The 57,671-nt window shown below is 49.5% G+C and carries 50 protein-coding genes (1 of these 50 running past the window's edge); 16 read left to right on the forward strand and 34 right to left on the reverse strand.

Features of this window, described 5'->3' with window-relative positions:
* Positions 1–119 precede the first annotated feature (119 nt).
* From slyD to kefG, 4 genes are all read right to left on the reverse strand, one after another.
* A complete protein-coding gene (gene slyD / locus BCT27_RS11475; RefSeq protein WP_017013169.1) occupies positions 120–695 on the reverse strand; it encodes a peptidylprolyl isomerase in 576 nt (191 codons plus the stop codon).
* A 110-nt stretch (positions 696–805) separates the two neighbouring features.
* Positions 806–1,015 carry a YheV family putative zinc ribbon protein gene (locus BCT27_RS11480; RefSeq protein ID WP_102390324.1) on the reverse strand — a complete coding sequence of 70 codons (210 nt, stop codon included), beginning with the start codon at positions 1,013–1,015 and terminating at the stop codon, positions 806–808.
* Positions 1,016–1,058: 43 nt separating this feature from the next.
* On the reverse strand, positions 1,059–2,858 hold the full coding sequence (gene kefB, locus BCT27_RS11485; RefSeq protein ID WP_017009625.1) for a glutathione-regulated potassium-efflux system protein KefB: 1,800 nt from the start codon (positions 2,856–2,858) through the stop codon (positions 1,059–1,061).
* A complete protein-coding gene (gene kefG, locus BCT27_RS11490) occupies positions 2,858–3,421 on the reverse strand; it encodes a glutathione-regulated potassium-efflux system ancillary protein KefG (protein ID WP_017009624.1) in 564 nt (187 codons plus the stop codon). The genes kefB and kefG overlap by 1 nt, the downstream gene beginning before the upstream one ends.
* A gap of 283 nt (positions 3,422–3,704) precedes the next feature.
* On the opposite strand from kefG, the gene BCT27_RS11495 reads away from it, so the two are divergent.
* Together BCT27_RS11495 and BCT27_RS11500 are read left to right on the forward strand one after the other, a co-directional pair.
* The gene (locus BCT27_RS11495; protein ID WP_026024551.1) at positions 3,705–5,627 is read left to right on the forward strand and encodes an ABC transporter ATP-binding protein; all 1,923 of its coding nucleotides are present in this window, start codon (positions 3,705–3,707) and stop codon (positions 5,625–5,627) included.
* Positions 5,570–6,082, forward strand: coding sequence for a TIGR02444 family protein (locus BCT27_RS11500; protein ID WP_102390326.1), 513 nt, complete (start codon positions 5,570–5,572; stop codon positions 6,080–6,082). Before BCT27_RS11495 ends, BCT27_RS11500 begins: the two co-directional genes overlap by 58 nt.
* A gap of 29 nt (positions 6,083–6,111) precedes the next feature.
* On the opposite strand, the gene BCT27_RS11505 is transcribed toward BCT27_RS11500, so the two are convergent.
* Entirely contained in the window at positions 6,112–6,714 is a 603-nt protein-coding gene (locus BCT27_RS11505) for a LysE family translocator (protein WP_102390327.1), read from the reverse strand.
* Between the two features lie 124 nt (positions 6,715–6,838).
* On the opposite strand from BCT27_RS11505, the gene BCT27_RS11510 reads away from it, so the two are divergent.
* From BCT27_RS11510 to BCT27_RS11530, 5 genes are all read left to right on the forward strand, one after another.
* Complete coding sequence (locus BCT27_RS11510; protein ID WP_102395866.1) at positions 6,839–8,221, forward strand: aminotransferase-like domain-containing protein; 1,383 nt, start codon at positions 6,839–6,841, stop codon at positions 8,219–8,221.
* A gap of 10 nt (positions 8,222–8,231) precedes the next feature.
* Entirely contained in the window at positions 8,232–9,245 is a 1,014-nt protein-coding gene (locus BCT27_RS11515; protein ID WP_102395867.1) for a hydrolase, read from the forward strand.
* 30 nt (positions 9,246–9,275) lie between these two features.
* The gene (locus BCT27_RS11520) at positions 9,276–10,274 is read left to right on the forward strand and encodes a DUF3187 family protein (RefSeq protein ID WP_102395868.1); all 999 of its coding nucleotides are present in this window, start codon (positions 9,276–9,278) and stop codon (positions 10,272–10,274) included.
* A 10-nt stretch (positions 10,275–10,284) separates the two neighbouring features.
* Positions 10,285–10,503, forward strand: a complete 219-nt coding sequence (locus BCT27_RS11525) for a YheU family protein (protein WP_102317234.1) — start codon at positions 10,285–10,287, stop codon at positions 10,501–10,503.
* Between the two features lie 68 nt (positions 10,504–10,571).
* Positions 10,572–11,441, forward strand: a complete 870-nt coding sequence (locus BCT27_RS11530) for a phosphoribulokinase (RefSeq protein WP_017009616.1) — start codon at positions 10,572–10,574, stop codon at positions 11,439–11,441.
* 125 nt (positions 11,442–11,566) lie between these two features.
* On the opposite strand, the gene BCT27_RS11535 is transcribed toward BCT27_RS11530, so the two are convergent.
* A complete protein-coding gene (locus BCT27_RS11535; protein WP_102317235.1) occupies positions 11,567–11,971 on the reverse strand; it encodes an OsmC family protein in 405 nt (134 codons plus the stop codon).
* 236 nt (positions 11,972–12,207) lie between these two features.
* On the opposite strand from BCT27_RS11535, the gene crp reads away from it, so the two are divergent.
* Positions 12,208–12,840 carry a cAMP-activated global transcriptional regulator CRP gene (gene crp / locus BCT27_RS11540; RefSeq protein WP_002535199.1) on the forward strand — a complete coding sequence of 211 codons (633 nt, stop codon included), beginning with the start codon at positions 12,208–12,210 and terminating at the stop codon, positions 12,838–12,840.
* Between the two features lie 199 nt (positions 12,841–13,039).
* Positions 13,040–13,234, forward strand: coding sequence for a hypothetical protein (locus BCT27_RS11545; protein WP_102317236.1), 195 nt, complete (start codon positions 13,040–13,042; stop codon positions 13,232–13,234).
* 101 nt (positions 13,235–13,335) lie between these two features.
* On the opposite strand, the gene BCT27_RS11550 is transcribed toward BCT27_RS11545, so the two are convergent.
* The 11 genes from BCT27_RS11550 to rpe all read right to left on the reverse strand — a co-directional run bounded on the left by BCT27_RS11550 (position 13,336) and on the right by rpe (position 29,071).
* Positions 13,336–14,130 (reverse strand): DUF1338 domain-containing protein, encoded by a 795-nt coding sequence (locus tag BCT27_RS11550; protein ID WP_102390331.1) that lies wholly within the window; start codon positions 14,128–14,130, stop codon positions 13,336–13,338.
* Positions 14,131–14,227: 97 nt separating this feature from the next.
* Positions 14,228–15,685 carry a succinylglutamate-semialdehyde dehydrogenase gene (astD, locus tag BCT27_RS11555; RefSeq protein WP_102395869.1) on the reverse strand — a complete coding sequence of 486 codons (1,458 nt, stop codon included), beginning with the start codon at positions 15,683–15,685 and terminating at the stop codon, positions 14,228–14,230.
* 63 nt (positions 15,686–15,748) lie between these two features.
* Complete coding sequence (astA, locus tag BCT27_RS11560) at positions 15,749–16,765, reverse strand: arginine N-succinyltransferase (protein ID WP_017009611.1); 1,017 nt, start codon at positions 16,763–16,765, stop codon at positions 15,749–15,751.
* Between the two features lie 63 nt (positions 16,766–16,828).
* Positions 16,829–18,046 carry an aspartate aminotransferase family protein gene (locus BCT27_RS11565; protein WP_102395870.1) on the reverse strand — a complete coding sequence of 406 codons (1,218 nt, stop codon included), beginning with the start codon at positions 18,044–18,046 and terminating at the stop codon, positions 16,829–16,831.
* A 337-nt stretch (positions 18,047–18,383) separates the two neighbouring features.
* On the reverse strand, positions 18,384–18,965 hold the full coding sequence (locus tag BCT27_RS11570) for an aminodeoxychorismate synthase component II (protein WP_026024549.1): 582 nt from the start codon (positions 18,963–18,965) through the stop codon (positions 18,384–18,386).
* Between the two features lie 91 nt (positions 18,966–19,056).
* Positions 19,057–20,025 (reverse strand): response regulator, encoded by a 969-nt coding sequence (locus BCT27_RS11575; protein WP_102317240.1) that lies wholly within the window; start codon positions 20,023–20,025, stop codon positions 19,057–19,059.
* The gene (locus BCT27_RS11580) at positions 20,015–23,353 is read right to left on the reverse strand and encodes a PAS domain S-box protein (protein ID WP_241908561.1); all 3,339 of its coding nucleotides are present in this window, start codon (positions 23,351–23,353) and stop codon (positions 20,015–20,017) included. Before BCT27_RS11580 ends, BCT27_RS11575 begins: the two co-directional genes overlap by 11 nt.
* Positions 23,354–23,529: 176 nt before the next feature.
* Positions 23,530–26,343, reverse strand: a complete 2,814-nt coding sequence (locus BCT27_RS11585) for an ExeM/NucH family extracellular endonuclease (protein ID WP_102395872.1) — start codon at positions 26,341–26,343, stop codon at positions 23,530–23,532.
* Positions 26,344–26,597: 254 nt separating this feature from the next.
* Positions 26,598–27,614 (reverse strand): tryptophan--tRNA ligase, encoded by a 1,017-nt coding sequence (trpS, locus tag BCT27_RS11590; protein WP_017009605.1) that lies wholly within the window; start codon positions 27,612–27,614, stop codon positions 26,598–26,600.
* An 80-nt stretch (positions 27,615–27,694) separates the two neighbouring features.
* Positions 27,695–28,393 carry a phosphoglycolate phosphatase gene (locus BCT27_RS11595; protein WP_102390337.1) on the reverse strand — a complete coding sequence of 233 codons (699 nt, stop codon included), beginning with the start codon at positions 28,391–28,393 and terminating at the stop codon, positions 27,695–27,697.
* A gap of 3 nt (positions 28,394–28,396) precedes the next feature.
* The gene (rpe, locus tag BCT27_RS11600; RefSeq protein WP_017009603.1) at positions 28,397–29,071 is read right to left on the reverse strand and encodes a ribulose-phosphate 3-epimerase; all 675 of its coding nucleotides are present in this window, start codon (positions 29,069–29,071) and stop codon (positions 28,397–28,399) included.
* A gap of 250 nt (positions 29,072–29,321) precedes the next feature.
* Between rpe and BCT27_RS11605 the strand changes: the two genes are divergently transcribed.
* Positions 29,322–29,534 carry a DUF2970 domain-containing protein gene (locus BCT27_RS11605; protein WP_102317245.1) on the forward strand — a complete coding sequence of 71 codons (213 nt, stop codon included), beginning with the start codon at positions 29,322–29,324 and terminating at the stop codon, positions 29,532–29,534.
* An 18-nt stretch (positions 29,535–29,552) separates the two neighbouring features.
* Here BCT27_RS11605 and BCT27_RS11610 read toward each other — a convergent pair whose 3' ends face one another.
* The 9 genes from BCT27_RS11610 to pilM form a co-directional block, all read right to left on the reverse strand.
* Positions 29,553–30,386 (reverse strand): Dam family site-specific DNA-(adenine-N6)-methyltransferase, encoded by an 834-nt coding sequence (locus BCT27_RS11610; RefSeq protein ID WP_102317246.1) that lies wholly within the window; start codon positions 30,384–30,386, stop codon positions 29,553–29,555.
* 104 nt (positions 30,387–30,490) lie between these two features.
* Complete coding sequence (locus tag BCT27_RS11615) at positions 30,491–32,020, reverse strand: AAA family ATPase (protein ID WP_102395873.1); 1,530 nt, start codon at positions 32,018–32,020, stop codon at positions 30,491–30,493.
* 30 nt (positions 32,021–32,050) lie between these two features.
* Positions 32,051–33,127, reverse strand: coding sequence for a 3-dehydroquinate synthase (gene aroB / locus BCT27_RS11620; RefSeq protein ID WP_102317248.1), 1,077 nt, complete (start codon positions 33,125–33,127; stop codon positions 32,051–32,053).
* A gap of 30 nt (positions 33,128–33,157) precedes the next feature.
* Positions 33,158–33,676: a shikimate kinase AroK gene (gene aroK / locus BCT27_RS11625; protein ID WP_026024547.1), complete on the reverse strand. Its 519-nt coding sequence runs from the start codon at positions 33,674–33,676 to the stop codon at positions 33,158–33,160.
* A 282-nt stretch (positions 33,677–33,958) separates the two neighbouring features.
* Positions 33,959–35,698, reverse strand: a complete 1,740-nt coding sequence (locus BCT27_RS11630; protein ID WP_241908563.1) for a type IV pilus secretin PilQ — start codon at positions 35,696–35,698, stop codon at positions 33,959–33,961.
* Positions 35,695–36,225 carry a pilus assembly protein PilP gene (locus BCT27_RS11635; RefSeq protein ID WP_102395874.1) on the reverse strand — a complete coding sequence of 177 codons (531 nt, stop codon included), beginning with the start codon at positions 36,223–36,225 and terminating at the stop codon, positions 35,695–35,697. Before BCT27_RS11635 ends, BCT27_RS11630 begins: the two co-directional genes overlap by 4 nt.
* The gene (locus BCT27_RS11640) at positions 36,222–36,812 is read right to left on the reverse strand and encodes a type IV pilus inner membrane component PilO (RefSeq protein WP_102390343.1); all 591 of its coding nucleotides are present in this window, start codon (positions 36,810–36,812) and stop codon (positions 36,222–36,224) included. The genes BCT27_RS11635 and BCT27_RS11640 overlap by 4 nt, the downstream gene beginning before the upstream one ends.
* Entirely contained in the window at positions 36,805–37,392 is a 588-nt protein-coding gene (locus BCT27_RS11645; protein ID WP_102395875.1) for a PilN domain-containing protein, read from the reverse strand. Before BCT27_RS11645 ends, BCT27_RS11640 begins: the two co-directional genes overlap by 8 nt.
* The gene (gene pilM / locus BCT27_RS11650) at positions 37,376–38,320 is read right to left on the reverse strand and encodes a type IV pilus biogenesis protein PilM (protein ID WP_102395876.1); all 945 of its coding nucleotides are present in this window, start codon (positions 38,318–38,320) and stop codon (positions 37,376–37,378) included. The genes BCT27_RS11645 and pilM overlap by 17 nt, the downstream gene beginning before the upstream one ends.
* Positions 38,321–38,467: 147 nt before the next feature.
* Here pilM and BCT27_RS11655 point away from each other — a divergent pair, with 147 nt between their 5' ends.
* Positions 38,468–40,978 (forward strand): penicillin-binding protein 1A, encoded by a 2,511-nt coding sequence (locus BCT27_RS11655; protein ID WP_102395877.1) that lies wholly within the window; start codon positions 38,468–38,470, stop codon positions 40,976–40,978.
* Between the two features lie 105 nt (positions 40,979–41,083).
* On the opposite strand, the gene oxyR is transcribed toward BCT27_RS11655, so the two are convergent.
* Positions 41,084–41,986 (reverse strand): DNA-binding transcriptional regulator OxyR, encoded by a 903-nt coding sequence (oxyR, locus tag BCT27_RS11660; protein WP_102395919.1) that lies wholly within the window; start codon positions 41,984–41,986, stop codon positions 41,084–41,086.
* Positions 41,987–42,134: 148 nt separating this feature from the next.
* On the opposite strand from oxyR, the gene BCT27_RS11665 reads away from it, so the two are divergent.
* The 3 genes from BCT27_RS11665 to BCT27_RS11675 all read left to right on the forward strand — a co-directional run bounded on the left by BCT27_RS11665 (position 42,135) and on the right by BCT27_RS11675 (position 44,892).
* Positions 42,135–42,866, forward strand: coding sequence for a glutathione peroxidase (locus BCT27_RS11665; RefSeq protein ID WP_102317254.1), 732 nt, complete (start codon positions 42,135–42,137; stop codon positions 42,864–42,866).
* Positions 42,867–43,010: 144 nt separating this feature from the next.
* On the forward strand, positions 43,011–44,462 hold the full coding sequence (locus BCT27_RS11670; protein WP_102395878.1) for a dihydrolipoyl dehydrogenase: 1,452 nt from the start codon (positions 43,011–43,013) through the stop codon (positions 44,460–44,462).
* 157 nt (positions 44,463–44,619) lie between these two features.
* Entirely contained in the window at positions 44,620–44,892 is a 273-nt protein-coding gene (locus tag BCT27_RS11675) for a DUF3624 domain-containing protein (protein WP_102395879.1), read from the forward strand.
* 48 nt (positions 44,893–44,940) lie between these two features.
* Here the strand turns inward: BCT27_RS11675 and argH are convergent, their stop codons facing one another.
* From argH to argC, 4 genes are all read right to left on the reverse strand, one after another.
* Complete coding sequence (gene argH / locus BCT27_RS11680) at positions 44,941–46,818, reverse strand: argininosuccinate lyase (protein ID WP_017016228.1); 1,878 nt, start codon at positions 46,816–46,818, stop codon at positions 44,941–44,943.
* Positions 46,819–46,850: 32 nt separating this feature from the next.
* On the reverse strand, positions 46,851–48,062 hold the full coding sequence (locus BCT27_RS11685; protein ID WP_017009586.1) for an argininosuccinate synthase: 1,212 nt from the start codon (positions 48,060–48,062) through the stop codon (positions 46,851–46,853).
* 61 nt (positions 48,063–48,123) lie between these two features.
* Positions 48,124–48,903 (reverse strand): acetylglutamate kinase, encoded by a 780-nt coding sequence (gene argB / locus BCT27_RS11690; protein ID WP_102317257.1) that lies wholly within the window; start codon positions 48,901–48,903, stop codon positions 48,124–48,126.
* Positions 48,904–48,913: 10 nt separating this feature from the next.
* Positions 48,914–49,921, reverse strand: a complete 1,008-nt coding sequence (gene argC, locus BCT27_RS11695) for an N-acetyl-gamma-glutamyl-phosphate reductase (protein WP_102395880.1) — start codon at positions 49,919–49,921, stop codon at positions 48,914–48,916.
* Positions 49,922–50,393: 472 nt separating this feature from the next.
* On the opposite strand from argC, the gene ppc reads away from it, so the two are divergent.
* Positions 50,394–53,024 (forward strand): phosphoenolpyruvate carboxylase, encoded by a 2,631-nt coding sequence (gene ppc, locus BCT27_RS11700; RefSeq protein WP_102317259.1) that lies wholly within the window; start codon positions 50,394–50,396, stop codon positions 53,022–53,024.
* A gap of 352 nt (positions 53,025–53,376) precedes the next feature.
* A complete protein-coding gene (locus BCT27_RS11705) occupies positions 53,377–53,949 on the forward strand; it encodes a PadR family transcriptional regulator (protein ID WP_017009582.1) in 573 nt (190 codons plus the stop codon).
* Between the two features lie 116 nt (positions 53,950–54,065).
* Here the strand turns inward: BCT27_RS11705 and metF are convergent, their stop codons facing one another.
* The 3 genes from metF to BCT27_RS11720 form a co-directional block, all read right to left on the reverse strand.
* On the reverse strand, positions 54,066–54,956 hold the full coding sequence (metF, locus tag BCT27_RS11710) for a methylenetetrahydrofolate reductase (protein ID WP_102390350.1): 891 nt from the start codon (positions 54,954–54,956) through the stop codon (positions 54,066–54,068).
* A 238-nt stretch (positions 54,957–55,194) separates the two neighbouring features.
* Positions 55,195–57,636: a bifunctional aspartate kinase/homoserine dehydrogenase II gene (locus BCT27_RS11715; protein ID WP_102395881.1), complete on the reverse strand. Its 2,442-nt coding sequence runs from the start codon at positions 57,634–57,636 to the stop codon at positions 55,195–55,197.
* On the reverse strand, positions 57,636–57,671 hold the 3' end of the coding sequence (locus tag BCT27_RS11720) for an O-succinylhomoserine (thiol)-lyase (protein WP_102395882.1). Its footprint extends 1,128 nt past the window's final position; 36 of the gene's 1,164 nt are visible here — the last part of the coding sequence; its start codon lies beyond the right edge, outside the window — the gene reads right to left on this strand; it ends in the stop codon at positions 57,636–57,638. The genes BCT27_RS11715 and BCT27_RS11720 overlap by 1 nt, the downstream gene beginning before the upstream one ends.

Here is a 57,671-nt window from a genome sequence, read left to right on the forward strand (position 1 = left end):
CTTCCTAGGACCTTCTTTTCCCAGAACCTAGGTCTTACCCCAAACCAAAAAACAAAAAACGCCACCCAGTTTCCCGGATGGCGTTTTATCAATCAAAAGCTCGACGCTTTAAGATGCGATTAGTGAGAGCCGCAACCGCCGCCGCCACAACATTCGTGGTCGTCGCCTTTGTCTTCGCCACCACAGCAACCACCTTCGTGATCATGGTCGTGGTCGTGACCACAGCCACCAGCTTGGTGAATGTGACCGTGTTCGATCTCTTCTTCAGTCGCCGCACGAAGCTCAACAACTTCAACGTTGAAGGTCAGTGTTTGGCCAGCCAGCATGTGGTTACCATCAACAACCACTTCGTCGCCGTCTACTTCAGTAACTTCAACTGGGATTGGACCTTGGTCAGTGTCCGCTAGGAAGCGCATACCAACAGTGATTTCGTCAACGCCTTGGAATACGTCAGCAGGAACACGCTGAACCATTACATCCAAGTACTCACCGTATGCGTCTTCTGGCGCTACGGTCACTTCGAATACGTCGCCAGCTTCACGGCCTTCGATCGCGTTTTCTAGACCAACGATCAGGTTGTTGTGACCTTGCAGGTATTGAAGTGGAGACGCTTTGGTTGATTCATCAACCAAAATGCCGTCTTCGTTTTTTACTTGGTAAGCAATGCTTACTACCACGTCTTTAGTGACTTTCATGTTAACTCCGGAAGCAGTTATTCAAGTCCGGGTGATCATGGAAAGAGATTCCCTGATGACCACCTGGTTAATTCGGCGCCGATAATACAGAAAACTTTCCTCCGCGACTATCACTGCGGTTTAAATATCCCGATCACTTGTGCGTCTTGCTCTTCAGGGCGATGTTCATCTTTTTCCTCCGATATAGGCGAACGGCGGTCTACATGCCCGCATTTCACGCACTCAATCACCTCAACATGGTGTTCTTTCCACCAACGAAGCGTATCGGATTCTTTACATTCAGGGCAGGTCGCGCCTGCAATAAATCGTTTCTTGCTCATGTCTTTCCTTGTACGTCTTCGTCAACACCGAGCGATGCCAGTGCTACTCTCTGTTCCAGCTTTGGTGACGTTCGGTGTCACCTTTCATCTCAAGGTCAAACAATTCCTCAAGCTCCAAACGTGCTTCTTTCACTCGCGACGCGCCAATCACGTCATCACTGTGGTGTGGCTGCATTTCATGCAATCGCATCTCATCCAGCTTTCTAAAAAAGGCTTCTGCACGTTTTGCTTTGTACGGGTGCATCCCCAATGAGATCAAGGTTTGTTTCCCCAAATCCAATGCACTTAAAAATGTTTCGCGTGAAAAGCCCGTCACGTTATGACCCAGCAGTTGATTGGCCTCAACGCGGCTTCGAGCACGAGCGAACACTTTCAGGTTCGGGAAATGGCGCTGACAAAGGTCGACGACCTCAATCACTTCTTCCGGCGAGTCTGTGCACACCACGATGGCTTCTGCCGTTGCCGCCCCTGCAGCACGAAGTAAATCAAGCTGAGTGGCATCACCGTAATACACCTTGTAACCAAAGCGTCTGAGGAAAGCGATTTGAGACGGGTCTTGCTCAAGAATGGTCAGCTTAATTTTGTTAGCAAATAGCAAGCGCCCAACCATTTGACCGAAACGTCCGAACCCAACAATGATGACACGGCGGTCACCCTCATGGTCAAACTGGTCATTTTCTGGTTCGGTAACGTCGGCATTCATCTTCCGAGCAAGCCATGCTTTTTGCAGTAACAGCATCAGCGGCGTGGTCATCATCGACAAACTCACTACCACCAACAAGAAAGCATTCAATGATGGATCAAGCAGCCCCTCACCGCGCGCGGCAGTGAACAGAACAAATGCAAACTCCCCACCTTGGCTAAGTAAAATAGCCACTTGGCTTCGTGTTCTCGCACGGCCACCAAAGAGGCGAACAAGGCCATAAATAATGGCGGCCTTCACACCGATAAGCGCCGCTACCGCCCCTAAGATCTCTAGCGGATATTCAAACAGCAAACCCAGGTCAACCGCCATGCCGACCGCGATAAAGAACAAGCCCAGCAATAATCCTTTGAACGGTTCAATCGCCACTTCAAGTTCATGACGGTATTCACTTTCCGCAAGCAGCACGCCCGCCAAGAAAGTGCCCAACGCCATGGATAGCCCCAGCGCCTGCATGCCAAGCGCAATACCAATGACCAGCATCAGTGCTGCGATAGTAAACATCTCTTTGACGCGGCTCGTTACAACCCAGCGTAAGATTGGTCGCAACAAATAATGGCCGCCGATCAGCAAAGCCGCGATCGCGCCCAACATCATGCCCACATCTAGCCAACTGCCGCTCGCCCCGCCCGTTAACGCGGGTAAGACAGCCAACATAGGAATGACAGCGATATCTTGGAACAGAAGCACCGCAAAGGCCGATTGACCCGATTCACTGCGCATTAGGTGTTGTTCTTCGATAATTCGCATGGCAATTGCGGTTGAGGACAATGCCAACCCCATGCCCACCACCAGCGCATCCACGCGATTCACACCAAATGAATACACAATCAAACCGATAACGACGCAACTGATGAAGACCTGACTTCCCCCTAACCCCAATATGGGTCGTCGCATTTGCAGCAACTTTTTCGGGTTCAGTTCAAGACCGATTAAGAACAGCAGCAAGACCACGCCCAATTCGGCGAAATGCAACGTCGCTTCGACGTCGCTGATCAATCTCAAACCCCAAGGGCCAATCACGATACCCGCGATCAAATACCCCAATACCGAGCCGATCCCTGAACGCTGTGCCAATGGCACCGCCACAACCGCGGCGGCAAGAAAAATAAGGGCATCAAGCAGGTAGTTATGCTCCATCAAACCACCTCCGCCACAGGGTTACACAACCAATCAGCATACAGTTCTGCATGCGCTACTCTGTCATCATCCGTGACACGACGCGCCCAGTGCAGTACCAAAGGTTCAACCCAACGCATTTGACACAACAACGCTGTGAGCTCGAAAGGCTGGAGCAATTCCGCCATGCTGTATTTGTTATAACCGGTTTGACTGAATGCCTCTGCCGCACCACCCGTGGTAACAACAAAACGGCAAGTTTTCCCTGCAAGGGCATTTCCCCCGCCGTGAGCAAAGCCCTTTCCAAGCACCACATCAATCCACTCTTTAAGGAGTGAGGGACAGGAATACATTTGAAGGGGATGCTGGAACACAATCACATCATGACTGAGCAACAATTCACGTTCGTAATGAACATCAATAATGAAATCGGGGTACGAGGCATAGAGATCGTGAACAGTCACGTGATTCAACTGACGTGCGGAATCGAGCATGTTTTTGTTCGCGACAGACTCATAGGGGTCTGGGTGCGCAAACAGCACTAAAACTTTTGATCGAAAAAGTGAGGCTTTGGTGGTTTCCATCTCGCAGCAAAATCCTTTTAGCCGTATAAACGGTTCTTTTTATAGTCTTATTATAGTGACACATATACCCAAGCAACCCGAATCCATTACGGACAGGTTGCGCAGATACAACACCACATCGTGCGGCGTTATCTGAACCCTTTCACCATACGGTAATTGGCGCGGATTTTCACGGACTGATCGAGACGCGTCACTCGGTAGGCTGGCAGCCTTAGTGCTTAACTGGTATAACTGCGCGAGAATTTTTTACCCCATTGCACGCGGCCGGAGCCGCCAAGTAGTCATGATCACACTTTCTGATATCCAGCTTCTTCGCGGCGGCAAACCGCTACTTAATCAAGCATCCGCCACGATCCATCCTGGCGACAAAGTCGGCCTTGTTGGTAAAAACGGCTGCGGTAAATCAACGCTTTTCGCGTTGCTCAAAGACGAAATGACCTTGGATGCGGGTAGCTGCAATTTTCCAAGCGGTTGGCAACTGGCGTGGGTCGCGCAAGAAACCCCAGCCCTAGAACGCCAAGCCATCGAATACGTGATTGACGGTGACCGTGAATACCGCGAATTAGAAAACACGCTTCGCCAAGCCGAAATCGACGATGACGGCCACAAGGTCGCGATGCTGCATGACCAGATTGACGCCGTTGGCGGATACACAATTCGTGCCCGCGCTGCAGAATTGCTTGATGGCCTTGGTTTTCGCCAAGATCAAATGGCGTGGAACCTTACCCAGTTCTCGGGCGGTTGGCGTATGCGCCTTAACCTTGCTCAAGCGCTACTGTGCCGTTCCGATCTCCTACTGCTTGATGAACCGACCAACCACTTGGATTTGGATGCGGTCATGTGGTTGGAAAAATGGCTACAAAACTACCGTGGCACCTTGGTGTTGATTTCCCATGACCGCGATTTCTTGGATCCTGTGGTTAACCGTATTGTTCACATTGAAAACCAACTGCTGAACGAATACACCGGAAACTACTCGTCGTTTGAGACCATGCGCGCCGAAAAACTGATGCTGCAACAATCCATGTATCAGAAACAGCAAAAGCAAATGTCGCACATGCAGTCGTATATCGACCGTTTCCGCTACAAAGCCAGTAAAGCACGCCAAGCGCAAAGTCGTATCAAAGCCCTCGAGCGCATGGAAAAAGTGCTGCCTGCGCAATTTGATAACCCATTTAACTTTGAGTTTCGCGAACCGTCGGCCCTGCCTAACCCGATCTTGATGATGGAAAAGGTCGCTGCGGGTTATGCTGACAACATGATTCTAGAGAAAGTGCACCTTAACTTAGTGCCGGGCAGCCGTATTGGTTTGCTGGGCCGTAACGGTGCAGGTAAATCAACCTTAATCAAACTGTTATCTGGCGGCCTTGCGGCGCAAGCAGGTGAACTAACCTACTCGCAAGGCGTAAAGATTGGCTATTTCGCCCAGCATCAACTTGAAACGCTGCGCACAGACGAAACCCCGCTTCAACACATGAACCGCCTTGCGCCACTTGCCACGGAGCAGCAACTTCGTGACTACCTAGGCAGTTTTGGTTTTGTCGGTGAGAAAGCACTCGACATCATCGGCCCATTTTCTGGCGGCGAAAAAGCCCGTCTCGTGTTGGCATTGATCGTTTGGCAAAAACCTAACCTCTTGCTGCTCGATGAACCGACCAACCACTTGGATTTGGACATGCGTTCGGCATTGACCATGGCACTGCAATCTTTTGAAGGTGCAATGGTTATCGTCAGTCACGACCGTTACCTGCTTCGTGCAACCACAGACGACTTATACTTGGTTCATGATAAGCAAGTGGTGCCGTTTAACGGTGACTTGCATGACTACCATCAATGGCTAGCCGAGCAGCAGCGCGCCGAACGTCGCCAAGAACAGGCTGAGTCCGCAAAGCCTGCGAGCGAAAACTCGCAAGTAAACCGTAAAGAACAGAAACGTCTCGAAGCTGAGTTCCGTCGTGAAACCGCGCCAATTCGTAAGAAAATTGACAAGTTAGACACAAAACTCGAGCATTTATCTGAGACAATCGCCGAGGCAGAGTCAGCGCTATCAGACGCATCAATTTATGAAGCGACGAACAAAGGAACGCTAACAGACGTTTTGCGTAAGCAGGCTGAAGCGAAATCGTCGTTGGAAGAGGTCGAATTGGAATGGATGGAACTTCAGGAACAACTGGAGGAAATGGAAGCGGCGTTCCAAGCCCGCTAAAGCAAGCTGCCACGCCTGATGGGTTGTGGCAATTTTGCCTCCACCATTACAGCAAGCAAGAGGTCAAACACGCCAGCCTTAAACTGCAAGACTCGTTTAAAGGCAACGTGAACTTGGCCTTGTTGCTCGTTTGGCTTGAAGACGCAGGCTTTACACTGTCTGCGCATTCACTCGCCGCACTTCGCCAATCTTTGACCCATTCTGAAACCTTACTCACGCGCTATCGCTTAATGCGTAGAGAGCTCAAACCGCAGCTTTCCCGTGGCGCGTATCAAAAAATGCTGAACTACGAGCTCACCCTCGAAAAGTTCCAACAGCAAGAACTGCTCGCGTGCATCAATCAACAACCTTGGCTAGATAAAGGGCCTTCTGCCGTTGAACTTTATTGCGAGCAACTTGATATTGCTGCCCGCTATTTGTACCCAACGCTGATGAAAGGACTCAATACCCGTTAAAGCTCCCCTTTCATCTACGCAACCGCCCGCTACATCCAAATGAACAACAAGCAAGATGCGGTTAATGCGCCCATGATGCGATTGAAGATAACCCAGCTTCTTTCCGTAGAAAGTGCTCTGCCAACCCAAACGCCGAACCCAGCCCAAAGCGAGGTGAGAGGAAAGCCAACCGCCATGAATGCCAACACAATCACCAACGCAGACCACCAGTAATCACCACCTGACAAGGTGAAGGTGCCAACAGCACTCACCGCCATTGCCCACGCCTTGGGGTTTACATACTGGAACAATGCGCCCTCCATCAATGTCATGGGACGACGTTCAGACGATTCGCTCTCCGAAGGTGCACCTGAAATAGCAATACGCCACGCGAGATACAGTAAGTAACCACTGGCTGCCAACTTCATGCCCTCTTGCACCATAGGGTAAGTTTTAAAGACCACGCCCAGACCAGCCGCCACTACAGCGATCAGTGAGGCCACGCCCAACGTAATCCCCACTAAGTGAGGCACGGTGCGACGATACCCAAAGTTCGCCCCAGACGCAGTTAACATCATATTGTTCGGGCCCGGTGTGCCTGTCATGGTTGCTGCAAATACTGCCAAGGTTGCTAAAAACGAAACTTCCATCATGAATTGTCTCCCTGCTCACATTGTATCGATACAATCCACACAATTTTGTTGAAAACGCCACCAGTAGTGGTTAAAAATAACGCTAACAGGGATCGAAAATCGGATCAAAAGGTTTATTGTCACCATGACAATCATGACAATTACGTTAGATAGGCAAGGTTTGCCGCTGTATCGACAGATCGCCGATGCGATTGCCGAGCAAGTTGCTGCCAATACACTTCAGCCAGGCACAAAACTCCCTACGCACCGAGCACTCGCCGATGCGTTGTCTGTGACGGTGGGTACCGTCACGCGTGCCTATGCGGAAGCAGAGCGACGTGGCATCGTGGAAGCCAAGGTGGGAGCAGGTACATACATTTGTCAGACCGACAAACCCCTTTGGACGTTTGCACCACCGCCGACGCCAGGCATCATGAGCTTTGGCTACAATGTGCCGCCAGCCATTAATCGTGCTGATTTAATATCAGAAGCGCTTCAACAGCTCGCCGCGCACCCGAATGAGCTCAATAATTTGATGCTCTATCAATCGCCGATGGGTATCGCGCATCACCGCGAGATTTTGTCTAAGTGGCTCGCGCAACATAACGTGAAGACCGATCCTAACCGCCTGCTCTTTTGCTCAGGCGCGCAAAACGCCATGCAGCTTTGCTTGGTCACCCTATGCCGCGCAGGCGATACCATTTTGACCGATAAGCTCACCTACCCCGGTTTATTGAGCCTTGCTAAACAGCTTCGATTAACGGTTAAACCCGTAGAGATGGATGACGAAGGCATGCTGCCTGAATCCCTCAAAGCGGCTTACCATCAATATCAGCCTCGCTTGGTGTACATGACGCCAACCCTGCAAAACCCCACCACCGCGACCATGAGTGAAGAAAGACGTCATGACGTGATCCGTGTGTGCCGTGAATTGCAGTTGGTGATATTGGAAGATGACATTAACGGCATCTTGCCCAAAGAAAGGCCGAACCCGATTGTTAACCTCGCCCCTGATGATGTTATTTACGTCGGAGGGTTGGCGAAAACCTTAGCGCCTGGCTTGAGACTGGGGTTCTTACAACTTCCGGAGCGTTACTACCCACACTTCGTGAACGCGCTTCAAAATCACAGCTGGATGATCAGCCCTTTGCTTACCGCAATGGCATCGATTCTGTTAGAAAATGGGGCAGCGAATCAGATACTCGATACGATCCGCGATCAAATGGAAGCACGCTGGCGTATCGCACAAGAATATTTAAAAGACGTGGATTTTCGCTATCACCCCAACAGTTTTCATGGCTGGCTTCGCCTGCCCGATGAATGGTCATTGAGCGAGTTCCTCGCGGAAAGCAAAGCCCGGGGTGTCGAAGTGAAATCGTCAGAATTGTTTGTGCCAGCAGGCTATTCAGCGCCGCCTTACGTACGTATTGCATTGAGTGCACCACCAGACAAAGAAACGCTGGAAAAAGGCCTTCATGAACTGGCAGACTTATTGGCCAATCCTCCCTTGTCCGATTTTGCGTTGTGAGAACCCGAGAATGACTGCAGACATAGCGACACCTTCTGTCTCACAAGACACCGCGACACCTCACGACTTCGTGCCCATGAAGTGGGGAAGCAATCCGCACGTACAAACCCTTCTGCCTCGCTTTGTTAGGCGCAAGGCGCTATTTGAACCTGTGTGGCAACGCATTGATACGCCAGACGGGGATTTTCTCGACCTCGCATGGACAGAAGCCCCAGAGCACGCGCAAGGTAAACCGCTCGTGGTGCTATTTCACGGATTGGCAGGGTGTTTCTACAGCCCCTATGCCAATGGATTGATGAAGGCGTTCAAGGACAAAGGCTGGCTGTGCGTGCTCATGCATTTTCGTGGGTGCAGCGGCCTCATCAACAAACAGCCAAGAAGTTACCATTCCGGCGAAACCAGCGACGCCCGTTTTTTCTTGGAGCACATCAACCAACACTTCCAAGGTGTGCCCCGTGTGGCAGTAGGGGTCTCACTGGGCGGCAATATGCTGGTGCGTTATTTGGCGGAGTTTAAACACGATCCACTCATCAAAGCGGGTTGCGTTATCAGTGCTCCTCTTGACTTACTCTCTTGTTCGAACCGTATTCAACAGGGCTTTTCGAAGGTTTACCAAGCGTATTTATTGCGCTCAATGAACCGTGCACTGGTCAATAAACTGCAACGCCACCCTGAAATTGGTCATTGGAAAAGCGGCGAGAAAATCCAGATTTCGAGCGTGTACGAATTTGATAAAACCGTCACCGCCCCACTTCATCAGTTCCAAAGCGCCGAAGATTATTATCAGCAATGCAGTGGTTTAGGCGTACTGCATGACATTGCGACACCGCTAAAAGTGATCCATGCTAAAGATGATCCTTTTATGACTGATGCGGTGATCCCGACAACACCTTTACCTAACAATATTGAGTATCACCTCACTGAGAACGGCGGTCATGTTGGATTTGTGTCCGGCACACCTCAAGCCCCTGAGTTTTGGCTTGAGAAAGAAGTGCCCCGCTGGCTAGCCCTGCATCTAACATAACCATCATAAGCAGGGCGAGAGAGGTGAAGTATGACGTTTTCTCGCACCCTAATTTTCGCCATGATTGGCGGTATGGCTGCAACACCTGCATACGCAAAAACAGAACACGCAGAGACCGAAGCTCCCCGCTTCGGTCCACTCATTATGCAAACGCAAGCCCCGCTCCAGATCACAGGACTCACCCCGCTCATACTCGACCCTTTCGCACTCGCCACGAATGAAACCGACGTTTTCGCGACCGGCACTATGGCAAGTATTTGGGCCAATACGCCCGAATACCAATTCGACTACTACCACAACCAATTCATGCTGGGGATGCTTCATGCGCTTTCCGACGACATCAACGTCGGGCTTTGGTATCAATATCGCTATACCGCAAACAATCGATTAGACGGGCTCACTGAAAAATTCCACAGTGTCTTTGGCATCGACCAAAATGGTCGTACAAACGTGGATGAAGACAGGTTCTATATTTACGTCCCTGAGTACCAACCAACGCCAAGTGAGGACTTTATTGGAGATGCCGTGGTCAACGCGGTGAACCTGTATGCTGAACACAATGTGTATCGTACCGACCACCATGCTTTCAGTGTTGGCACGACGCTGTTTTTCAACCGAGTGGGATCCGGCGAGTTTGAAAGAACGGCGTTTGAGCAATCACTGCAACTTAACTACGGCTTTAAGCAGCAAAAGCATAAAGTGGCAGCCATGCTGTCCATCGTGCATCGCCCTGACAATCAACAGCACGGCATTGATCTTCGAAATTGGGGCGTTAACGGCGGCATCAGTTACCAGTACCAATGGTTAAAGCACCATGAGCTCATCGCGGAATATCTTGTGTCAATGGGCAAGGCACACGACAACCACCTTACTGAGTTAACTGACATCGTCCATGAATTCGCGCTCGGCTATCGCTACCTTTTTGGCAACAGTGCGATAGAATTAGGGGCACTCGAAAACATGTTTAACCACGATAACAGTTCCGATATCGTGTTTTCAGCCTCCTTTCGGCACCGCTTAACCTTGTAGGTATCAGTACATGATTGTTCCTTGGCAAGAAATCCCCGAAGAATCCTTGAGAGGGTTAGTCGAGCATTTTGTATTACGTGAAGGCACGGATTACGGCGAGCAAGAAGCCAGCTTCGAAGAGAAAGTCGAGCAAGTCTATAACTTGCTCAAACGCAAAGAAGCCGTAGTCGTTTATTCTGAATTACACGAAACGGTCGATATCAAATCGACCCGATCACTGAGCGCATAACACGCGCTTGACCTCTCCTCTACACCCTGTTAATTGTTGGCTATCTATTAAAATTGACAGGGTTTGTCATGTCTGCAAAACACCCCATCATTGCAGTCACCGGTTCGTCCGGCGCAGGAACAACCACAACGTCCGACGCATTCCGTAAAATTTTCAACATGATGGACATTAAAGCAGCGTGGGTAGAAGGCGACAGCTTTCACCGCTTTACACGCCCGGAGATGGACGTTGAAATCAGGAAAGCACGAGAACAAGGACGACACATCAGCTACTTTGGCCCGCAAGCCAACGATTTCCCGACGCTTGAAGCATTCTTTCGTGAATACGGCGAGCACGGCACAGGAAAATTCCGACGTTACCTTCATACCTTTGATGAAGCAGTGCCTTACAACCAAATGCCCGGAACCTTTACCGCATGGCAAGATTTACCTGATGGCACCAACACCATGTTCTATGAAGGGCTTCATGGCGGTATCGTCGATGGAGACATCAACGTTGCGCAGCATGTGGATTTATTGATTGGCATGGTGCCCATCGTGAACTTAGAGTGGATTCAAAAGTTCGTGCGCGACACCCGTGACCGTGGCCATTCACGTGAAGCCGTGATGGACTCCATTGTACGTTCGATGGATGACTACCTGAATTACATTACGCCACAGTTCAGCCGCACACACATTAACTTCCAGCGCGTACCCACGGTGGATACGTCAAACCCACTCAATGCGAAAGCCATTCCAAGCTTGGATGAAAGCTTTGTGGTTATTCGTTTTCGTGGCATCAAGAAGGTCGACTTCCCGTATTTGCTTTCAATGATCCAAGGATCGTTCATGTCTCGCCACAACACCTTGGTCGTGCCAGGGGGGAAAATGAGCTTTGCGATGGAATTGATCATCAGGCCGCTTATTCAGCAATTGATCGAAACTGGAAAAATCAGCTAGTCGAAGGGTTCGACGTATTAATTGTGCGACAAAAAGAGAGATACGTTCTGACAGAACGCAGAATACTGCACAATTATCCAGACATGTGATTGGTAAGTAAAAGGAGGGAATTCCCTCCTTTTTCATTATTTAGCGATGATTTCGTAAGAATGTGTCATTTCGACACCTTTGCCTAGCATTAAACACACTGAGCAATACTTCTCCAAACTGTCTTTCACAGCACTCGCCACTCGCGCCTCATCCAACGCCGTGCCTGTCACAACAAAATGAATGTTGATCTTGGTAAACAAGCGTGGAGACTGCTCGCGGCGTTCCGCAGAAAGCACGGCTTCACAACCTGCAATTGCCTGATTTGCTTCTTCAAGTGCAGAAACCACATCCACAGAGCTGCAACCACCCGCACCTAACAACACCATTTCCATTGGGCTAGGCGCATTTTCGCCACCATTGCCATCCATGACCACGCTGTGGCCCGAATTCGACAAACCTAAAAAGGTCTTATTTCCGCTCCATTTGACGCTTGAGTGCATATCATTCCTCTACTTACTTTCAGGGTCGTGATCTTGTCCACGTTTTTAGCCTTTAATTGAAGGGGAAGTCCATATCAAAATCAAGAAATCGTGCAGGAAAAAGGATAAACTCAATGACTCAAACAGAGAGCTTGTAGCCTGACTGCTGAAACTTTATGCTATCCCACGGACTTGTGCCGCAGGACGGTGGGCTAAGGAAGACTCATCAGGCAACAACTGCAGAGGAAATGAGATATATGGTTCCAGGAAAACCTCAAACAGACCCAACATTAGAGTGGTTCCTTTCACACTGCCACATTCATAAGTATCCGTCTAAGAGCACGCTTATTCATGCGGGCGAGAAGGCTGAGACACTTTACTATATTGTTAAAGGCTCTGTGGCTGTACTAATCAAGGATGAAGAAGGTAAAGAGATGATCCTCTCTTACCTAAACCAGGGCGACTTCATTGGCGAACTGGGCCTCTTCGAGGAAGATCAGGAGCGTACTGCTTGGGTTCGCGCTAAATCACCGTGCGAAGTCGCTGAAATCTCATTCAAGAAATTCCGCCAGCTGATCCAAGTTAACCCTGATATTCTGATGCGCCTATCTTCACAGATGGCTCGTCGTCTTCAGGTCACTAGCCAAAAAGTCGGTGACTTAGCATTCTTGGACGTAACAGGCCGCATTGCTCAGACTCTGTTGAATCTGGCAAAACAACCAGATGCGATGACTCACCCAGACGGTATGCAAATCAAGATTACTCGTCAGGAAATCGGTCAAATCGTAGGTTGTTCACGCGAAACCGTTGGCCGCATCTTGAAGATGTTGGAAGAGCAGAACCTAATTTCTGCACACGGTAAAACCATCGTGGTATACGGCACTCGCTAACCCACGTTCGGTAATGAAAAAAAGCCACGTTAACGTGGCTTTTTTTATGCCCAAATTTCGGCGCAATTAACATTTAATTGTTGATGATGTGATCTGTGTAACGTTCATTTTTTCATCAGCAAGGCTTTTCGATGCTACCTTTCAATGCAGGATATGTATGAACTTTTATGCACAATACGCACGGCAAAGGAAAGCAGAAATGGACATCGAAAACTTAGCGTCTGGGTCAGCAGCTTCTACCCCAGGTTGGGTGCAAGCAAGCACGACGGAACTGACAGGATTTTGTGGCCCCACCCATTATCATATGCAACGTTTACTGGGTGAAGATGGCAACAAACAAAGCGTTACCAATAATGAAGAATGGCCGACACATCTGCCGACCTCTCTTTGTTGATCCGCTAAGTCACCCACTTTTCATGCAGACTGAACAGCCTGCATAGGCGGGGCTTTACCTCTCAAACACACTCGTCATCTCACTGACAACGAGCGGGCTCGTTATTTGTCGGTGCTTTCAAAAATCTTGTCGGCAGATGCTTCGACAAACCCTTGATACAAATTCCCATCCGCCAGCGGGTAGCGCTTAGCAAACTCGTAAAATCCCCCCGGGATATCTCGCTCCCCATCGCTGAAACTCACCGACACTTTGTCAGCCATTGTTGAAGATTGCTCAAGGCACACTTGTGGGTCACCTTTCACTTCGCCGCCTGATTCATTGATCGCAAACCCCGACTGACGCAGTAAATCATTCACTGCTTTCACTTCATCAAGCGTACTCAATTGGTTGACGCTAACGGTGAAATGATTGGCTCCAAAACCATGCGCCGCTAACCATCCTGCGTACTCGCTTTCCGCTGCCAGCATCTCATAGGTTTTACTGTCCAACGACCAAGGACGGCCACTGTACAAAAACGATGGATCTTTCATCGCATCATCATCCACCTGATCGACCAAGCCTCTCACCGCAGTTTGCAGTTCTGTGGAGCATTGACCAACAAGGAGTTCGCTGATAAACACTTTCGGCGCTTCTGGATTTGGATGTTCGTAGTGATGCGCGTACAGTTTTTTACTCTCAAAGTGGTACTCACCTTTTGGTTCATAGCCCATCGCAATGAACGGCGCGGCTAATCTGTCTAACCCCACCTTGGGCAGCGCAAACGTGCGAAGCGCAATATGATCATTGAGCAGCGGCGTGCCCTCTTCCAGCAAGGTGTGTACTTTTGCCGCCGAAGGGCAAAGTCTCGTGGTGTAATCCTGCCAAAGCGCATCAAACAAAGCGTGAACGCGTTCCATCACATCCTCCTAGAGAGCGATATTCATCGATAAAGTCGTACGGATTTACGATCAGCCTGCAAAGCAAGACGCTTTACAGGCGATAAGATGTCAAAAGTTACAACGATAGCCCCGGGCTGAGTTGCCCCGGTAAGGACACATCGTCGCCTTCCATAGACGCCATTGGGTAAGCACAGTAATCTGCCGCATAGTAAGCGCTCGGGCGTAAGTTGCCTGACGCTCCCGGCCCACCAAACGGCGCATCACCACTGGCTCCCGTCAATTGGCGGTTGCGATTAACAATGCCAGCGCGAATGTTGTCGAGGAAGTATTGCCACTCCGCATCATTGGTGGAAATAAGGCCAGCAGACAAGCCGTAACGGGTGTCGTTGGCAAGCTCTACCGCTTGTTCCAGCGAGCTGTAGCGTACAACCTGCAACAAAGGACCGAAGTACTCTTCGTCTGGCAGCGCTTCTACCTTACTCACCTCAATGATGCCAGGCGATACGACTGCATCATGAAGCAGTGTTGCCTTCAGCAATGGCTCACCGCCTAAAGACTCAAGGTTTTCCTGCGCAGCAAGAATCCCGTTCGCAGCAGCCAAAGAGATTTGCGCCCCCATAAACGGCGCAGGCTCTTCAAATTGGCCGCCCACTTTGATTTGCTTGGTCATCTCAATTAAACGCGAGAGAAGCGCATCACCGCGCTCCCCGTGCGGAATATAAAGGCGTCGTGCACACGTACAACGTTGACCAGCACTAATAAAGGAGGACTGGATAATGGTGTAAGCCGTGGCATCCAACTCGCCAAATTGCTCAGAGATCACCATGGGGTTATTGCCACCCATTTCGAGCGCCAACATTTTGCCCGGCTCACCCGCAAACTGACGATGCAAGATATGCCCGGTATTGGCACTGCCCGTAAAGAGCAACCCATCAATGCCTTTTGATTGCGCCAGTGCTTCACCCGTTTCACGCGCCCCTTGAACAAGGTTAATCACGCCTTCAGGCAGCCCTGCTTCAATCCACAGCTTCATGGTGACTTCTGCAGTTTTCGGGGTTTGGTCTGAAGGCTTAAAGACCACGGTATTGCCCGCCAAGAGCGCAGGGACAATATGACCGTTCGGCAGATGCCCAGGGAAGTTATAGGGGCCGAATACTGCCATTACGCCTAAAGGGCGATGACGCAGCACTGCTTGTGTGCCTGCAACGTCTTTGCTTCGTTCACCCGTACGCTCTTGATGCGCGCGCAATGAAAGGGCGATTTTCCCCGCCATGGCCGCCGCTTCAGTGCGCGTTTCCCAAAGTGGTTTTCCTGTTTCTTCAGCGATAACCTTCGCGATGTGTTCACTGTTTTCTTTTACTTTTTCTGCGAAGTTTTCCACCAGCGCTTGGCGCTCTGAAAACGGGGTATTCTTCCAACTTAGAAACGCTGTGCGAGCGGCGCGTACCGCCGACTCTACCTGCTCTGGGGTTGCAGTGTTTCCTTCCCACACAGACTCGCTGTTGAAAGGATTCAGTGATTGAAAGGCATCGCCATTCCCGGCAACCGCTTGGTTATCAATCCATTGTGTCATGAGTGTCTCCTGTCACCATCACGAACGAGGCGTTCAATAAAGCCGTGCAAACAAAAGGGCGCCTTACAACGCAACCACTCGCACCGTATCGCCTTCACTGACCAGCAGCGCGTCAGCCACTTCTTGGCTGATCAGGGCTTCATTACGCTCTACATCTACGCCAATTTTGGTCGCTGTCGCTCGAAATGATTGAAAATCGTTATTACAGATAAGGTAATCTTGCGCGCTACCATGCTCGGCAATTTTCACTCTCGCGGTGAAAGAACGGCGAATAGAATCAATGTTCTGGCGCATACATTCGACCGTCGGGCCTGCATCGAAAATGTCGACATACCCTCGGCGGCTAAAACCTTCTTTTTCAAGCAAACGCAGCGCTGGACGTGTTTTTTCATGCACTTGCCCTATCACTTCACGCGCTTCCTCACTTAGCAGGTTCACGTAAATGGGCAGCTTTGGCATCAAGTCTGCGATGAAACCTTTCTGGCCAATCCCCGTGAGGTAATCCGCCAAGGTAAACTCGATAGAAAAGAAGTGCTCTTTCAGCCACGCCCAAAACGGAGAGTTTCCGTCTTCGTCGGACACGCCACGCATCTCTGCAAAAATAATGTCGGAGAACTTGTCAGGAAATTGTGCCAGCATCAAAAAACGACATTTTGACAACAAACGTCCATTCAAGCCGCCGCGGAATTCGGGGCGTAAAAACAAGGTGCAGATTTCTGTCGCACCTGTGTAGTTGTTGCCAAACGTCAGCACCTCTACCACGTTGTGCACGTTCAAGCGACGCGAGTGATGCACCACTTTACTGATGTGATAGCTATAGAAAGGGTTCTCTAACCCAATAGCCGCTTCGATCCCTGTCGTACCTGCAATTTCTCCCGTTTCCGTGTCTTCAGCCACCATCAAGTAGCCTTCAGTTCCTGGGGACGTTGCGTTACGCGCGAAGCTTTCAACAGAGTGATCAATGCGACCACGAATTAATTCTTCGTTAACGGGTAACGAGGTAAAACCAATTCCAGACTCTTCCGCGCACAGCATGAGCGCGTCAAAATCAGATTCTCTGATTGGGCGAATTACCAGCATCCTACTTCCTCCTGATGCAGCAAACTTTGGTGGCGTTCAAGAGAACGCCACAATGGCGACAGCTTAGGCTGCCGCGAGTTTTGCAAGTGCGCGGTCGAGACGCGCCAAGCCTTCATCAGCTTCTTCTTTGGTGATAACAAGCGATGGCGTCATACGCACAACATTGGTGCCTGCCACCAGCAAGAGCAGCCCTTCGTCACCAGCTGCCAGCAACACATCACGCGCACGGCCTTGCCATTCATCGTTGAGTGCAGCACCGATCAGCAAACCTTTGCCGCGGATCTCGATGAACATATTGTATTTCGCGTTAAGCGCTTCAAGCCCCTCACGGAACCAACCTTCACGCTCTTTCACGCCAGCCAATACTTCTGGCTTGCTGACTTCCTCTACGACGGCTTCTGCCACAGCACATGCCAGCGGGTTACCGCCATACGTCGAACCGTGCGTGCCCACTTTCATGTGTGCCGCCAGCGCTTCCGTCGTCAGCATGGCACCAATCGGGAAACCACCACCCAGCGATTTTGCAGTGCTCAGAATGTCTGGTGTCACGCCCGTTTGCTCATACGCGTAAAACGTACCTGTACGGCCATTGCCGGTTTGTACTTCATCAAAAATCAGCAGGGCTTTGTGCTTGTCACACAATTCACGAACGCCCTGTAAGAACGCAGGATCAGGCGTGATGATGCCGCCTTCGCCTTGCAATGGTTCCATCATGATGGCGCAGGTTTTGTCAGACATGGCGGCTGAAAGCGCGTCTAAATCGTTATAAGGCAAGTGAGTAACGTCACCCGGCTTAGGACCAAACCCGTCTGAATACGCGGTTTGACCGCCAACAGTCACGGTGAAAAATGTGCGGCCATGGAAGCCTTGGGTGAAGGCAATGATTTCGCTTTTCTCTGGGCCATGAACATCCACCGCCCAACGACGCGCTAATTTCAACGCCGCTTCGTTCGCTTCTGCGCCGGAGTTAGCAAAGAACACGCGTTCAGCAAAGCTGACTTCCGTTAGCTTTTTCGCCAAGCGCAGTGCAGGTGCGTTAGTCATGACATTGCTGAGGTGCCACAGTTTTTCGGCTTGCTCTTTCAAGGCGTTAACCATAACGGGGTGACAATGCCCCAGACAGCTCACTGCAATACCACCTGCAAAATCGATGTACTCTCGGCCGTCCTGATCCCAAATGCGCGCGCCCTTTCCTTTCTCAGGAATCATGGTCATAGGTGCATAACATGGCACCATGACTTCATCGAACAGTTTACGTTCTACTTTATGTTCGGCTGTCATCGCTCATATCCTTCTGTCGATTCTGCTATAAGCATAGTATTTACATTTCGTTAACCGCATCAATAGCAGATAATTTTATATTCGTTGGTGACGTAACGTGGAAATTCACCCTTGGGCCATATTTATGCGCAATATGGGGCGATTAATTAATACAGGAAGTGGCAAGAGTGTCTTTCCTTATGGGAAAGAAAGGTGACATGTCCCGCGCAGACTGAATAAGGTTTCAGTGTTAACGGTACGAAAACAGAGAAATGAAAATGTAAAATCGGTGAGGTTGATCGTCTTTCAACAACGCGCGCGGGTGGCGCGTTGAGCATGAAGACACGTAAATTGGAGATTAAGCGTTTGAAGAAAGGAAGTTTGCGAGCAGTTGATGACCTTGCTCAGTCATGATGCTTTCAGGGTGAAATTGCACCCCCTCAAGCGGAAGTTCGCGGTGACGTATCCCCATAATTTCATCAAATTCGCCATCACGCTCTGTCCACGCTGTGATATCGAACGCCTCTGACAAGGATTCACGTTCCACCACCAATGAATGATATCGCGTAACTGTGAGTGGATTATTCAGGCCTTGAAAAACCCCTTGATTTTGGTGCACCACAGGGCTGGTTTTGCCATGCATGACTTGGCGTGCACGAACGACGTTTGCCCCAAACACTTGTGCTAACGCTTGGTGCCCTAAACACACACCCAAGATCGGTAACTTGCCCGCGAAATGGCGAATAGCATCAAGGGAGATGCCCGCATCATCAGGCGTACAAGGGCCAGGAGAAATAACGAGATGTGTCGGCGACATGGCCTCGATATCAGCGAGTGTCAAGGTGTCGTTGCGGCGGACCACAACGTCTGCGCCCAACTGACAGAAATACTGATACAGGTTGTAAGTAAAAGAGTCGTAATTATCGATAATTAACAGCACAAGCATTCCCATCACATCCCTCTCGCTTTACGTCAGCGAGATTGGGCGCAAATGCTATCACAGCTTCTCGTGGCTGCACCAGATTGTGCAGCTAAAACTCATTGATAGGCAAAATCGGGGTGGGCCAAGGGTTGTGAAGCCACTCGCGATAAAGGCCCGTCAGCTCGTCGCTGTGCTCATCAATCAAATGAATAATGCGTGGGTCAATCAGGGTGCCCGCTTCTTGTGTCACCGCATTGATCCCACGTTGTACCCGTTCTTCAATGTTGCCGTCACAGCCTTCAATGGCCTTATCGAGTAGCTCGGCTGCAATAGCGACGCGGCACTCTTCAGGAATTTTATCCCCTTCAATTTCAGGAAATCCGGAACCATCCCATCGGGTATTCTTGTATGTCAGTAAGCTCACCGACACAGAAGCAAACCCATTGGTGGCCTCTGAGAGTAACAACATACTGCGGCAATCTGGGGTGCTGTTTCCTCCCCCATCGTCCCAAAGCTCACCCAATGCACAAAGCGGGTACGCCAAACTGATGTCTTCGGCTTTGGCTTTCGTTAACCCGTACTTGATGGCCAACCATTCGCAGCATTGCGCTATACGTGGTGCAGAGATTTCGACTTCATTGTTATGCAATGCCGCCACCGCCGCGATTTGATTCATCACTAATTGATAGTTTTCACGCATGGCCGTTGCGCGCGCTTCGCCCAACAAATGCCCCACTCGGCTTTTCACCAATTCAGGCGACACCGGCTTGATCAGAAAATCTACCGCGCCACTTTTCAGGCCTTCCACTTCGCTTTGGTATTCATCCAGCGCTGACACAATGACAATGGGAATATGACTCACTGTGCGCTCTTGTTTCAAAATACGGCACACCTCGTACCCGTTCATGCCAGGCATCATGATGTCGAGCAAAATGAGATCCGGTTTTTGCTGCATCGTGAGCTCTATAGCTCGCTCCCCACTTTTGGCAAAAATGAGGGTGTATTGATCTTGCAGTATGGTGCGCATCACGTGCAGATTGCTCGGCTCGTCATCCACCACCAGCACTTTATATGCCATAACCTTTTACTCCAGATTCTTGCGCTGCAGGCACTTGGTCTAACACAGTCAGGAAGATGTCGTAGGCATCGTCCAATTCGAAGTTCTCGATGGCGGCAACAAAGGTGGCCAACAGAGGTGGCTCTACGTAGCTTGCCATAGCAGGCACCAGTTCCTTGTAAAGCACATCGTCGAATTGGCCTTCCGCCAGCTTAGAAACAAACTCTTCAGTCTTCTTGTTAAACGTTGCAGGAGGCATGGTAATGACCTCTGCATCATCCATTTCTTCTCTGCGCACACCAAGGTACGCCAACACATTGTCGAACGACGCAGACAAACAGTCGTTCAATGAATCCAACTGTTTACCGAGTTCGGATACATCTCCCTCTTGCAACGCAGAGAGTAATTTTTTCAATTCATAAGCCAGCTTTTCAAAGCCGAGGCATTCGGCGGCATCAATGGCCGTGTTGAAATAGCCATCAATGCCATCAGGCTGCTCCTGCACCATGCGCTTCACCACGACAGGCATGTCGAGGTAATTCAAACGGAACTCTCTCACGATGCTGAGAAGAATGTCTGACGTTGGCCATTGTTGGAATGCCCATGATTCGTTGAAATAGACTTTCTCTTCTTGGGTGATTGGCTGGGTTAATACAGTGACATTGCTGTTTTCATCAATGCCCATACAGCGTTTAAGCACATCAAACACAGCTTCACACTCAAACGGTTTATTGATGACGTCGTCGAAGCCACGTCCTTGCCATTCTTCAGTCGTTGTCGGGTCAACAGCCAATTTCATCGCTATCACCCGCACAGGTTCTTGGCGCGAATCTCCCGCCCAGTCACGCAGTGTTCTTGGTGATGGATACATCTCTTCCGACACATAGGCGTCCATCAGCACCACATCGACTTGCTGCGTTCGAATTAAATCTTCGGCAGCATCCATGTCCGTGAAGGTCAATACTTTCACCCCTTGGCGCAGCAGCATGTCGCGAAGCTCTTGCTGATTGCGCTGCACATCATCAATCACCAAGACTTCTAGTGGCGGTAAGGCATAATGCTGCACCGCATCTCTGTCGATAGATTTTGCACCGTGCTGTACAGCAATCAGCGGTAAATCGGCATACACCACAGAGCTTTGAATAGACTCACCATCAAACCATAAATTCCCTCGCATCAATTCGATGAGCTGGGTGATCAAGGTGGCTGATAGCGTTTGTCCGGTGTGGACGTTTTTCTTTTCAAGGATGTCACTCGGTTGCACGGCGTAACTCGCAACCGCAAACCGCACCATGTCATTCATGGGAAGAACATGCAGAGACACATTGCCGTTTTCAGTATTGGTTAGTGCGCTTCGCATCATGTTCTGTAGTAACTGCTTAATACGGCGGGAATCCCCGACATAGCTATCAAGCAGCGCGTCGCTGTAATGCAGACTGACGTGAAGTTCGCGCGCTTGCACGGTTTCACGGGCGATGAATTCGATTTGTCGGCAAAGCTGAACCAAAGAGAATTCCCCAATGTCGAGGGGCAAAGATTGGCTTTCGAGCTTTGAAGTGTCAAGAATGTCATTGATGAGTTTCATCAGGCTGTTGCCTGACTCTTTAATCACTTCAAGGTGATGCCGATGAATGGGGTCTTTTTCCGCATCAATAAGAATGTCTGCTAGCCCCAAAATGGAGTTCATGGGCGATCGGAATTCGTAACTCATGTTCGCCAGGAACGAGGCTTTCGATTGCGAAGCTTTCTCCGCCAATCGCACTTTCTCTTCGACGTCTTCCTCTGCTTGGCGCTTGTCGGTGATATCAACAATGACACCATCAATCCAAGTGCTGCCATCCTCTGCGCGGTAGCTCAGACCAATTTCCCAAAACCATTTTTCCTCATCGCCACGGGTCGAAAACCGGTATTCACAGTCGTATTTGCCGTTACGACGAGACACGTTTTCGCGCACTTTACGGTAATTGGCCGCATCTGCAGGGTGAATACGATCTACAAAATGCGATACCCCATTCTCCCCTGTCAGTACAGATGCGCTATATCCGGTGATCGATTTCGCCGCATCACTGATGTACACCATGTGCCGAGTGCCTCCCGTCATTTCACGGAATGCCATGCAGGGTAAATTGGCGATCAAAGATCGGTATTGTTTAGCATTTTCTCGCAGCGCCCACGCCAAATGACGTTGCTCGGAGATATCAGAAATCACTGCCACAAAACTGTTTTCTGCTGCGCCTTGATGAAAGCCAATGGCCAGTCGAATCGGGAACGATGTGCCGTCTTTTCGCTTCGCCATAACCTCACGGGTTGAGCCCACCACGTCTGATGAACGGCGCTCAATGAAGTTATGGATATACATATCGTGGCGGTGTTGATGCTCATCCGTCACCAAAATGCGCACGTTCTTACCCATGGCTTCAGACGCTAGCCAACCGAAAATGCGCTCAGCCGAGGAGTTAAAAAAGGTGATGTGGCCTTTGCTATCAATCGCAACGATGGCGTCGGTAATGGTGTTCATCACACGATCCAATTCTTCGTCTTTGACAGAGAGGTGTTTAACGCGGGCTTTTAGCATAAACAATGCATTGGCGATCTGGCTAAAAATCGCTATGAACACAAAGCCGAAGATCAACATCATCAAGGCATCACGACGGTCAAAGGGGGCGCTCTCCACCCGAACCGGTTGCCCTGATAACGTCAGTGTGTCGCGCATGATCAAAGCGACCGTGAGAGAAGCCACCGTGATGGTCGCACCGCTGAGGAGCGCGCTGCTCATGTCTCGGTTCCACTTTGCTTGCTTAGGGCGACCAAAGCGCTGCCACAGCGCCGTGCCCACCAGCAATGAGCAGATTCCCAATGCCATGGTAAACATCGCCATATCAAACTGAGCAATCGACACGCCGTTAATGGCCGCAAAGCCAAAGGTATGTTGAATCATCACCGCAAGAGAAATCAGCCCGGTGGCCATGAGTATTTTGATGGGAGGGTTGGATTTGTACGCAATCAATCGAAACGCGTACAAGCAAAGCAAAAACGTCAATACTGGGGGAAACAGCAAGAAGGCAGGCACAAAACCAAGGTCTTGATAGACCGACACGGAGAGGACATTAACCACCTGCATGAGCCACATCGAAAATGCCAGCGTGAGAGCATTCACGGGCAATGGCGTAAACTGCCAGACAGGCTGTCGCCTCGCTTGCAGTGGGCGATATAAGAAAGCCAGAGCGGCTACAACGAATGATGCACCACCTGCGAGCAGCAACATCCATGGATCGGTATACCCTTCCAGCAGAGGCTGGTCTGTCACTGGCGGCAGAAAAAAGAGAGTCAGTGATTCGATTATCGACATGCGTTTTACCGAGTTTGCGCCTAATTCATTGAACAAGCACACAAATGATCATTACCGAGAAAAACAAACAACTTTCGAGACATCTTTTAAGCTTAGTCAAGATTTAGCAGGTAACCCATTAAAACGAAGGTAAAAAAATAGGCTCCCAAGGGAGCCTATTTCAATTGCGTCTTACGTTATTTTATTTTGCACTGCAGTCCACGGAACACCGCGACGGTTTTCTCATCAATCACCGCATCACCACATGGAATATCAATGAATCCCCACAAACGAACACTCAACGACACGGTGTCGCCGTAAGCCACGCCAATGTCTTGCAAGAATGGGCTGTCTTGGGTGTATTTGCGGTTTTTCTTCCAGCGTAACCATGGACGGTCGCTGTCAATGTTTCCATTGATGGCTGGCTGCACCCAGAACACGCTCTTGTTTTTAAAACGCAGCTTGAACATCTCTGCCGCTTCTTCGTAATTCAAACTGATGATCACCGGATCATGGTCTGAGGAAGAATAAGGGTTGGTGGATTTCACCAGATCACCCGTAAAGCGGCCTGAGTATTGGAACAACGTGCTTTCTACAGCATTGATGTGCCAATCTTCGACACCGGTTAGTTTACTCACGACACCTTGGTTACCCACGGCATGATCAAGGCTACCCAGCTCACCATCAAAGGTGTACGAGAAGGCTTCATCGCCCAAGAACAAGGTCGCGAGATTCACATAGCCAAAGCCATTGCCCACTTCGCGCGCAGCCTCATCCAAGGTCACGCCAGCAATAGAAGTTCCGGCAGCAGTCACAATCTTACGTTCTGCAGAAGCAGCGTCGTAATCGGTCATGACACGCATTGGATCTTCTTGGCCATAAGCATTGAAATCACCCAACGCGATAATGTCGCCTTCGATGTCAGCCAATGCATTGCCAAGCGTTTCCGCAGCAGACACACGGAATTCATTGCAACGGCCTTGAAGGTCCGCGGGATCATCATCGAACTCGCCGGCAACCCAATCTTCGTAACAACCTGAGCCTTTCGATTTGAAGTGGCTAACCGCGATAGACAGTGTTTGTTCGTCAACCACACTAAAGGTTTGCACCAAGCTATCACGCTGGAATTTATCCAACTGGCGCGTTTCGCCGTCAGGGTTTTCACCCGAAATATGCTGTTCTGGCATACGTACAACCACTGCATCACCTGATGGAGACACAACCGCAGCACGGTAAATCAACGCCACTTGAATCGCATCGCCACCCAAGAATGCGCCTTGATTGAGATCGTCAATCGCTGGCGTCACATAGGTGTAGTGATCCGCTTCATCCACAAAACGCGTATTCAGCTCGGTCACTAAATCCGCCAATGCACCGTTGTCACCAAAACCGTTGTTCTCGATTTCCATCAAGCCAACAATGTCAGCATCCATGGCTTCCAACGCATTCACGATTTTCGCACGTTGCAGTTCAAACTCCGCCGCATCTTTGGTGCCACGGTTACAACCACGCGATGCATCCGCATCTGCTTGGTCATCACAGGTCACGTTCAAATCACCGCCCACTGCACTCGCACTGGTGAAGTAATTAAGCACGTTAAAGCTTGCCACTTTTACATTGGTGTCAGCAAACGCTTCTGGCGCTGCGGTGCGGTCTTCTTCGCGCACAAAATCACCTGCCGTGATTTCATTGGTTGCCACCAAGCGGTATTTGCTAAAGCTATAGCCCATCACCCCTTCAAGGTTGGTGACGACATCGCCAATGCGAATATACCCTTGATCAGCATCCAATCCTGGGAAGTAAGGCACCACGCCATTTGGCGCATTGGTATCGGTTTCAATGTAAAGCTGGTTTTGTGCATTCTCAGTAGCTAGTGCTGCGGCTTCTGCAGAACCGGCAACGTAAAGCTGTGTTGGCTTCACGAGCGGTGCTTCATGGGACAACACCATGTTGTTTCGGAACGCATCGAAGTCAAAACCAAAGTTACGTGTCACCACCATGTCACTGGTTTGTGTGAGGCGCACTTTCATGCCTTCATAACGCTCCAAGGCATTTTCAAGCCCTTCATCTTCACCAATTTCAATGTCCGTCGCCGCCAGCTCACCCACGGTGTCGATCACTTCCCATTGGTCGCTCTGCGCATCCAGCTCGGTCAAATTGAAGAACTCTTTGACCTTACCGCCCGCACACACTTGCATGCCCGGCTCAATCCCAACAGGCTCACTCCCCGTGAAGATGTACAAACCGTCAGAGGTTGATGTATCCCCATCGCCATTCGCGTCTTGCAGCCAAAAGCCTTTGTACAAATTGGTGGTTACCGCTGTTACGACGCCGCTGACATAGTAGGTGTCTTCGCTTTCAAAGCTGCCATCCGGAACAAGTGGGCTTTTATCGCCACTGCCTTGAACAGCATAAATGGGCGTCAGGGTTTGATCGTCACACGTGAAGGTATTGCCGCCACCACCGCCATCACACGCGCTTAGGCCACTACACCCCAAACCATCAAATGTATCTCGGTCAAAAGATTGCCATTCAGCAGACACATCGAACGTGGCAGTAAGATCGGTTCGTCCAACGCTGCCTTCTTGGCGACGAAGGGTGACGTCTTTGGCGTAATTGCTACCTAAAGCAAGTTCACCCAGGCTATCGACAACGTTGTCATTGCCATCAATAAGCGCGACCACGTCGTTACCGTTGAAGTTAACCGAACCCGAAGTGATTTGACTGACGTCAGTGATGTCTGCCGATGCATTGCTGTTACCAATAACCAAAGAGTCACCGGCCGCCAACGCGCCACTCAATGCAATGGTAGAACCGAAAGACGTGTTGTTATTGGACGCGATTTTTACCGCCCAATTGTCGAGAGACACGCTGTCACTGCCAAGGTTGGTGATTTCGACGGCTTTGTTGTTTGATGAACCTTCGACATATTCCGTAATCAGTACGTCTGCACTTGCGGGAAGCGCTGCACTTAAGGCTAGAGCCAGTGGACTCCATGTTGAGATCTTCATTTGCTGTCCTTTTTTGCGTGTGAAGTCATAAGCAACGCAAATATGTAACAGTCATGGATTTCATTTTCGTGATGCAAGGCTCATATCACTGAATAGAGCATAAGGTGCTGACGTGATTTTCGAGACTCGTTCAGCAATCAACAGATAAAGAAAGCGTCAAAAGAGAGAGAATATGATGGGAACAGGAGAGATTAAGACAAAAAAAGCAGCGAAATCGCTGCTTTTTGATCTGATTAGACGAGATTAGGTTTCGACTAAGGGCGGGTAACAAAACCCACTGCTTCGTACACTTTCTTCAAGGTCACAGCAGCGCGCTCAGAGGCTTTTTCTGCACCTGATTTCATGACTTGATCTAAGTAAGCACGGTCTTGGCGGAATTGCGCATAACGCTGTTGAACAGGCTCAAGCATCGCAACAACCGCTTCTGCCGTGTCGGTTTTCAGGTGGCCATACATTTTGTCTGCGTAGTCTGCTTCAATTTCAGCAAACGTCTTGCCCGTCGCAACAGACATCAGACCCATCAAGTTCGCCACGCCTGGCTTGTTTTGGATATCAAACAGAACACGTGGTGGCTCTTCTGAATCGGTCATTGCGCGTTTAATCTTCTTCGCAATCGCTTTCGGGTCTTCAAGCAGGCCAATCACGTTGTTGCGGTTATCGTCAGACTTCGACATTTTCTTCGTTGGATCTTGCAGGCTCATCACGCGCGCACCCACTTGTGGGATGTACGGTTCTGGCACGCTGAACACATCGCCGTAGACATTGTTAAAACGGGTCGCGATATCACGCGCAAGCTCCAAGTGTTGCTTCTGGTCATTGCCCACAGGCACTTGGTTTGCTTGATACAGAAGAATGTCCGCAGCCATCAATACTGGGTAGCCGAACAAACCCGCATTAATGTTTTCTGCATGGCGCGCTGATTTGTCTTTGAACTGGGTCATGCGGTTAAGCTCGCCCATTTGCGTGTAGCAGTTCAGCACCCAGCCCAATTGCGCGTGCTCAGGCACATGCGATTGAATGAACAAGTTACTTTTCTCTGGCGTGACACCTACCGCAAGGCAAAGCGCAAGTGAATCGAGTGTCGCTTCGCGCAACTTTTCTGCTTCCTGACGAACAGTGATCGCGTGCAAGTCTACGATGCAGTATTGGCAATCGAAGTCATCTTGCATTTGTTCCCACTGACGCAAAGCACCGATGTAGTTGCCGATACTGAGTTCACCTGAAGGTTGAACACCGCTAAGTACAATGGGTTTGGTCGTTGGGTTACTCATGTTCTTTCTGTTCCTGTCAGTAAAATCAGCCAGAGTGACCACACCCTGGCTTTAAGCTCGAGAAAAATCGAAGGTTTAATTTACGCTGTTTTTTCGGTACTGAGAACCGTTAAAAGTTGGTCAAAGTGATCTGCCACGCTATCCGGCGCACTATCACTGATCGGCTCGCCGTAGTTGTAGCCATACGTCAGACCAAAAGAGGCGATGCCTGCATTTTTCGCAGCAAGAATATCGTTCTTCGAATCGCCAACCATCAGCATTTGGTCTGCGGTTAAACCATGCTTGTCACGCAGTGAGAACAAACCTTCTGGGTCGGGTTTGTTTGTCGGCAACGAGTCACCACCAATCACGTCGGTGAAATAGTGTGCCAAACTCAAATCTGCAAGAATTTCAGGGACAAACTCATACGGCTTATTGGTGACAATGCCCAATACAAAGCCTGCATCTTTAAGCGCAGCCAAGGTGGTTTTCACCCCTGGGTAGACAATGGTTTTGTCGTGGCCGTTGTTCGCATAGTGGAAGTTAAAACGCTCACGCACTTGGCGGTATAGCGATTCATCAATATCCGGACGAATTGTCACGCTTTGGCTAAGCGCACGCTTAAGCATGATCTCCGCACCGTTACCGATCCAGTTACGCACTTCATCATCCGTCGCGGTGTGCAGATTAAAATCTGCCAATGCCATACGAATGCCTTCCGCCAGATCAGGCACGCTATCAACCAGCGTTCCATCTAAATCGAATGCGATGTATTTGATGTTTTCAAATCTTGCCGTCACGAATTATTGTCCTACTTTGCTCAGTTCTGCGCGCATTTCATCAACCACGGCTTTGTAGTCAGGTTGACCGAAGATTGCAGAGCCTGCCACAAACATGTCAGCGCCCGCTTCTGCGATTTCGCGAATGTTGTCGACTTTCACACCGCCATCAATTTCAAGACGGATATCGCGGCCGCTTTCATCAATACGACGACGCACTTCGCGCAGTTTATTTAATGTTTCAGGAATAAAGGATTGGCCACCGAAACCCGGGTTTACTGACATCAAGAGCACCATGTCGATTTTATCCATGATGTGGTCAAGGTGGTGAAGTGGCGTTGCAGGGTTAAAGACGACGCCCGCTTTACAGCCATGCTCTTTAATCAATTGTAAGGTACGGTCAACATGGTCACTGGCTTCTATATGAAAGGTGATCATGCTTGCGCCCGCGTTCGCAAAATCAGGGATAATGCGGTCAACCGGTTTCACCATCAAATGCACATCGATTGGGGCTGTGATGCCGTAATCGCGAAGCGCTTTACAGATTGGCGCACCAAATGTCAGGTTCGGCACATAGTGGTTATCCATGACGTCGAAGTGAACAACGTCCGCACCTGCTGCCAATACTTTATCGACATCTTCACCTAAACGCGCGAAATCCGCCGAAAGGATCGACGGTGCAATAAGAAAATCCTTCATCCTGTAGCCTCACTTATACCAATTACCCTAAGTCTCTGTGTACGGTTTGCAAAAACTTAGGGTAATGGGTAGCGCGTTAAACTCACTTGAGGTTGTAGTAAAGTCGGCGCAATTCTACCCGATTGAACGTCGCCTGTCTTATCAGATACGTTGATAGCTAGCATTAGCAAACAGTTTTACCAATGGCACACAGGGGAGGCTTGTTTGTCAGCTAAGCTGGGGGAAAGCGAAGAAACATGAAGAAGAGAAGATGCCGAATACAGAGAATAACAAAGAGAACGTTGGCTTTATCGATATCGTAAAGAGTGTATTTGCGGCGATGTTTGGGGTGCAATCAGACAAGAACCGACAACGGGACTTCAAGCAATCAAGCATGGTGCCTTACATCGTTGTCGGCGTGGTGTTCGTGGTGCTTTTTGTTCTTGGACTCATGGCGATCGTGTCCGTGGTGATGTCAGCCTAAACGTCCCACGTCATACCGTTATGGCAACTCAGGGCTGTCGCCACTGAACAACGCCAACAGTTCATCTACCTTGTTACGCCCACCCGCATTTCTGCTGATCGTGCGCTTCACGCGTACCACATTCAGTACCGCCCCGTGGTATAGGCTTCGCGTTAGCTGAGTGTCGTGGTTCGACACGAGCACTGGAACGTTCTTTTCCATTGCCGCTTTGCGTGCAATCTCACCCAGCAGCGCTTGGTCATCCAAACTGAAGCCACCACTGGCATAGGTGGTAAAATTCGCAGTGGTAGAAAGCGGCGCATACGGTGGATCGCAGTACATTACGCTGCCACGACGTGCCGCTTTAAAGCTCTGCTGATAACTCTCACACACAAACGTGGCTTTCTTAGCTTTCTCTGAGAAATATTCAAGCTCAGCTTCTGGGAAGTAAGGTTTTTTATACGAGCCAAACGGCACGTTAAAGCCACCTTTCTTGTTGTAGCGGCAAAGACCATTGAATCCGTGGCGGTTCATGTAAAGAAAATACAATGAACGCAGGTAGGGATCTGTGGTGGCGTTAAACTCTTCGCGGATGGCAAGAAACGCAGGCTTTTGATTGTACTCTTGCGTAAACAGTTTTCGCGCGTCGTCGATATAACGTTCCGGCGATTGCTTAACCAGGTTGTAGAGGTTAATCAAATCAGGATTGATGTCAGCCAAGCGATAGTGCTCGTAATCCGTATTCAAAAATACAGACCCGGCGCCAACAAAGGGTTCGATCAACTTTTTGCCTTCAGGCAAGTGTTTGCGGATTTCTTCAACCAGAGAGTATTTCCCTCCAGCCCACTTCAGAAAGGCACGATGCTTTTTCATTAATGTGTATCCACTACCACTGCTGCTTGAAAGGGGGCGGATTGTATCTCATTTTTAGCCATCAATCAGCGTAAATTCACGCCCCAATCAAAGTGAAGGTAAGGTTAGTTGGCAAGCGCAATCTCTTTATGGATTTGCGCAAATGATTTCACCCAAGGAGTCAAACGACGAACATTGGCTGACAATTCCAGCTCAGCGCGTCGCGCGGCATTCACCGATGGGTAATCCCCAATAAGAATCATGTACCACGCTTCGTCGTTACGTACCGTCTCGTAAACACGCGCTGTATTTTCGATGCCGTACTGCTGGAGGAAATCATCCACGGCCGCTTTTGACTGTAATGCCGCAAGTTGCAAGGCGTAGCGCGTATCAGAGACTGCCAATAATTCAGTGTTTGAAAGTGTCACACTCACCGCTTGAGGTGCCGGTGCGAGTGGCTCAGGTGTCTGCTGCGCATTGTCGGCCTGCTCTTGCGTTGTCGCTGATGCTGATGCTGCCGCCTGAGTATTTTCAGAGGCGGGCGTTGCTGGCACTTGGTTTTGCTCTGCAAGCTCAGGGATCAAGGCTTCATCAACGGCAGCTGTTCCATCGCCACCAATGGCTTGGTCGTCGATAATGGCATCAACCACACGGTCTGGCACCACGATACGGCGGTTTTCATCACGGCGACCCACCGTCATGCCTTCCACCGTTGGATCTTCAGGCAAGGAAATATTGTCATCAATGGCATCGGCATTCAGCACTGTTGCCTCGCTACCTTGTGCTTCGGCAGCATTTTGCTTGGCCATTTCAGCTTCTTTTTCATCGAGCAACTCTGACAACTCTTTCACGCCATCAGGAATGACGTTTGTTGCTTCTACGTTTTCCGTAGATTGCTGTGTCAGCGTCCACCAAACAATGCCAGCCCCCGCAACCAGCAAGAGGAAGGCTAATATCAGTAAAGGGAGTAACGAACGACGTTTTTTCTCTTCCATCGAAGATGTCTCCTGTTGCTCGAGCCCTTTCAGGGCACCGGGTAAAGCTGGCAATAGTGCGGCTTTTTGTTTAAGTGCGCGTCGCTGTGCCGCATCAAGTTGGCGACTCACCATCATAACTTCAATAAACATTTCCCGTTCGTTTTCTGCGAGCGGGCTAACCTCAAGCTCAAGCGGTTTAACCCCTTGACCATACGAGACTTTCTGTAGCCATTTATTCAACTTCCCACGCAAGCTAAACAGTAATACGTTGATTTGCCAGTTTTCACGCTGCTGCGCTTCTGTCACCAACGCCCAAAGCTCTGCGATTAACGTCGCACTCAATCGGTGTGCTTCGTCAATGACAATCAAGGTATGGATATTTTGGCCTTCGAGCATGTACTCAAGGCTTTGCAGCATTGAATCGTTTTCGTTGAACACACCATCGCGCACAATTTGGCGCAGGATGATGGCACGGTGCTGCGCATCCTGTTGGCTGGGATTACAAATTAGGAGAGATTGATTGGGCTCGTTTGCCCAATTTTCGAGATAGCGCTCACTCAGCCAGGTTTTACCTGCGCCAGATTCACCTGTCACTTGGACAAGGTTAGAACTAAATCGAGTAAGAAATTGAATTCTAGACAAAAGTTGGATCTGGGTGTCCAAATCCAACGCAATCATGTCGTGGGAGCCTGTCATATACAAACCCGCTTAACGTGTCGCAATGACCTCTGCAAGCGTCTCGGTAGTAACGTTCGCAACCACTTCCGCCGTTCCAATCGAGGTTGGCAGAACAAATCGTAGTTGCCCGGAAAGCACTTTTTTGTCGCGTTTCATGTGCTTGATAAAGGCATCATAGTCCATGGTGGCGGGTGCTTTCACGGGGAGTTTTGCATTTTCAAGCAAGGAAGTGATACGGCTAACATCTTCTTGCGAAAGTAGTTGTTGAAGATGAGCGGTTTGCGCAGCCATGACGGTACCTGCAGCAACAGCTTCTCCATGCAACCAGTTGCCGTACCCCATCTCAGCTTCAATCGCATGCCCAAACGTATGGCCAAGATTCAACAGTGCGCGAACACCAGATTCTTTTTCATCCTCAGCAACGACGTCTGCCTTGATTTGGCAACAGCGCTTGATGGCATAAACCAACGCATCTGCGTCGAGAGTGTTTAATGCATCAAGGTTTTCTTCCAACCACACAAAGAAAGGTAAATCTGTAATGATGCCGTATTTGATCACTTCTGCGATGCCCGCTGCGAATTCTCGCTCGGGAAGGGTTGCCATCACATCGATGTCAATCACCACAGCTTTAGGTTGATAAAATGCGCCGATCATATTTTTCCCGAGAGGGTGATTTACTGCGGTTTTACCGCCAACAGACGAATCAACTTGGGAAAGTAATGTGGTAGGAACTTGAATGAAATCAACACCGCGCTGGTAACAAGCGGCAGCAAAACCAACAACATCACCAATCACACCACCACCCAAAGCAACGATAAGCACATCGCGGGCGTAGTTACCTTCAAGCAAGAAAGTATTGATGACATTAAACGTGTCGAGGGTTTTGTACTGCTCACCATCAGGCAGTGAGAGCAAAGCTGGCATGCCGCCAGCTTCTTTCAAGGTATCCATGAGCTTTTCAGCATACAAAGGTGCGATGGTTTCATTTGTCACCACCACAACCTGACGGCCCTGAGCGTCAGTAAAGAAGGCGGGATCAGATAACAATCCGGCCCCAATAGAGATAGGGTAACTTCTATCGCCCAGGTTTACGTCAATCCTTTCCATGGAATACCTTTTTGCGTCGAGATTTAGTGCTTAGTGATCTTCTAGCAACTCAATGATCTGATTAGCAACCACTTTGGCGCTTTGATCATCCGTGCGAACCACATAGTCAGCAATCTCTTCGTACAAAGGATTGCGTTCGCCAGCTAGCTCTTCCAGAACTTCACGAGGTTGTTCGGTTTGGAGTAACGGACGCTTTTTGTCACGCTGAGTACGTGCCAATTGTTTTTCAATCGTGGTTTCTAGATATACCACGATGCCACGAGCAGACAGACGATTGCGGCTCTCTTTGCTCTTGATGGAGCCACCACCGGTCGCCAAAACGATACCCTGCTTTTGGGTCAGATCGTTAATGACGTTCTCTTCGCGGTCGCGGAACCCCTCTTCACCTTCTACATCAAATACCCATGCGATATCAGCACCAGTGCGTTCTTCGATCACGGTGTCCGAGTCAAAAAATTCCATGTGTAGTTGCTGAGCAAGGTGACGACCAATTGTGCTTTTGCCAGCCCCCATTGGACCTACAAGAAAGATATTTCGTTTTTCAGCCATTTTAAGCAGTTTACGCGCGGTTAATGAAAACAACACCGCCCGCAGGCTCGTAATCGAAAGCCCGAGGCGCCAATTTCCTCACAGATAATTCGTGATCAGACCAAAAATTATCTCAGGTCACTATGCCTGTTGGCAACTTAAAATACACCCAAGCGTCAGTTTAAATTCTATAAGGCCCGATGTTTGAAAGGAAAAATGGCTGAAACAGACGTTTGGTCTCGTTTGCAGCCATTTTGGTCTTTTCCTTCAAATTATGCTTTTAACCGCATGAAGGCTATACATTTACTGAGTGATGATCCGAGGCGTTACAAAGATTAATAGCTCTCGTTTGGTCATATTTTCATAGTCACGACGAAAGAGTTGACCCAGCCCAGGAATATCTCCCAGCAATGGCACCTTATCCACTTTCTCTGTCATTTCATGTTGATAAATCCCACCGAGAACCACGGTTTCGCCGTCATTTACCAATACCTGAGTACCAATACGTTGCGTACTAATGGCCATAGCCTCACCTCCACCAGCTACAACAGAGCCTGCTGGTTTGTCCTGTGTAACTTCCAAATCCAGAACCAGTTTGTTGTCAGGTGTGATTTGAGGCGTCACGGAAAGGCTGAGTACTGCTTTTTTAAATGACACGGCAGCAGCACCACTGGATGATGCTTCTAGATACGGTAATTCCGTTCCTTGCTCAATGTAAGCCGCTCGCTTATTCGTCGTAAGCAATCTCGGACTCGAAATGATTTCAGCACTTGATTCCGCTTGTAACGCAGATAGCTCCAAGTCTAAGAGAAGGTTCTTACCCAGATTCGCTACTTGGAAAGCCACACTAGGCGCATTGATGCTGGTTGCAGCGAGGTTGACGTTCAGCATATCGTTCACACTACTGGAACCTTCGCCTCCAGAGTCAGCATCCCCAAATTGCTGCCCTTGGCCTTCAATTGACCCGCTGGTTGAAAAGCTGCCATTTGTATTCGTGACGCCCCAGCGAACGCCGATTTCATCCAATACACCTTCTTCGACAGTCACAATCCGCGCTTCAATTTCAACTTGCTCAACCGGAACATCCAGTATCTCAATCAGCGACTTAACAATCTCGATATTGTCAGAAAGATCTTTAATCACCAGTGAGTTAGTTCTCACATCAAACGCCAAGCTGCCGCGTTCTGATAACAAACTAATGCCTTCATCTTCTTCATCGTCGCCACCGCCATCGAGTAGGGTTTTAAGATCTTCCGCATTGGCATATTTAATCTGAATCACTTCAGAGCGCAATGACGCAAGCTCCCTTTCGTGGCGACGCTTTTCAAGCACCAAACGTTCTTGTTCATCCAACTCTGCTTTGGGAGCGACCAACAAGATATTGCCCGTTTCGCGCTTATCTAACCCTTTCACTTTCAAGATGGTATCCAGCGCTTTCTGCCACGGTACATCATCAAGACGTAGGGTTAAGCTACCATCCACACTGTCAGACACCACCAAGTTGAAGCCATTGTGCTCAGCAACCATCTGCAGCACGGAACGAACAGGAATATCTTGGAAATTGATGGAGATGCGAGAATTGCCTGATGTGGCTTTGTTTTTAGTTGTTTTACCCTTAACAACAGTGGCCTGCGGCGATAGCTCCACGGTCAATACATTGCTGGTTTGGTAGTAGTCATACGCGTAATCATTTTGCGTTGCTATGTTTAACCAAACATCATCATCGCGAGACTCCACCACCATCGACAATGCGGTTTTGCTTAGCCCCTCAAGGCTTTTTGAACCCACAAGATTATCAATCACCTGCGTGTCTTTAAGGCTGATTTCTAAGTTTTGTTTGTTCTTTGTAAAGTTGGTAACCACTGTATTTTCAGCCAAGATCAATGAAAACAACGTGCTGCCTTTTTCATTTTCACTGACATCAATCTGCTGTAACTCATTGGCTGCTATTGCAAAGGAATAAAAGAAGAATAGTGATGCAACGCTTAAAACCTGCCCCCTTTTTATCAGCTTGCCTTGGCATCCCTTCCTCTGGCTTTTCATTCTGTGCCCTTATGTTTGTTATTAAGTGTCAATCTGACGTTTCTTACTTGCCAACACCCCAACCCATCAGGCAGGTGCTCTGTCAGCGATAGCGTTTGCTGACTGATGCTATCCACACGTCCGCGATTGCTGCCAAGCATGCGACCAATGCCAACACGGTGAATACTGTTGTCCGGCGATGACACCAACGCCCAATAACTGCCTGGTGCACCGATCACCCCTTTAAACGTCAATGACGACAGCTCAAAGCGTTCAAGCGGATCATTCGTCGCTAACTCTTCTGGTTGCCAGCAATCGCCTTGCGCCAACGCTTCCTCTTCCATCGCCATTGGCAACACAAAAGGATCGGTTTTCACGAGTGGCGCATACGCTAGCGGAGAGAAACTCGGTTTAGGGGGTAACGGCGTAGCAGTGACTTCAGCCGACGCATAGGTTTTACTGATAAAGCGCTCTAAGTCGTCATTGCCTCTATCACCGCCACAGCCGGAAAGAGCCAGCGCCATCATCCATAGGGAAACACGTTTCATCGCGCTTCTCCTTGTCCGCCGATATAACGATAGGTATGAGCGGATACAGAGAACATCAACTCGCCATTTTTATCCTTGAGTCGTGACAACTGAAAATCTTGCAACGCGACAATGCGCGGCATTCTTGCGAGAGCAGCTGAGAAGTGGCCTATCTCGTGATACCGCCCCGACAGCTCCATTTCAAGAGGCACTTGATAGAGCCAACCGACTTTTTCCCCATCCTTCCAGCTCAAATTTTCAAAGTTCAAATTGAACTGAAGTCCAGTGTCATTAATACCTGCCAGCAACAGAGCAAGCTCATCTTCCGCAGGGAGTTGCAATGCAAGGTGATCGTAGAAAGATTGCAGTTCGTTGATCTGCTCTTCCACATCCGGTAAAGCTGCCACCTTTTCCGCTTTTATCCGAAACTGGGTCCGCAATAGACTCTCTTCTTGTTTCGCTAACGTCACGTCATCTAAAAGTGGCATCACCACCAAAAATGCCCCGGCAACAAGTGCCACAACAGAAAAGAGGCCCAGCAGAACATTTTGTGCCGTTGCGGACCATTCAGGGATTTCATCAAGATCCCAATCACGCCAGTCAGCCATTTTTCTTCGCCTCCACAGGTAAACTTGGAAGGATAAAACCTACCAACTCAAACGTGGCGCTGAATTGCTTCGCCACCATTTGGTCTTCGCTGGCGTTATTCACGATGGAATGCATCTGGACATGGGTTGCACCCGCGTGGGTTTCAAGCAGCGCTAACAGCGTTGCCAGTTGGGCATTGGACCGGCTGCGCCCTCGTAACGTGACTTTACCAGACGTTAAAGACACATCGTCCAGCACGACCCCTTCCGGTGTGATTTCAGGCAGTAGATTGAATAACAGTATTGAGTTGTTTCTTTGCTGCTGGAGTGAATTCACGAGTATCAGACGACGTTGAAGCTCTTCTCTTTCCACTGCTTTTTTTGAAAAACGTTTTAGCGTTTGATTCAAGGTGATGGTTTCTTGCTGAATACGCGCATTCCGAGCTTCTTGACGCTCAATTTGTACATTGGCATACCAAAATGCTCCGCCAAGCAAAATGGCCACACTAAAAGCTGCCGCCCCCATATGATTGAAAAATAGTCGTCTTTGTTTGAGGCGATACGTTTTTCGCCACGGCAGTAAGTTAATTGACTGTCGCATCTTCCATCCCGCGCAATGCCAACCCAATGGCCGTCGTCCAAGTTGAAGGTGGCTCGTCCAACCCTTCTACCAATTGTTGAGAGAGTGACATCGTCATCAAAGGATTGAACGTCTCGACCTGCCAAGGGAGGTGCGCTTCTAAATGGAGAACATCCACATCAGAAAGCCCTTCTCCCGATAACATCAAATGCGACGCGTGTTTACCCGGAAACTGAGTCGCCGCGAGCTGATATTGTCTTTGGATAGTATCGGCAAGCGTTTCGGCATACCGATTGCGCCCTAGCAAGGAATCTGCACCCAAGCTCTCGTTGGGCAGGGGCAACTCCCGAAAGAAGGGGTCAGAAAAGTTATCACCGAGGCATATTTGTATGCGTTCATGACTGATATCGACAAACAATTCCGTTCCCGCCGCTTCGCCTTTTACGCTGTGATGCTGATGCAACCGCATGAGTGCATGCGCTTGAAGCTCTATAACGGACAAATGAAACCCAGCTTCTGACAACGCATCGAGCGAATCTTTCAGCGTCACTTTTCGACACGCATACACCTCAACACCTTCTCCATTGGGCAACACGCGATAATCGTACAAAAGCTCATCCATGGGCAGGCCGAGGCTTTCAGCCAACATCATGCCGACCTGAATGTATTGTTCGTTTTCTGGTAAATCTGTCGGTATGGCGATTCTTTTGAGGACGACCTTGCTCTGTGGCACACCTAAGACTTGCCGAGAAGGCCACTGCCAAGGTGTTTTAATGTCTTTGCGAAGTCGCTTTTTTAACAGGCGCAATGCATCAGTAAGAGAATTGCCGCCATACTTTTCTGACACCAAGGCATTCACGCGATATAAATCGCCATGCTTTTGAATCAGTGCAGCTCTGACTGCATGCGAACCAAACTCGATACCTAATGCCGTGGTTTGACCAAACATCTGAAATGACACCTTCTTAAAAGTCAGCATCAAGTAACTTTTTTGAAAGTTCTCTCAGCAGGGTCGATATTTTTTGTTCAGTTATCTTTATACTAACGACACTAATCTATTGAACAGCTCGACAAAAAACGTTACGGGAAATATCTAGTGAAGTTCATTAAGCGACTGCTTATCCTTGCAATAATTTGCATATTACTTGGAGTGGGTACAATTTTCGGGTTCTACCTGTACGTCAAGCCAGAGCTACCAGATGTAGCCACGCTGAAGGACGTAGAACTCCAAACCCCAATGCAAATTTACAGTGTGGATGGAAAGCTCATCTCTCAATTTGGCGAGAAGCGTCGAATTCCAGTGACCTATAATGAGATCCCTCAAGATCTGATCGATGCACTGATTGCCACCGAAGACAGCCGTTTTTATGAGCACCCTGGTATCGACCCAATCGGTATCACGCGAGCTGCGCTTGTCGTCGCCATGTCCGGCTCGGCAAAACAAGGTGCCAGTACCATTACCCAACAACTTGCGCGTAATTTCTTCCTTTCTAACGAAAAGAAAATAATGCGTAAAATCAAAGAAATATTTATTGCGATCCACATCGAGCAGCTTCTTTCCAAACCGGAAATAATGGAGCTCTATGTCAATAAAATCTTCTTGGGATACCGCTCTTACGGCTTCGGTGCTGCAGCACGTGTTTACTTCGGAAAAAGCCTCGATCAGCTCACGTTGAGTGAGATTGCGACCCTTGCAGGAATGCCAAAAGCCCCCTCTACGATGAACCCCCTTTATTCGGTAGATCGTGCAACAACACGCCGCAATGTCGTGCTTGGTCGCATGCTGACCGAAGGCTACATCACCCGCTCTGAATATGAGCAAGCTAAAAACGAGACCATCCTTTCTCGTTACCACGGTGCCGAAATTGAACTCAGCGCCCCTTATGTGGCGGAATTGGCGCGCTCTTGGGCGGTTGAAACATATGGTGAAGGCGTATACGAGTCAGGCATGAAGGTTTACACCACCGTCGATTCTCGTCTTCAAAATGCGGCGCAACATGCTGCCATTTCTAACCTCTTGTCTTACGACCAACGCCACGGCTATCGCGGTGCAGTTGCCACTTTGTGGGGAGAGAAAAGTGCAGCATGGGATGCCGACAAGATCCAAGCACACCTGAAAAAACAACCAAGCTATGGCGAATTAAAGCCAGCGGTTGTTGTTAAGGTTGAAGAGAAAACGGCCAACGTTGAACTGGAAACAGGCGACGTTGTGGCGCTTCCTTGGGACGGCATGAAATGGGCACGTCGCTATGTCACGGATACACGCCAAGGCCGCGCGCCAAAACGTGCCGGTGATGTGCTCAATGCTGGCGAGCAAATTTGGGTACAGCAAATCGGTGAAGATTGGCACCTAAGCCAGGTACCAGATGCAAACACCGCCATGGTGGCACTGTCGCCAGAAAACGGTGCCGTCAAAGCGTTGGTTGGTGGGTTTAACTTCGTCCACAGCAAATTTAACCGTGCAACCCAATCCGTCCGTCAAGTCGGTTCGGGGATCAAACCATTTATCTATTCTGCAGCAATTGATCAAGGCATGACGTTGGCAACACTCGTGAACGACGCGCCGATCAACCGCTGGGATTCAAGCCAAGGGACAGCATGGCGTCCTAAGAACTCACCACCAACGTACACGGGTCCAACACGTGTTCGTATCGGCCTCGCACAATCTAAAAACGTGATGGCAGTGCGCGTGCTTCGTCGTGTTGGCCTTGATGAGTCTATTGATTTTCTGACGCGCTTTGGCTTCAAACGCAACGATTTGCCGCGTTCTGAAACCTTGGCATTGGGAGCGGGCAGCTTAACGCCAATGGAAGTCGCACAAGGCTTTAGCGTGTTTGCCAATGGCGGTTACTACCTCAAGCCTTACTACATCAGCAAAGTGGATGACCCATTTGGCGAACCACTTTTCGTTGCGAACCCACAAACCATTTGTCGTGAGCATTGCGATGCTGTGGTGAACAAGCGAGATTCAGACAACCTTCAGGAAGAAGAAAACCTGCTTGATCAAACCGCAGACATGGAAAACGAACCGTCGTTTGCACCGCAAGTGATCAGCGAGCAAAACGCTTTCCTCGTGCGTGAAATGCTAGAAGCCAACATTTGGGGTGGCGGTAGCTGGCGCAGTGGAACAGGTTGGAACGGCACTGGCTGGCGAGCGCAAAAACCGTTAAACCGACGTGACATTGGCGGTAAAACCGGAACCACCAACGATTCGAAAGATGCATGGTATTCAGGCTTCGCACCTGGTTTGGTTGCAACGGTTTGGGTTGGATTTGATGACCACTCACGTAACCTAGGTCGCACGTCAAACAACGCAAATCTTGGCAAAGAGCAAATTGCAGGGGCGGAAGCCGGCGCGAAAACAGCGCAACCTGCATGGATCGATTTTATGGTTGATGCCGTCGCGGATGTGCCGGAGCAACGTAAAGTGACGCCATCAGGAATAGTGAAAGTCCGCATTGATCGCGACACCGGTTTGCTTACCCGCAAAACAGATGGCAGCTCTATGTTCGAGTACTTCGAAAAAGGCTCGGAGCCGAAAGATTATGTTTCTGCTGCAGCAAGTAGCGGCAATATCTACGAAAGCGAAGGCGAAGAGCTGTTCTAAGCCTCTCGGCGTAAAAAAGCAAAAAGGCGCTATCAAGCGCCTTTTTCATTTCTGCTATATCTGCATTGATGCGAGATGCATTTACGAATCTATGCAGATAGCCACCTAAGCAGCGTTACAGTGCCCGCTCATGGTTTCGCTAATGATGCTGGCAAGCTTCTCGTAGCGTGCTCTTAACGGCGAACCTGGGCGGTAATCTAGCGTAATCAGACGCTGCGGCTCAGGGTCTACCGCTTTAATGTACACCACACCATCTCGACGCAGCGTGTCCGGCACAGAAAGCTTCGGCAGCAAGGTAATGCCGGTTTCAGCCGCCACCATGTTTCGCAGCGTTTCTAGGCTCGTCGCTCTGAATCGTAAATCTTCATGTGCACCTGCAGCAAAACAAAAACCCATCGCTTGGTCACGCAAACAATGCCCATCCGCCAGCATCAGCAAGGTTTCGCCTTGCAGTTTTGGCATTGGGATTTCCGCTTCATCTGCCCAACGGTGACTTTCAGGCACAGCAAGGATCATCGGCTCATGATAAAGCGGGATCTCTTTGAAATGTTCGGTTTCCCGCACTGACGCAAGGATCAAACAATCCAGCTTGCCCTCTTCCAACTGCTGAACCAGTTGGTGGGTTTGTGCTTCGTGAAGGAAAAGCTCTAACTCCGGAAAGGCTTCTTTCAGTGCAGGCACGATGTGTGGCAACAAATACGGACCGACGGTAGGAATAAAGCCGATGTGCAGCGGCCCAGACATGTCTTCGCCTTGCTGGCTCGCCATTTCTGTCAGCACTTTCACTTCCATCAGGATCTTCTGAGCTTGCTTAACAAGCGACATACCCGCATCGGTAAACAGGACTTTACGGCTAGTGCGTTCAAGTAATGCCACACCTAACTCATCTTCCAGTTTACGAATTTGACCACTAAGAGTAGGTTGACTGACAAAGCAAGCCTCTGCCGCTTTTCTAAAATGCTGGTGTTCAGACAACGCCACCAGATACTCGAGATCGCGAATGTTCACTGCTTGCTCCATTGATAGATTTTACTTATTGAAATGATAAACCCAATCAATTAGAACTATCCAGTCTTAAAACACTAATATAGCTACATCAACCGGGAACACCGGGTTTAGAAAACGACTTAAAGAATAATATTCAAGGGGTAACAACATGGAACTTGTAAATAAAGAAGGTCAAAACGTACCGAGCGTTACTTTCCCAACCCGTCAGGGCGACGCATGGGTAAATGTGACCACACAAGAACTGTTCGCAGGCAAAACAGTGGTCGTGTTCAGCCTTCCAGGCGCATTCACACCAACCTGTTCTTCTAGCCACTTACCACGCTACAACGAACTGTTCCCAGTATTCCAAGAGTACGGTGTAGACGAAGTACTTTGTGTATCCGTTAACGACACCTTCGTAATGAACGCATGGAAAGCTGACCAAGAAGCAGAAAACATCCGATTCATTCCAGACGGTAACGGCGATTTCACTCGCGGTATGGGCATGGCTGTACCAAAGAACGATATCGGTTTCGGTGAGCGCTCATGGCGTTACAGCATGCTGGTGAAAGACGGCGTGGTTGAGAAAATGTTCATCGAACCAAACGAGCCAGGCGACCCGTTCAAAGTGTCTGATGCTGACACCATGCTGAACTTCCTTGCACCGAACCACAAGCTGCAAGAATCAATTACTGTATTCAGCAAACCAGGTTGCCCATTCTGTGCGAAAGCGAAGCAACTGTTGATTGATAACAAGCTACAGTTCGAAGAAGTGATTTTGGGCCAGGATGCCACCACTGTGAGCCTACGTGCTGTAACAGGCCGCTCTACAGTACCGCAAGTCTTCATCGGCGGTAAACATATCGGCGGTAGCGAAGAGTTAGAAACTTACCTCGCTTAATCCTCCATACAGGGCGGCAATCGCCGCCCTGCTTTCCCAATCAATCGTTTAATACACACTTTCTACCCACATGACAAAGCTGCGGTGGCTGACTTTCTGCACCTTAAATTTGGGTAACATAATGCGTTCGTCTGGAGTAATAACATGAAAACCCTAAACGTTGATGTGGCAATCATTGGTGGTGGTACCGCAGGTCTTGGCGCGTATCGCGCGGCAAAAGCACATGCTGACAATGTCGTCATGATTGAAGGCGGCCCTTACGGCACAACCTGTGCGCGTGTTGGTTGCATGCCATCAAAATTGCTGATTGCAGCCGCTGAAGCGGTCCACCACATTGAAAAAGCGCCTGGTTTTGGTATTCATCCTCAAGGCGAAACCCTGATCAACGGTCGTGAAGTGATGGATCGCGTCAAACGCGAACGTGACCGCTTCGTAGGTTTTGTACTGGAAGGTGTGGATGACATTCCTGCGGAAGACAAAATCGCAGGTTATGCCAAATTCGTTGATGACAACACCTTAGTTGTTGACGATCACACTCGTATTGAAGCAAAACGCATTGTTATCGCAACAGGTTCTCGCCCAGCATGGCCTGCCCCTTGGAATGATCTGGGTGATCGCCTCATCGTAAACGACGATGTGTTTGATTGGGACGATTTACCAGAATCGGTGGCGGTATTCGGCCCGGGTGTGATTGGCCTTGAACTAGGGCAGTCCCTTAAGCGCCTTGGTGTCGACGTGGTGATGTTTGGCGTAGGTGGACAAGTTGGCCCTCTTACCGACCCCACTGTCATGGCATATGCCGACAAAACCTTTAACGAAGAATTCTATTTAGACCCAGACGCAAAAGTCGAAGAAATGGTGCGCGAAGGCGATAACGTCCATATTCGCTACATCGACAAACAGGGTGAAACCCAACGTATCGCCGTTGATTATGTATTAGCAGCAACTGGCCGTCGTCCGAATGTCGACAAACTCGACATCGAAAACACAGGCATGGAACTTGATGCCCGCGGTGTCCCTACTGCCGACCCATACACCATGCAAACCAGCGTTGCGTCTATTTTCGTCGCAGGTGATGCCAGCAACCAATTGCCGTTGTTGCATGAAGCTGCAGACCAAGGTCGAATCGCCGGTGATAACGCGGGCCGCTTCCCTGACATTCGTGCTGGATTGCGTCGCAGCAAGATTTCAGCGGTATTCTCTGATCCTCAAATCGCGATGGTCGGTGAAACCTATAAAGAAATCACAACACGCTTAGGGACGTGTGGGTGCTTTGAAACAGGCACCGTCTCTTTCGAAGGCCAAGGTCGCTCACGTGTGATGCTGAGAAATAAAGGTGTATTGAACGTCTATGGCGAACAAGGCACTGGCCGCTTCTTAGGTGCAGAAATGATGGGCCCGAACGCAGAGCACCTTGCACACCTGCTTGCCTGGGCGCATCAAAACAAAATGACGATTTCACAGATGCTAGACATGCCGTTCTACCATCCTGTGATTGAAGAAGGTGTCCGCACCGCCCTTCGAGACCTAAATGCCAAGCTGCACTTAGGCCCTGAAATGATTAAACACTGCTTGGATTGCGGTCCAGGCTGTTAATTCACCACCCCTTGCCAACACTACATAGTGTTTTTGCCCTCCGCTTGCGGGGGGCTTTTTTATGGCGAGGATTTGATCCCTCGTATTGCGAGAAACCCAACAACTGATTATCTTTAGGAACATCAACCCGAGCCCCACACTGCCTTAGAGAGTTCCGATGAGCTGCCGCACCTGTAAAGATCCCGCAATATCTCTCAGCGCCAAACTGGGTCGTTGTAAGCGCTGCATGATGCAACTCGCGGTAATGAATGTGGTGCTTTGGCCAATATGGTTTGTCGGGTTCAGTGATGCCCCTAAATCCGTCGAGTCCATTTCGATCTTGTTTGCTGCGGGGGCGAGTGCTGGGTTACTCGCATTGCACCTTATTGTGATGCCATTTCGAAAACCGCTACCTGACAAAGAAAAAACCGGCACAAGGCCGGTTCAGTAATTTTTCTTTCTCACACGCCTTTTGCGCTATTCGCAAAGCGAACTGCGATTACGCGACGTTAGACTTTGCAATCAAACGATCTTGGTCGTAAGTGAATTCTAGTGCCACTTCATCACACGCGTGCAAGCGTGGGCAACGGTCACAATCCTTCATCACTTTCTCTGGCAACAAAGATTTCGACGTTGGAATAAAGCCCATTCGCATGAAGAACTCAGGCACACGGGTTAACACAAACACCTTCTTGATGGCCATGTTGCCCGCTTTTTTCAGCAAGTGTTCGACAATCGCACTGCCCTGTCCTTGATGCTGCCAACCGGCTTCTACACCCAGTGAACGCACTTCAGCCAAACCAGAGTCATACACATACAAAGAAGCACAACCGGTGACTTCGCCTTGGTGTTCTGCAACCGCAAACGAACCAATATCACGCACCAGCTCGTTACGCTCTCGCGGTAGGTTTTCACCCAAGCCCGCCCAGTACACCACCATGCCTTCAATGGCATCCAAATCCGTCAAACGCGCACCGCGTACCTTCACGCGCGGTGAGTAACGTTTTTCTAAACGCTTCTCTGCGTAACTTATGGCGAATTCAACCTGATTGGGTGCAACGCCACCAAGGGCGCAGCGCTTCTCAAGACAGGATTCAATGGTCAAGATCGGGTAAACATCATCGTCAATCACAGAGGAGAATTGTTTCATCTCTTCCAGTGACAGTTCTTCCAATGCACACCCTTTTTCGATGGCCGCGACGACCGCGACACCGACAATGTGGTGGGCTTCACGGAAAGGAATGCCTTTAGCAACCAAGTAATCCGCAAGCTCTGTTGCGTTCGAGTAGCCCTGCATCGCAGCTTCAAGCGTACGATCTTTGTTGATTTTGATGCCGTCAAAACACAGTGCCGCCATTTCCAAGCAGTCATGCCATGTATCTAACGCATCAAACAAGCCTTCTTTGTCTTCTTGCATGTCTTTGTTGTACGCAAGCGGCAAGGCTTTCACTGTCATCATCATCGCAGACATTGCGCCGTAAACACGGCCCGTCTTACCACGAATCAATTCAAGCGCATCGGGGTTTTTCTTCTGTGGCATCAAGGATGAACCTGACGTCACGGTATCCGCTAACTCAACGAAGTTAGATTCGCCAGAGTTATAGAAGATCAGATCCTCTGCCATACGCGACAGGTGAAGCATGGACACTGACGCTACAGACATCAGTTCCATCACATGATCACGGTCAGAGACAGAATCTAAGCTGTTTCGGGTCGCGCGGCGGAAGCCTAAGCTGTGCGCCAGCGCTTCACGATCGATAGGGTATGCCGTTCCCGCCAATGCACCTGAGCCCAATGGGCAGGTATCAAGGCGGTTGAGTGCATCGCTCAAACGTGAGTAATCACGCTCAAGCATTTCCACATAGGCCAAACACCAATGTGCAAATGTCACAGGTTGCGCACGTTGTAAGTGGGTATAACCCGGCAACACCGTGCTTTGATGCACAGACGCCACCTGCACCATTTGGTTTTGTAACTTATCAAGAGAAAGGAGAAGCTGCTGACCTTGCTGGCGACACCATAGTTTCAAATCCGTCGCGACCTGATCGTTACGCGAACGTCCGGTGTGAAGCTTCTTACCTAAATCGCCCACTCGCGCGATCAGTTGTTGCTCCACCCAACTATGAATATCTTCAGCATCAGAGCGAAGAATCTGCTCTGGATCTTCCATTACCGCCAATTTGAGCTCGTTCAATGCGAGCTCAAGACGCTGCTGCTCTACCTCGGTGAGAACACCGACCGAGCGCAGCGCTTTAGACCAAGCGATAGAGCCAATGATGTCTTGCTCCGCGAGGCGATAGTCAAAACGCAACGAATCGTTGAATTGCTTAAATCGAATGTCGGCTGCTTGACTAAACCTTCCGCCCCATAACGCCATATTTCCGTCTCCTTACCCTTATTGCTTCCTGTCTATTTTTGTTTTTTTTCGTTTAGCGCGCGAATGCGGCTCGACAGCGAGTAAAGACGGATGAAACCACCCGCATGGCTGTGATCGTAAACATCATCTTCACCGAAGGTAGCAAACTCTTCCGAATACAAGCTGTTAAGCGAACGCTTCTGCACTACTGTAGCTTGTCCTTTGTACAGTTTCACCACAACTTCACCCGTAACGGATTCAGCCAGAGAATCTGCGGCAGCTAGAATAGATTTGCAAAGCGGCGTAAACCAGCGGCCATCATAAATGAGATGCGAGGCTTTTAGGCCTAATTCTTCACGGAATTCAAAACAATCTTTGTCCAGTACCAATTGTTCAACACCACGAAGCGCTTCCATCATGATGGTGCCCCCTGGGGTTTCATAACAACCACGAGACTTCATGCCGACCAGGCGGTTCTCAACGATGTCGATACGGCCAACACCGTGACGCGCACCTTTTTCATTCAAGGTCGTCAGTACTTGGTACGGCGACATTTTCTCGCCATCAACCGCAACCACTTCGCCCTTCTCTACCAATAGAGAGACAGTTTCAGATTGGTCTGGTGCTTGCTCTGGATCCACAGTCCACACCCAGCAAAGCTCGTTTGGTTGGTTCCAAGTGTCTTCAAGTACGCCGCCTTCGGTTGAGATGTGCCATGCGTTTGCATCACGGCTGTAGATTTTCTCAAGGCTTGCAGTACAAGGAATGTTGCGCTCCGCAAGGTAATCCAGTAGCGCTTCACGGCTACGTAGATCCCACTCACGCCAAGGTGCAACCACTTTAAGTTGTGGAGCCAGTGCCGCGAACGCACTTTCAAAACGGACTTGGTCGTTACCTTTACCGGTACAACCGTGGCACAGTGCATCTGCACCCACTTCCAATGCACACTCAACTTGTGCTTTCGCGATGATTGGACGCGCCATTGACGTACCTAGCAGGTATTTACCTTCGTAAACTGCACCGGTCTTCAGGCTTGGGTAGATGTACTCAGCCACCATTTCTTCTTTCAAGTCAGCGATGTAACACGCTGATGCACCCGATGCTATCGCCTTCTCTTCAATGCCAACCAGCTCTTCTTCGCCCTGGCCCACATCGGCAACGAACGCAATAACTTCACAGTCATAGTTCTCTTTCAGCCATGGAATGATTGCCGACGTATCAAGACCGCCAGAATATGCGAGTACGACTTTTTTGATATTGCTCATGTTACTTCTCCTTGTGTGCCGCTCTGACGGTCAGTACAGGCGGTCAACTTCAGTAATTTATTTAAAGGGTAAAACGGGTGCCAATGCTGTTGCCGCTAAATAGCTCGGCCAGCTTATCGGGGTAACGCCAGCTCGCCACTTCAATCGGGCGACCCAGTGCTTCAGCAGCTTCAAATGCTGCTTTTACCTTCACGATCATGCCATCAGTAATGACACCGCTTTCAATCAGTTCATCTGCCAACGCTACATCAAGCGTCGTCATCAATTTACCTTTGCCGTTCAAAACGCCACTAACGTCTGACAGCAATACCAACTCCGCATCTAACGCAGCAGCAACCGCTACCGCAGCTTGGTCAGCATTCACGTTCATCAGTTGTCCGTTATCATCCAAGCCAATTGAGCTGATGATAGGCACACAACCTGTCGCTAAAATCGCCTGCAAAAGTGCAGAATTACCCGGTGCTGCTTTACCGACACAACCCAATTCAGGATCCAGTTGTGTAATTTGGCAAAGGCCACCGTCAGCAAGGCTCAAACCCGCGGCATTAATGCCGCTTCTTACCGCTTGCCCCTGAAGCAATTTATTTGCTGTTCCTGCAAGTGCACCGGCCACCACATTGATTTGGTCGCTCGGTGTGACACGCAGGCCTTGTTTCTTTTCAACTTTCAAGTTGAGGCCATTCATGAGCTCATCAACCAAGTAGCCACCACCATGAACCACGACCAATTCACGGTGCGCAGATTCTTTATATTCACTGATGGCATTGAACAGTTTCTCGAGTGTTTCTTCACAAGAAAGCGCTGCACCGCCTAGCTTTACTACTAAAGGACGTAAACTCATCACCACTCTCCTAAACGATCGCCGTTAGAGGCGCAAAGCCGAAACGAATGTTTATGCACTGCATCGCTTGGCTTGCAGCACCTTTTAATAGATTGTCGATCGCCGAGGTAAGCACCACATGCTGCCCTTTCACAGACCAACCAATGTCGCAAAAGCCCGTGTTTTGAACAGATTGCAGTTTTGCACTTTGGCCTGCACCTAATGGACGAACCAAAGGTTGATTGGCATACGCGCTCTCAAGAGCTTGTGTTACCGCACTTTCATCAACACCTTCAGCAAGCTTTGCTGTGATGGTGGCTAGGATACCGCGTTTGAAGTTGCCAAGGTGCGGCGTAAAGATAACTTCTCGACCAAGATGCGCAGAAATCTCAGGTTGGTGACGGTGTGTGAACACCCCATACGCATGCAGGCTCACTTCACAAAAACTGTTGGTCATTGACGCCTTGCGACCCGCGCCAGACACGCCGCTCACAGCGCTAATAACTGGCCACTGAACATCATCAAGCAGCCCAGCATCAATAAGCGGTTTTAATGCCAATTGAGAGGCCGTTGGGTAACATCCCGGCACGGCAACCAAATCCGCCGACGCAATGGCATCTGCATTCCATTCAGCAAGGCCGTATTCCGCTTGATCAAGCAATTCAGGGAAGGTATGTGCGAAGCCGTAATAGGTGGTGTAGAAATCACCGGACTTCACGCGGAATGCGCCAGACAGGTCAAACACTTTACAACCCTGCGCAAGGAAAGAAGCCGCCAAATCATGGCTCACTTCATGGGCTGTTGCTAACAACACAACGTCAGCATGTTTTGCGATGGCATCAACGTCAGCTAAAGGCTGTAACGGTAAATCAATCAGCCCTTTCAATTGACCGTGAAGGTCACTGATAGGTGTGTTGGCATCGGCACTGTTTTTCGATACGTATAACCCAGCGAGCTCAAGCTCTGGGTGTAGATGGACCATTTTGGTCAGCTCGGCACCGGTATAGCCACTAGCGCCGACAATCACAGTCTTTAACATGGAAAATCCGTTTATGTAATCGGTAGAGAATAGTTGTGTTTCAGCTCGCTCAGCTGCGGGAGGGGTGCGCGTCACCCGGCGTTAAATTAACGTCGGCGTCGTCGTAGAAGAGGGGTCTGTGAGTAATAATCCATCATCGTATCGTACCTTTTCACTGCATCCATGAGCGAATTTTTTAATTGTTATTCATTTAATATGAATTTATATGTGCTTTTTATCGCGATAAGTGACTAATGTCAACTCTTTGTACAAACAAAAAACACAAAGGCTGGATGCAACGCAAATTCGGCGTTTTCTGCCACTTTCAGTTGTAATTTTGTTACATCTCGCTGTGTGCCTTGCTAGCACTGGGATGAACGACAAAAAGTCGACAATTCGACGCATGGATGATTGACCTTAGGGTCGTATATTGGCTAGATTGAGTGACTATGATTGCAATTTGGATGTAACAAAGTTACGAAATGGATGCCTTATGAATGACAAGTACGACGCGCTAAAAAGCAACGTCAGCATGCTTGGTCACCTGTTGGGAAACACCATCAAGGATGCCCACGGTGACGAATTGCTGGCAAAGGTAGAAGAGATCCGTAAGCTCTCAAAATCTGCCTCTGCAGGAAACGACGACGATCATGCAAAACTGATCGATGTGCTTCAAAGCCTACCTAACGATCAACTTCTTCCTGTTGCTCGCGCTTTTAGTCAGTTCTTGAACTTGACCAACATCGCAGAACAATACCACTCAGTCTCTCGCCACTGCGAAGAAACCGTTTGTAGCCCAGATGCGCTAGACGGATTATTCCAACGCCTAAAAGGTAGCGACATTTCGCCTGCTGACACAGAGAAAGCGATTGATGACCTGAAAATAGAGTTGGTATTGACGGCGCACCCAACGGAAATTGCTCGTCGTACAACCATTCATAAGCTCGTGCAAATCAATAAATGCCTTTCTAAGCTAGAGCTGGGTGACATTTCTTATAGTGAGCGCAATAAAACAGAACTTCGCCTCGAGCAACTTATCGCACAGGCTTGGCATTCTGACGTTATTCGCCAGCAACGCCCAACACCGCTTGATGAAGCCAAGTGGGGCTATGCCGTTATCGAAAATAGCTTGTGGCAAGCCGTGCCTGAGTTCCTTCGTCAATTCGACCTCAAGCTAAAAAGTCACATTGGCCGCGGCCTGTCTGTCGATGCATCACCGATTCAGATTTCAAGCTGGATGGGCGGTGACCGCGATGGCAACCCGTTCGTGACCTCTGACGTGACCCGTGAAGTGTTGCTTCTTTCTCGTTGGAAAGCCGCAGACCTTTACCTGACCGACATTCAAGAGCTCATCAGTGAATTGTCGATGACCCGTTGTAATGACGTGGTTCGCGCAATGGCGGGTGACGAACACGAACCGTACCGCGCAATTTTAAAATCCCTGCGTAAAACGCTGACCAACACCCTTGATTACCTCGATGCGAAAATCAAAGGTCAGCGCGCAGAAGATAAAGACATCCTGACGCACATTGACCAGCTTTGGACGCCGCTACACGCGTGTTACCAATCACTGCATGAATGCGGCATGGGCATCATTGCTGATGGTTTACTGCTTGATACGCTTCGCCGTATTCAATGTTTCGGCGTGAACCTTATCAAGCTGGACATTCGCCAAGAAAGTACCCGTCACGCCAATGCACTGTCTGAAATCACCCGCTGCCTAGGCATGGGCGATTACAGCCAATGGAGTGAGCAAGACAAACAAGCCTTCCTGATCCGCGAGCTAAGCTCGAAGCGCCCTCTTCTCCCGCGTAACTGGGAACCGTCTGACGACGTACAAGAAGTGCTTGAAACATGCCGTGTGGTCGCGCAGCAACCGCGTGAAGCATTAGGCTCTTACGTTATCTCAATGGCACGCACGGCATCGGATGTCCTTGCTGTACACCTTCTGCTGAAAGAAGCAGGCTGTCAGTTCCGCATGGACGTGTGTCCACTGTTCGAAACCCTAGAGGATTTGAACAATGCTGAATCCGTGATCAATCAGTTGCTGAGCATTGATTGGTACCGCGGTTTTATCCAAAACTTCCAAATGGTCATGATCGGCTACTCAGATTCTGCAAAAGACGCAGGTGTGATGGCGGCTGGCTGGGCGCAATATAAAGCCATGGAAGCCTTGGTTAGCGTCTGTGAAAACGCTGGCGTTGATTTGGTGCTGTTCCACGGTCGCGGCGGCTCCATTGGTCGTGGCGGTGCACCTGCACACGCAGCATTGCTATCTCAACCACCACGCAGCTTGAAAGGCGGCCTTCGCGTCACAGAACAAGGCGAGATGATTCGCTTCAAACTGGGTCTGCCAGACGTTGCGACTAACAGCCTCAACCTTTACGCGAGTGCTATTCTCGAAGCAAACTTGCTGCCACCACCAGAGCCAAAACAAGAATGGCGCGATCTGATGGAAACCTTGAGCGAAGTGTCATGCGAAGCATACCGTGACATCGTTCGTGGTCATTCTCAGTTCGTTCCTTACTTCCGCTCAGCCACACCAGAGCTAGAGCTTGGTAAACTGCCTTTGGGTTCGCGTCCTGCAAAACGTAATCCAACGGGCGGCGTTGAAAGCCTACGTGCCATTCCTTGGATTTTCGCGTGGAGCCAAAACCGTCTTCTATTACCGGCATGGTTAGGCGCTGGACAAGCGATTCAATTCTCTATCGACCATGGCCACCTCAAGCAATTGGAAGAAATGTGCAGTGAATGGCCATTCTTCTCAACACGTCTTGGCATGTTGGAAATGGTCTTCACCAAAACCAGTCCTTCTATCTCTAAATACTACGATGAGAAGTTGGTTGATAAAGAGCTTTGGCCTCTGGGTGAGCAATTACGTGAACGCCTAAACCAAGACATCAAAGCGGTGTTGATGGTTGAAAACAGTGATCATCTCATGGAGCAAAATCCGTGGGGCGCTGAAGCCATTCGCCTGCGTAACATCTACGTAGAGCCATTGAACATGCTTCAAGCTGAACTGTTGTGTCGTACACGCGCAACTGAAGGTGAAACATCCGCATTGGATGATGCGCTGATGGTCACCATCGCAGGTATTGCTGCAGGTATGCGCAACACCGGATAAATGAGAAAATGTTCCAAAAATAAGAAAGGCTGCATTCTTGCAGCCTTTTTTATTTTCCGTGAGTCTTTTTCCATTGTTGTCGCATTGATAATGTTATTAATATGTTGAAGTGCTTAGACGATGTGCATACATAGCACATCGCAGGGCAGCAACGACGGTAAATAACCGTTCTGATTCCCACGTACTGTGTCTTTTTCAGTATCCGCGCCATTTTTGGATACGACGTTGGCAAGGGACACAGCGAGGGCGTTGGATACGTTTCGATCCGCCCAGTTTTGTGGAATAAACAAACTCGCCAAAGAGCGACATCCCAGGGCACCGGATCGCCTTTTTATGATTTTGGATAGAAGAGATGTCACTACCACACGTAATTCTCACGGTACTAAGTCACCGGGATGCTACTGGTTACGATATAACCAAAGAGTTTTCTAACGCCATCGGTCAATTCTGGAAAGCCAGCCACCAGCAAGTGTATCGCGAACTTAATAAACTCGCAGATATGGGCGCTGTTAGCTGCAAACTCGAACCTCAAGACGGCAAACCTGATCGCAAAGTCTATTCCATCACGGACATCGGCAGACAAAGTTTGTATGAGTGGTTCTTGTTACCCGCTAAACACCCAACTGACCGCGATGAAGTGTCTGCAAAGCTTCTCACTTGCAGCCTTTTTGAACCTGCGCCTATGATCCAGCATATGCATGCATTGATCGATGAGTCGCGTCTCCAGCTGAGCCAATACCGCGATCTGGAAAAGAATCACTATGCTGATTCTGCGCTTCTAACGCGAGATGGACGCCTTGAGCGCCTGACGCTACGTCGAAATATTTTGCGTAAGGAAGCTTGGTTAACCTGGGCTGAAGAAGTATTGATTGAATTGAACGCCATGGAAGCCTCTGTGCTAGAACCCAAGTTGGCCATGCGTTAAATCATATTCACTGCTTACAAAAAAACCGTCGTTATCGACGGTTTTTCTTTTTCTGCTGTTCACACAAAGCGTAAATTCATGGCAAGCAACATTGAGCGTTAGACGAACAATGTCATTTAAGCTTTTGGACGAACGCCCAATGTGTGGCAAAGCGCGTAAGTATGCTCTGCACGGTTCAGTGTGTAGAAGTGGAAATCCTTCACGCCTTCACGGCTCAATACGCGGATCATATCAATCGCTTGGCTTGCACCCACCATTTGGCGTGTAACGGGGTCATCATCAAGGCCTTCAAACTGGTTAGCCATCCAACCCGGAATGCGCACGTTGGTCATGTTCGCAAAGCGTGAGGCTTGCTTGAAGTTAGACACAGGCAAAATGCCCGGAATGATTTCTACATCAATACCTGCTGCAGCACAGCGGTCACGGAAACGCAGGTAGCTTTCAACGTCAAAGAAGAATTGGGTAATCGCACGGTTTGCCCCTGCATCTACCTTACGCTTCAAATTGATCAAATCCGCCTGTGCGCTGCGTGCTTCAGGGTGCACTTCAGGGTAAGCCGCGACAGAAATATCAAAGTCTGCTTCGCCTTTTAGCAATTCCACCAAATCTGCCGCATACATATCAGGCTTCGCGCTTTTTTCTGGCAAATCACCACGCAATGCAACGATATGGCGAATACCACTGTCCCAGTAATCACGCGCAATGGTTTTCAGTTCATCACGGCTTGCGTCGATACAAGTAAGGTGCGGCGCAGCTTCAATGCCGGTTTCTTGTTTAATGCTTTTTACGATGGAATGCGTACGGTCACGCTCGCCTGAGTTTGCGCCGTAAGTAACAGAAACGAATTTAGGTTGCAGTGTTTTCAAGCGCTGAACAGACGCCCAAAGGGTTTGTTCCATGCTTTCAGAGCTTGGCGGGAAGAATTCAAACGATACGTTAATGTCGCCGTTCAAATCGGTAAGATTTTGATTCAATGCGTCTAAATGACTGGCGTGTGAGTATCCCATACTGTCTCCCTGACTCGGCTATACGGCCGATAATTCCTTATGACGAACTTCCATTTAGCCGTCTATATGTCTAGATGATGTCTTGCGAACATATCAAAGTCAACTTGGTTTAGTTGAATTTTCTTCATGTTGATCATCATGATTTTTCAAAAAGAAAAAAGCGGAGGGGCTAACCTCCGCTTTTATCCTCAGTCCTAATCGCCATTTAAACCTTGTTCTATAACAAGTTTAAAGCCCGCTAAAGCAAAGACGCGATTCGGTTCAAATCTGATAGCAGTGCACCCGCGGTAACGTCTCGTCCAGCGCCAGGGCCTCGGATCACCAAAGGATTCTCTCGGTACCATTGGCTCTCAATCGCGAAGATATTGTCACACGGCAGCAAATTCGCCAGAGGATGTTCATCAGAGACCACCTCTAAGCCAACACGCGCCTTTCCATCACGCGCAAAGCGCGCAACATAACGTAGGACACCTTTTTCTTTCTTCGCTTCTTCTAGCCACTCTGACAGCGTGCTGTCCAATGCGTCGCTTTGATCAAGAAAGGCATCGAGCGACAAATCCATTAATGCGTCAGGCACCAATGATTGCACGCGCACGTGTTCCGGCTCAATCGTCAACCCCGACTCTCGTGCCAAAATCACCAGCTTACGCATTACATCTGCGCCGCTGAGGTCTTCACGAGGATCAGGCTCCGTTAATCCCTGCTGCCACGCTTGCTCAAGCAGGTCACTGAATGCCACGTCACCGTTGTATTGCTGGAACAGCCAAGACAAGGTGCCAGAGAAAATACCCGACAAGGCGATGATTTTGTCGCCACTCTCGCGAAGGTCTCGAACGGTGTGGTTAACAGGAAGACCTGCCCCTACCGTTGCGTTATACAACCAATGGCGACCCGTTTTCGCAAACGCATCTTGCACCTTGTTGTACTCAGCACCACTGGCTGAACCCGCCACTTTATTCGCAGACACGAGGTGGAAGCCGTGCTCTGCCAACTCAGGGTATTGTTTAGACAACGGCGCACTTGCCGTGACATCCAATACAACGACATCGTCATACGGGTGATTGAGCAGTCGAGATATCCAATCGTTGTCTTGATACGCCTCTGAATGTTCGCTGAATGCATCCATCACACACGCTGGATCGATCCCCTTGAAATCAATCCATTGACTGCCACTGTCAAGAACAGAAATCAGCTCGAAGTTCATGCCATGACGCTTTTCCAATGCCGATTTTTGCTCGGCAAACAGGCTCAACCAGCGACTGCCAATGTTACCTTTACCTAGCAGCACGAGACCGATACGGCGCTGCGCTTGAAACAGGGCACGGTGAATGCCTGCAACCAACGCGCCCGTGTTCGCTTTACGCAACAATGCCGCGATGCTGAGCCCATTGTTAGACTCACAGATAAACTCTATTGGCTGCTCACGAAGCTGCTGGTAGAAACCGTGGCAATGTACTGGGTTTCCTGTGACACCCGCACCCACAGCAGCAACCAAACTGAAACCTTCACGCAAACGAATTTCAGCAGGAATACCGGCGTTTTGTAGCTGTTCCAACACGCTATTGACCACCTCAGAGGTGTAAGCGAGTTGAATGCGGTGCTGATCTTCACTGGCAGATGTCGCAAGCGGTTGTAATTGATTGCGTGTCAGTAAGCGTTCTAAATCTAAACGGGCGATATCAAAATCGTGCGAACGCGGTACGTCCAATTGCAACAAGCACACATCATCAAGAGATGTGATGATTTTCGCGCCACGGCCTGATGCCAATACGCGTTCAATACGCGTAGAGCCAGATTCCGGTTCGTAGCTGCAACGAAGGTTTAAGTCGATACAGCTTTGTGCGACAGGTTGTAGCGTTCGTGTGTGCATCACAGGCGCAGCGAGGCGCGCCAACTCTGCCGCTTCATCAAGGCGAAGCAAAGGCAGTAAGCAAGCATCAGTTACAACGCGAGGGTCGGCGCTATAAACACCGGCAACATCGCTCCAAATCGTCACGCGGTTTACATCCGCCAACGCACCAATCAAGGTTGCAGAGTAATCAGAACCATTGCGCCCAAGTAACACCGTTTCACCCGCACGGTTTTGTGCCATGAAACCGGTGATCACAACACGATGATGATTGTGCTGCACCAGCTGTTCTTTGAGCAATGGCCAAGAGCTTGCACGATCCACTTCAGGTTGTGCAGCGCGTTCTGCACGTAGAAACGAACGCGAATCCATGCTGACAGAGGGCATGCCCATTTGGGTAAGCAGCGCAGGTAAAAGGCGTGAAGACCATACTTCACCAAACCCTTGCGCCCATGCGCGCTGCGCCTCGGTTAAACGCGCTTCAGCCGCTTGTGCCAATACGCTGAAATCATCATAAAGCGCATCGACCAAGGCTTGCTTGGCATCACCTTCAATCAGGTTCTCAATCAAATCCTGCTGATATTTGCGTAAGCTTTGCAGGCTTTCATGAGCAAGACGGCCATCTTTCTCAAGAAGGCCTAACCATTCGATAAGACGATTGGTGGTTTTACCGGCAGCAGAAACCACGACCAAGTCATCTTCGCCACTGTATTGCTCGAGGATACGAGCCACGCGACGAAAACACTCAGGGTCGGCAAGGCTACTGCCACCAAATTTGTGTAACTGGCGGGACAGCGAATGCTGTGGGGGTACTACTTCAACCGCGCTCATTACTGACTCTCTCTCACTGTGTCGAATGCATGTTT

Source organism: Enterovibrio norvegicus (assembly GCF_002876705.1).
GTDB classification, from domain to species: Bacteria; Pseudomonadota; Gammaproteobacteria; order Enterobacterales; family Vibrionaceae; genus Enterovibrio; species Enterovibrio norvegicus_B.

Coding starts and splice junctions, on each gene's coding strand:
- slyD (WP_017013169.1), bottom strand. CDS start 695: ATGAAAGTCACTAAAGACGTGGTAGTAAGCATTGCTTACCAAGTAAAA.
- BCT27_RS11480 (WP_102390324.1), bottom strand. CDS start 1,015: ATGAGCAAGAAACGATTTATTGCAGGCGCGACCTGCCCTGAATGTAAA.
- kefB (WP_017009625.1), bottom strand. CDS start 2,858: ATGGAGCATAACTACCTGCTTGATGCCCTTATTTTTCTTGCCGCCGCG.
- kefG (WP_017009624.1), bottom strand. CDS start 3,421: ATGGAAACCACCAAAGCCTCACTTTTTCGATCAAAAGTTTTAGTGCTG.
- BCT27_RS11495 (WP_026024551.1), top strand. CDS start 3,705: ATGATCACACTTTCTGATATCCAGCTTCTTCGCGGCGGCAAACCGCTA.
- BCT27_RS11500 (WP_102390326.1), top strand. CDS start 5,570: ATGGATGGAACTTCAGGAACAACTGGAGGAAATGGAAGCGGCGTTCCA.
- BCT27_RS11505 (WP_102390327.1), bottom strand. CDS start 6,714: ATGATGGAAGTTTCGTTTTTAGCAACCTTGGCAGTATTTGCAGCAACC.
- BCT27_RS11510 (WP_102395866.1), top strand. CDS start 6,839: ATGACAATCATGACAATTACGTTAGATAGGCAAGGTTTGCCGCTGTAT.
- BCT27_RS11515 (WP_102395867.1), top strand. CDS start 8,232: ATGACTGCAGACATAGCGACACCTTCTGTCTCACAAGACACCGCGACA.
- BCT27_RS11520 (WP_102395868.1), top strand. CDS start 9,276: ATGACGTTTTCTCGCACCCTAATTTTCGCCATGATTGGCGGTATGGCT.
- BCT27_RS11525 (WP_102317234.1), top strand. CDS start 10,285: ATGATTGTTCCTTGGCAAGAAATCCCCGAAGAATCCTTGAGAGGGTTA.
- BCT27_RS11530 (WP_017009616.1), top strand. CDS start 10,572: ATGTCTGCAAAACACCCCATCATTGCAGTCACCGGTTCGTCCGGCGCA.
- BCT27_RS11535 (WP_102317235.1), bottom strand. CDS start 11,971: ATGCACTCAAGCGTCAAATGGAGCGGAAATAAGACCTTTTTAGGTTTG.
- crp (WP_002535199.1), top strand. CDS start 12,208: ATGGTTCCAGGAAAACCTCAAACAGACCCAACATTAGAGTGGTTCCTT.
- BCT27_RS11545 (WP_102317236.1), top strand. CDS start 13,040: ATGGACATCGAAAACTTAGCGTCTGGGTCAGCAGCTTCTACCCCAGGT.
- BCT27_RS11550 (WP_102390331.1), bottom strand. CDS start 14,130: ATGGAACGCGTTCACGCTTTGTTTGATGCGCTTTGGCAGGATTACACC.
- astD (WP_102395869.1), bottom strand. CDS start 15,685: ATGACACAATGGATTGATAACCAAGCGGTTGCCGGGAATGGCGATGCC.
- astA (WP_017009611.1), bottom strand. CDS start 16,765: ATGCTGGTAATTCGCCCAATCAGAGAATCTGATTTTGACGCGCTCATG.
- BCT27_RS11565 (WP_102395870.1), bottom strand. CDS start 18,046: ATGACAGCCGAACATAAAGTAGAACGTAAACTGTTCGATGAAGTCATG.
- BCT27_RS11575 (WP_102317240.1), bottom strand. CDS start 20,025: ATGGCATATAAAGTGCTGGTGGTGGATGACGAGCCGAGCAATCTGCAC.
- BCT27_RS11580 (WP_241908561.1), bottom strand. CDS start 23,353: ATGTCGATAATCGAATCACTGACTCTCTTTTTTCTGCCGCCAGTGACA.
- BCT27_RS11585 (WP_102395872.1), bottom strand. CDS start 26,343: ATGAAGATCTCAACATGGAGTCCACTGGCTCTAGCCTTAAGTGCAGCG.
- trpS (WP_017009605.1), bottom strand. CDS start 27,614: ATGAGTAACCCAACGACCAAACCCATTGTACTTAGCGGTGTTCAACCT.
- rpe (WP_017009603.1), bottom strand. CDS start 29,071: ATGAAGGATTTTCTTATTGCACCGTCGATCCTTTCGGCGGATTTCGCG.
- BCT27_RS11605 (WP_102317245.1), top strand. CDS start 29,322: ATGCCGAATACAGAGAATAACAAAGAGAACGTTGGCTTTATCGATATC.
- BCT27_RS11610 (WP_102317246.1), bottom strand. CDS start 30,386: ATGAAAAAGCATCGTGCCTTTCTGAAGTGGGCTGGAGGGAAATACTCT.
- BCT27_RS11615 (WP_102395873.1), bottom strand. CDS start 32,020: ATGATTGCGTTGGATTTGGACACCCAGATCCAACTTTTGTCTAGAATT.
- aroB (WP_102317248.1), bottom strand. CDS start 33,127: ATGGAAAGGATTGACGTAAACCTGGGCGATAGAAGTTACCCTATCTCT.
- aroK (WP_026024547.1), bottom strand. CDS start 33,676: ATGGCTGAAAAACGAAATATCTTTCTTGTAGGTCCAATGGGGGCTGGC.
- BCT27_RS11630 (WP_241908563.1), bottom strand. CDS start 35,698: ATGAAAAGCCAGAGGAAGGGATGCCAAGGCAAGCTGATAAAAAGGGGG.
- BCT27_RS11635 (WP_102395874.1), bottom strand. CDS start 36,225: ATGAAACGTGTTTCCCTATGGATGATGGCGCTGGCTCTTTCCGGCTGT.
- BCT27_RS11640 (WP_102390343.1), bottom strand. CDS start 36,812: ATGGCTGACTGGCGTGATTGGGATCTTGATGAAATCCCTGAATGGTCC.
- BCT27_RS11645 (WP_102395875.1), bottom strand. CDS start 37,392: ATGCGACAGTCAATTAACTTACTGCCGTGGCGAAAAACGTATCGCCTC.
- pilM (WP_102395876.1), bottom strand. CDS start 38,320: ATGTTTGGTCAAACCACGGCATTAGGTATCGAGTTTGGTTCGCATGCA.
- BCT27_RS11665 (WP_102317254.1), top strand. CDS start 42,135: ATGGAACTTGTAAATAAAGAAGGTCAAAACGTACCGAGCGTTACTTTC.
- BCT27_RS11670 (WP_102395878.1), top strand. CDS start 43,011: ATGAAAACCCTAAACGTTGATGTGGCAATCATTGGTGGTGGTACCGCA.
- BCT27_RS11675 (WP_102395879.1), top strand. CDS start 44,620: ATGAGCTGCCGCACCTGTAAAGATCCCGCAATATCTCTCAGCGCCAAA.
- argH (WP_017016228.1), bottom strand. CDS start 46,818: ATGGCGTTATGGGGCGGAAGGTTTAGTCAAGCAGCCGACATTCGATTT.
- BCT27_RS11685 (WP_017009586.1), bottom strand. CDS start 48,062: ATGAGCAATATCAAAAAAGTCGTACTCGCATATTCTGGCGGTCTTGAT.
- argB (WP_102317257.1), bottom strand. CDS start 48,903: ATGAGTTTACGTCCTTTAGTAGTAAAGCTAGGCGGTGCAGCGCTTTCT.
- argC (WP_102395880.1), bottom strand. CDS start 49,921: ATGTTAAAGACTGTGATTGTCGGCGCTAGTGGCTATACCGGTGCCGAG.
- ppc (WP_102317259.1), top strand. CDS start 50,394: ATGAATGACAAGTACGACGCGCTAAAAAGCAACGTCAGCATGCTTGGT.
- BCT27_RS11705 (WP_017009582.1), top strand. CDS start 53,377: ATGTCACTACCACACGTAATTCTCACGGTACTAAGTCACCGGGATGCT.
- metF (WP_102390350.1), bottom strand. CDS start 54,956: ATGGGATACTCACACGCCAGTCATTTAGACGCATTGAATCAAAATCTT.
- BCT27_RS11715 (WP_102395881.1), bottom strand. CDS start 57,636: ATGAGCGCGGTTGAAGTAGTACCCCCACAGCATTCGCTGTCCCGCCAG.